The sequence below is a fragment of the Chryseobacterium sp. 27AL genome (genome assembly GCF_057815395.1).
Genome location: NZ_JBYRIW010000006.1, coordinates 57,672 through 115,342, shown reverse-complemented (window position 1 = coordinate 115,342; position 57,671 = coordinate 57,672). Strand labels below are relative to the sequence as shown.

Here is a 57,671-nt window from a genome sequence, read left to right as displayed (position 1 = left end):
AAGAAAAACAGTAATCCTATTGAATTACAATAAAATGAAGCCCTGAGGAATTGCTTCAGGGTTTTATTTTTTATCTTGTTAAATAATTATTTCAAAAGCTGGTTGAAAGTGTCACCTTGTCTGATGTCTCCTGTGTTGTAGCCCTTCATGAACCACTCTTTACGCTGTGCGGAAGAACCGTGAGTAAAGCTTTCCTGGTTAACATATCCCTGAGATCTTCTCTGTATATTATCATCTCCTACTGCTTCGGCAGCATCAATGGCAGACTGGATGTCTCCCGGTTCTAAAATATGTTTTTCAGCATCGGTTCTTTTTGCCCAAAGTCCGGCATAGAAATCTGCCTGCAATTCTGTAGCTACGGAAACCTTGTTCATTTCTGTTTCGCTGTATCTGCCGCTTCTTCTCATTTTATCTACTTTTTGCGTTGTTCCCAAAAGCGTCTGAACATGGTGTCCTACTTCATGGGCAAGAACATAGGCAACAGTAAATTCGGTTACTTTTGCTCCGAATTTTTTCTGAAGTTCATTAAAAAAACTCATGTCCATATAAACAGACTGGTCTGCAGGGCAGTAGAAAGGTCCCATTGCTGCCTGTGCAGTTCCGCAGCCGGATTGTGTAGTGTTTTCAAAAAGAACAATTTTAGGAGGCTCATAGGTCATTCCGTTTTCATTAAAAACCTTATCCCAGGTAATGGTATTCCATTTTCCCATCATGTCTACCATTTCTCCAATTTTCATTTCTTCCTGTGTTAATTCTCTCTGTTCGGTTCTTGCCGAGCCGGATCCGCTTCCGGATGAAAGTATGGAAGAGGGATCTCCTCCCAGAAAAAAAATAATGGCTGCAATAATCAGTGTTCCCAGTCCGCCTCCTACTACGGCTCCACCGCCTAGTCCACGCCTGTCTTCCACGTTGCCGCCTCTGTCGTCAGTCCATCTCATAGTTTAATTATTTTGTGATATATAAATTTAGAAATTTAAAATGTATTTTCTATAGATGAAACGTTTTTTTTGAATTAACGGTTAAGTTTATTTTCCTTAAGCCAATATGAGGTAGACTGATACGCTGCAATGGTCTGTTCAATAAGGTTTTTGTTCTGAGAATCGGGTTTCAGAAATTTTTCATCATAATACATGTTGAATTCCGGGCTTAAATTGTTTTTTTGTTGTGTAAGTGAATACTGTTTAATCTTCTTTACCGGTGAGATAATGGTTAAATAATTATCTTTAATAAAACCAAGATCCTGATAAGTAGCAACATAAGCTTTCGGTTGGAAAGTTTCACTGAAAATATCCTGCCCTAAAAATTTAGACTGATAATTAAAATTCAGCAATCCTAAAACAGTAGGCATTACATCAATCTGTGACATGGTTTGTGTAAATTTTTGTGGTTGAATAAAACCTTCTGAAAAGATCATCGCAGGAATTTTATACTTATCCATCGGAAGTTCTGTATCTCCGGCACTTGAAGCGCAATGATCGGCAATGATTACAAACACTGTATTGGAATACCAGTGTTGCTTTTTGGCCATTTCGAAGAATTTTCTTAAAGCATAATCCGTGTATTTTACACCTCCTTCACGGGATTTTGCATCTCCGGGAATATCTATTTTTCCGTTCGGGTAAGTAAATGGACGGTGATTGGAAACGGTCATCCAATGATTAAAAAATGGCTTCCCAGACTTTGCCTCGGCGTTCATGGTCTGGATGGCCTTTTTTGCCATATCTTCATCTGCAACACCCCAGACATTGGCAAAGGTAATCTCTTCAGGCTTGAAATTATCCCTGTCAACGATGCTGTAGCCATTTCCCTCATAGAAATCCTTCATATTGTCGAAGTAGCTGTAGCCGCCATAAAGGAATTTTACATCGTAACCTTTAGATTTAAAAACGCTTCCGGTTGTAAATTTATTTTTATTGTTTTCCCTTTTAATAATACTTTCACCAGCAGTCGGAGGAATGCAGAGTGTAAGGGCCTCCAGTCCGCGAACAGTTCTGTTTCCTGTTGCATAAAGATTGGTGAACATTAGAGAACGGTCTGCAAGACTGTCCAAAAATGGAGTTATTTTCTGCGTATTACCGTAATGTTCCATAAAATCTGCCGACAAACTTTCGATAGAAATTAAAACAACATTTTTCTTTAATTCAGGTTTGTCCGGTTGAATATTTCTTTTGAGAGTAGACGGAGAATATTGGCTTAAAAAGGTTTTTTCAGCTTCCTGTTGATTGATCACCGGGTAAAATTGGAAATAATCCAATTCATTATGTGTAAAGGCCCAGTAGAATTTTGGCAATCCATTAGCCTGTATTTCTTCCTCAAAGACGTTGTCAGATTTTATTTTTGTGGTAAAATGTAATCCGATAAGACTGATTCCTACCAAAATACAAAATGAAGCTAATAAAATAAGTTTTTGCTTTAGGTTGGGAAGATTCAAAAGTTCGACCTTAGTCTTTCGGTAAATATAAACTGTAAGTACCGCAGCAACAGCAAATATAGCCAGGAACAGAGGCACAACCGGATAACTTTCCATAATGTTTCCAATAACTTCATTGGTATAAATGAGATAATCGACCGCAATGAAATTATATCTGAGCCCAAATTCATTGTAGAAAAAATATTCGCTCACAGTATTAAAAACAATGAGCAAGACATATAGAAAAACAGTAATGAAATAAAGTGTATTTCTGATTTTTATACGCTTTTCCGGCAAGAACAGCATGAGACTGAAGAAAATTATTTTCAGTCCGATGAAGGCCAGGGCAATTTCGACAGCTGATCCTCCGTATTGCTTAAAAATATTATTCGGGACAAGGAGGATATATAAAAATGAAATAGCTAATAATCCTAAAATAATATGTCCATAAGGCTTTTGATATTTTGAATCGGATAAAAACAGAAAATAGAGCGCCAAAAATGGACAGGTTAATATGAAGACCAGAGAATCATTTAAGATCCCGATCATTACAATTTCTACTACATCGATAAAGTTAAATTCTGCTGTAGTTATAGGATGAAATATAAAAATGAGCCTTAGAACCAAAGAAATGGTAAGATAAAAAATGCCTAAATAGAGAAACGGCTTTATTTTCTGACGAAACATATGAACTAAATGTTAATTCCTGCAAATTTAGTAATTGGGAGTAATTTCTTGTTATAAAATCATAAAATTTGAAATTAATTAAGAAATTTATAATTATTTAAAATAAAATTAAAAATTTAATATCCAGAAAAAGTAGTAGCAGAGCAGGTTTGAAGCATTTATACAAAAAAGAGGACCATTTTAATGATCCTCAAATATCTAAAAAAAATAAGTGTAAATTATGAGTGGCCGAAACCTATATTTCCCTTTTTACCTGTCAGATTTTTTCTAAAATCGATCATTCGCAGTGCCGTAACTGCTGCTTCCACACCTTTATTTCCCAAATCTCCGCCACTTCTTGCAATTGACTGCTCTTTTGTATCATCTGTAAGCACACAGAAAATAGTAGGAGTATCTGTCAGAATATTGCAATCTTTGATGCCCTGAGCAACTGCAGAACATACATAATCGAAATGAGGCGTTTCACCACGGATCACACATCCGATAGAGATTACTGCGTCATATTTGCGCTCTTTGCAAAGCTGCATGCTTGCGTAATTCAGCTCAAAAGCACCCGGAACCGGAAAAAGCTTGATGTTTTCAGATTTTACACCTTCCTTTTGAAGGATTTCCAATGCTGCATCACGAAGATTATAGGTTACAAAATCATTCCACTCAGAAAAAACAATGCCGATAGAAAACTCATCGGCATTGGCTATATGAAGTGGCTTGTAATCGGAAAGATTAACTGTTGCCATTGTTTAATAATATTTAGTCATTTCAATATAAGAATCAGACATTCCGTTGTCGTAGTCCTGATATTTTTCATCAATTGTAGCAAAATATTTTTTAGCATCTGCTTTCTTATTAAGGCCTAAAGCCAAAATCCCTGCTTTTCTTGTGAAATAATAGGTTGTGTACGGATCGTCTGAAGCAGAAGCCGCTTTATCAAGCAATTGCAGAGCATCGTCGTTTTTATTAAGACCAGATTGCGCATCTGCCATCGCACCATACTTCATTGCCATTAATGTTTTGTTGTCTGATGAAAACTTGTCAAGAAGATCATATGCTTCCTGGAATTTTCCTTCTTTAAATTTCAAAATTCCGGCGTTGTAAGCAGAAAGTTTACCAATGTTTGTAGCAGAATATTCATTATACGTTCCTAAGAAGCCAGGATTTGCAGCAGATTTTCCTCCCAGTGCTTCTTTATCTTTACCTTCCGTAAGATTTTTCTGAGCAGCAAGGAAACTTTTTACAGCTTCAGCATTTTTAGGAACTACAACAAACTGTTTGTAAGCGAAGAATCCCAGAACACCTAAAACAAGTACCCCGAAAACAATACCCAACGGTTTTGAATATCTTTCAATAAATCTTTCGGTGTTTAAAGCTTCTCTGTCAAGATCTTTAAAAAACTCTACTGTTTCTTTACCTTCTTGCTCTTGTTGAGCATTCTTTGTAAGTTTTGCCATAAATTGTTAAAAATTGAATTGCAAATTTAATTGTTTCTGAATGATTTACAAAATACTTTCTGAGTATTGTTGATTTTATTTAAACAAATAAAGTGAATTGTAAATTGTTAAACATGAATTTATAAGAAAAATGCTTCGACAGGTGCAATATGACAGTTTAATTGTGAAATGCTTAATGCAGTACTGCTTTGTCATGCTGAGCTTGTCGAAGCATCTACTAATATTCTAAAATGTGATATACTTCTGCATTGAATTTCTTCAGTTTTTCTTCGCCATTCAATCCTTTTAAGCCAATCAGAAAACTGAACTGTGCAACTGTTGCTTCCTGTTTTTCAATCAGCTTTGCTGCTGCTTCTGTGGTTCCTCCCGTTGCCAGAAGATCATCGTGAATCAGAACTCTCTGCCCGGGCTTTATCTGCCCTTCCCGGGTTTCGATGATGGCACTTCCGTATTCAAGATCGTATTTTTCTGAAATAACCGGCGGTGGCAGTTTTCCCGATTTTCTTATTAACACAAACGGAACTTCCAGAGCGACAGCAATAGCAATTCCGAAAAGATAACCGCGGCTTTCAATTCCGCAGACGGCATCAACTTTTCCTTTGCTGAATGCTACCAGATCTGCGATAACATCTTCATATAATTTCGGATCCAGGAAGATTGGCGATATATCTTTAAACTGAATTCCCGGAATCGGAAAGTCAGGAATGTTTTCTATCGTTTCTTCCAGTCTGCTGATTAATTCTTGTGACGGCATTGTTACGGATTGATTTTATAGCTGGAGATTTTCCATTCTCCGTTTACATTTTTTAAACCGAAAGTTGCTTTCAGCGAAGTTGTTCTTCCGTTTTTGTCGGTAACATCGTATGTTGCATTTACGCTGGCAACATTGGCATTGGACAGATTTGTGGAAATATTTTTAACGCTTACATTTTTCACCGATCCGAATCCTGAAGTAGGGTTGGCGAAAGATTCATAGCTTCCCCAGTTTGGATTGCTTGCTGCACCATAAGCTGCTTTTAGGTTTTGAGAGCTTACATTGTTTAAAAATCCGGATACTACATTTTTAGGGTCTGCTGCCGGTTGTTTTGGTGTTGCCGGAGCAGGGGGGGCATTTGGATCTGTAGAAACGGTTGTTCCAGGATTGTTAGGATCTATCACTGCCGGATCCTGATTTACAGCGGTAGAGTCAACTACCGGTGGGGCAGGCATTTTCAATAACAAAGGATTTACATCTAAACCTATTTTTGTCATTTTAAATGTTTTTGCGGTTGTTTTTACAGATACGGTGATATCAATTTTATTGTCAACGACTTTAGCAGCCGGAATGGATGAGAATTTTAAATTAAATCCTTTAAAATTATTATCCTGCATCAGGTTTTTTGCAGTAGAGAGTTTTACCCCATTACTGAACACTTCAAGAGTAGCCTCAAGACCTGCTTCTGTAAATGCTACAGGATTTCCAGCGCTGTCCACAAGTCGCGGAATAATCTGAATAGCGGTAGGAGCTCCGGTTCCGTCGTCGCCGGAAGGTCGTGTAATGATGCTTAATGAATTTGCTTTTACATCGTTGGGATCTCTTTCTTTTGCCTTGTCATCTCCAAAAATATTGATTTGTCCTAAGGAAGGTGGCGTTGTACTTGCCCACTCTATGCCATTTTTCTGTGCTACTTCATCGGCCATTGCCATAATTTCGGGAACTTTTTTCCCGTTGATCAATTGGCCAAGTGCTTTCAATTCTGCAACGTCACCATCGGCTTCCACTCCGAAAGTTTTTAAAATGTAGAGCGCCTCATTAAATTTTATCTGTTTAATGGTAGGAAGACTCGCCGTCATATCATTGATACTCGACTGTAACGTTTTAGTATTGGTAGCATCTACGTGATCTTTCTTACATGCTGTAAAAAGCAGTAAGCTGAAAATTAGTAGAAAAGACAACTTTTTCATTTTTTTTCCGTTTGTCACAAATTTACTAAAACGTTTATTAATAGGGGATTTTATTTTTTATTTTTCTTTTAAATCATCTTTAAAGAATGAACTGAAAACGGTCTGCATGTTTGGAAATGAAGGATCTTGCCAATATTTTGAGGTATAATGGCTTTGTTTTATATTATACTTTACTTCAGGAAGATCTTTTTCATTGCTGAAATCGAGTTCGGTCGGATAAAAATTTTTGTAGGAAATGATCTGGTTATATTCGGGTTCCGTTTTATGCTTCAGTTTAAGATATTCGATTGAATTGTATTCAGTAAAATCACGGAGTGATTTTTTAGAATCTTTTTCAAATGAAAAATTGGTGATGATCTGAATATCGAAAAGCCGGTATCCTAAAATGGAAAGTTCTTTTTCCTGAAGTTCTTCCCCACGTATTTCTATTTCATCTTTGGTTGGCGTTTTCAGTTCCTTTACCTTGAGTTCGCCGTTATTATATTTTTCAAGATTTCCGGCGTATTTCAATTTTGGTAAGTATAAAAACATTCTGTAATCCCAGACTCCGACCTCTTTTTTTTCGAAGCTAGCGCCTTCAAGACTGAAGATGCGGTATTGCTGTATCTTAATGTCTTTTACTTTTTTATTTTTATTGTCAAAAACATACGTTGCTATTCCATCCACATAACAGTTAAGCATATTGTTCACGGTGACATAAGCATTAAAATTACCTTTTATCAAAAGGTACTTTGCTGGTTTATTATTTTTTACCACTACGGGCTCAATGTCCTTGATCTTTTCATCAAGTTTTACAATATCTCTATCAATCTCAGAATAAGGAAGTTCTGCCAGAACAATATTTTCGTAAACAAGCCTGAATTTTTCCTGTTCTGGTTTTATCAATTGCTTATCGATTTTCCCGTCAATATCCGAATAAGCAACAATGCTTCCGTCTTTTGCAAAAACTGAAACTTTTGGTAATGGTTTGTTGGTTTTTTCAGAAATGAAAGTAATGGTTTGAGCATTGAAAAGATTTAATAAGAATGTCAAAAATAATAATAAAAGACTTTTTTTCATAGTTTTATTAATTTAGATTGGAAACTGTTTTACATTTCATTTGACTTTTCTTTTAAATCGCTTTTGAAATAGCTGCTGAATACCGTCTGCATATTTGGAAAAGAAGGATCCTGCCAGTAAGAAGTCTTGTAATTGCTGCTACTCTTGTTGAATCTTACGTTGTTAATATCTTTGTCATTACTAAAACTAAATTCTGTCACATAAAAATTATTGTATAACGCTAATTGATCAGGATCTGGTTTTTCTTTATATTTAATTTTTGAGTACCGTACATCACTATATTCCAGAAACTCTCTAAGTGTTTTTCCTGATTCTTTTTCAAAAGATAGGTTTATAATTTTTCTATAATCATAAATGGTTATTCCGAAAAGCGTAGATCCTTTTTCCGAGCCGATTCTATCTATGATTTCCACTTGATCACTTTTGTCGCCGTTTAATTCTTTAATATTATTTTTTCCGGATTTATATTCCTCCGGGTTTCCTACGTATTTAAGTTTTGGGATCTCTAATCCTGCCGTGTAAGATAAGAAAGTCCTATCCATTTCAGTCTGCAACGAAAAGATTCTGTATTGTTCTACATTCGTACTTTTAAGTTTTTTTGTTTTATTATCGAAAATATAGGTTATAATTCCGTCAGCATAAGATTTGGGTTTATTGTTGACCGTTACGTAGGCATTGAAATTTCCTTTAATAAAAATGTATTTTGCCGGCTTGTTGTTTTTTATAACGACTGCCTCGATATCTTTTATACGGTTGTCAATTTTAATAATGTCCTTATCAAAATCCGAATACGATAAGGTGGCCACCGAAACATTATCATACACCAGCTGAAATTTTTCCTGCTCGGGCTTCAACAATTGTTTATCGATTTTCCCGCCAATATCCGAATAAGCAACAATGCTTCCGTCTTTTGCAAAAACTGAAACTTTTGGCAACGGTTTGTTGGTTTTTTCAGAAATGAAAGTAATAGTTTGAGCATTGAAAGGATTTAATAAGAATGTCAAAAACAATAATAGAAGATTTTTTTTCATGATTATTTTATTATAATGATTTGCTTAATTATATGACAAAGAAAATTAAAAATGGTTGCCCGGAATTTTATTTTTTTTATTAGTAAAAAAAAGACTGATCGTTACAATCAGTCTTTTTCGTTTTATCTTGTTATCAGCGTTCCTTAGAAAGGATACTCATAAATTTCAGATTCGTGTAAGTAAGGGTTTCCTGTAGGGATAAGTTTAAGTTTTGATAATGCTGAAAGCACGGTAAACATAAACAAACCAACTACGAAAAGGATAGCTCCTAAGATCAACAAGAATACTTCCGGAGTTTTCCAGTATGGTCCTACCGTACCAGGCATTACCATGTTGAAGTAATCTAAAATGTGACCACAGATAACTACTACTGCCATTGTAGTAACCACTTTGTAGTTTCTCTTAATGCTGCTGCTCACTAATACCAATAGCGGTAATAAGAAGTTTACGATCAGCATTGGCAGGAAAGTAGGAGAGTAGTGCTGGAATCTTCCGAAGAAATAGTTAACCTCTTCAGGAATGTTAGCATACCAGTAAAGCATGAACTGTGCAAACCATGTATACGTCCAAAGCATACTTGTAGCAAAAAGGAATACTCCTAAATCATGTAAGTGATTATCATTGAACTGTGGAAGGAATCCGTTTTTCTTTAAATAAACACTTAAAAGAATAATTACCGCAATACCACTTGAAAGGCAGCTTACCATTGAATACCAGATATACATCGTAGAATACCAGTGAGGGTCAATAGACATCAACCAGTCCCAAGCCCAGGCCGCAGAAGCAAATCCGAAGAATGCGATATATCCTACTGCCCATCTGTAAAGCATCTGATAATCTACTCTCGATTTGGTTTCGTCAACTTTTTTAGACTGAGCTTTCAGTTTCCATGCGAAGAAAGAAGCACCCAATACATAGATAAACGTTCTTACAGCATAGAAAGGTATATTTAAGAAAATTCTCTTTTCAAATAAGATCACATCAAAATGAGCAGAATTTGGGTCTGTCAATTCAGGGTCCATCCAATGGAAAAGATGACCCTGATGAGTGATGTTTAAAAGCATCAAGATGATCAAAATAGCACCACCATATGGAATATAAGAAGCAATTGCTTCCATTACTCTTGTAATAATGATTGGCCATCCCGCGTGCGCAGCGTGCTGAATAGAATAGAAAAATAATACGCAGCAGCTTACTCCGAAGAAAAATACAGCTACAAAATGTATTGCCGCTAATGGCTGGTTGTGTACCTGAAGAGTAGCATGCTCAAGGTGAGCCGCATGATCCTGAGGACCTACCATTTCACTGGAGTGTGTAGGAGCTGTATGACCAGAAGCGTGAACAGCTTCCATCATGTGTTCTATTTTTTCAGTAGAAATCCCTTTATTCAAGAAGAAACCGATACCAAACAGAACTAAACCTACAACAAGAAGGATTATAGAAGTTGATTTTAATTTTGGTGAAAAACTATACATTTCTTTTCTTATTTTTTAGTTTCGGTAGTCTTTGTTTCAGTTGTTGCCGTTGCTGTAGCCGTAGCTTCTCCTGCAGGTGCCGCTGCTGCCGGCGCTGCAGCTCCTTTCTTGAAGGCATTCATTACATACATAGCAACTCTCCATCGGTCTCCTGCGTTCAATTGTCCCGCATAAGATCCCATCGCATTTCTACCGTTTGTTATCACATAATGAACAGATCCTACAGTAATTTCTCTGTCGGCATAGTTTGGTACACCGGAGAAAGCTCCAGTCTGTACGATAGGTCCCTGTCCGTCACCACCTATACCATGACAAGCTGCACAGGTTTTCTCGAATAGATTTTTACCTCTTTCAAGATCTTTTGCTTCGTTGGCAGGATTTAAAGGAGAAGTGGTCATGCTCTTTGAAGCATCATAACCAGCGTTATATTCATCGACATTTTTCGGAAGCAAACCTTCTTCAAAAATGCCATCTTTATTTTGAGGAACAGAACCTTCTACAGGAGTAAGCCCTGTTGCCCCATTATTTTTAACGAAAGCAGGAATTTCATTTTCATGATCTGAATAAGCATCCTGAGCTTTCATCAATGGATCGTAAGCTACCGGAAAATACATGTCCGGGAAATATACTAACGGTGTATTTTCTTTTGGTCCGCAAGAGTTAAGTAAAACTGTTGTTAAACCTAAAACCGCTGTAATTTTTAATACATTCTTTTTCATCTGGACATTTTTATTTTTTTTATGGTCAGATGTAACCATTGCATTAGGTTTCATTTTAAGCATCTTTAACAGTTATTTCTTCAACTCCAGTTTCAATCAGTAACTGTTTTACAGATTCTACATCTTCAGTTACAAATTCCATCATGAATTTATCATCCGTTGTTCTTGGGTCCGGGTTTTGTGCAGGAGCCCCAGGATACATTTTATTTCTTACCAAGAAAGTCAATGACATCATGTGAGCAGCACAGAATACCATAAGCTCGAACATTGGTACTACGAACGCCGGCATATTGTGTCCCCAGTCAAAAGCTGGTTTACCACCAATATTCTGTGGCCAGTCGTGATTCATCACGTACCAAGTTAAAGTTGCTCCAATCGTTACTCCATAAAGAGCGTAAAGAAAAGCGGCATCAGAAATTCTTGTTTTCTTTAAACCTAAAGCTTTGTCTAGCCCGTGAACCGGAAACGGAGTGTAAACTTCGTTGATTGCGATTCCTTTATCGTTGAATGCCTTAACGCCGTTCATTAAATCGTCGTCGTCAGCATAAAGTCCGTATACAATTTTAGTGGTGCTCATCTCCTTCTTTTGCTTTATAAGTTTCACCTGAGATTTTCAAAATCGATTTTAATTCAGCCTGTGCAATTACAGGGAATGTTCTTGCATATAATAAGAATAATACAGAGAAGAATCCGATTGTTCCTAAGTATACACCCACATCAATAATCGTTGGCTTAAACATTGTCCAAGATCCAGGTAAGTAATCTCTTGAAAGGTTGATTACGATGATGTCAAAACGCTCAAACCACATACCAATGTTAATGATCAATGCAACAATGAATGTCCAGATAATATTCGTTCTCAATTTCTTGAACCAGAATGAAGCAGGAACAACAAGGTTACAGATAATCAATGACCAGAATGCCCACCAGTAAGGTCCAACAGCAGCACCAGGAGAAAGATAGGTGAAATCTTCAAATCTTGATCCTGAATACCATCCGATGAAATATTCTGTAGCATAGGCTACCGTTACCATACCACCTGTTAAAATGATTACGATGTTCATGATTTCGATATGGTACATGGTGATGTAGTCTTCTAAATGACATACTTTTCTTGCTACCAACAAAAGTGTCTGTACCATGGCAAATCCTGAGAAGATCGCACCGGCAACGAAGTAAGGAGGATAGATCGTAGAGTGCCATCCTTTAATTACCGACGTGGCGAAGTCAAAGGATACGGTCGTGTGTACTGAGAATACAAGCGGTGTTGCCAACCCTGCAAGAACCAAAGAAAGTTCTTCGAATCTTTGCCAGTGTTTTGCTTTACCACCCCAACCGAATGCAAGGAATGTATAAATCTTTTTAGTCCAGGGAGTTTTTGCTCTGTCTCTGATCATTGCAAAGTCAGGAATTAATCCCATGAACCAGAATACTGTAGATACTGAGAAATACGTAGAGATTGCAAATACGTCCCAAAGTAGAGGAGAGTTGAAGTTCCCCCAAAGAGAACCGAACTGGTTTGGTAAAGGGAATACCCAATATCCTACCCAAACTCTACCCATGTGAATTACCGGGAAGATTGCTGCCTGTACTACCGCGAAGATCGTCATCGCTTCTGCAGATCTGTTTACAGACATTCTCCATCTTTGTCTAAATAATAATAATACTGCGGAGATAAGTGTTCCGGCGTGACCGATACCTACCCACCATACGAAGTTGGTGATATCCCAACCCCAGTTAATAGTTCTGTTAAGTCCCCATGCTCCAATACCTGTTCCGATAGTATAAGCGATACATCCGAATCCATAGATGAATAGAACTAAGGCTGCATATAATGAGATCCACCATAATTTACCTGCTCTTTCTTCGATAGGTCGTGCAATATCTTCTGTGATATCGTGATAAGTTTTGTGACCAATAATTAGAGGTTCCCTTATCGGAGCTTCGTAATGTCCTGACATTTTTTACCTATTTATTATTTAAACTTTATTTTTCTACTCTGTTTCTTACTTTAGTATGATAGAACACGTTTGGCTTGGTTCCGATCTCTTCAAGTAAATAATATCTTCTGTCGCCAGCATATAATTTTCTGACTTCAGATCCTTTGTCATTCATGTCTCCGAACTGGATAGATCCCGTAGTACAAGCTTTTGAACATGCAGTCTGGAATTCTCCGTCTTTCACGATTCTGTTCTCTTTTTTAGCTTCGAGAATAGTCGTTTGAGTCATTTGGATACATAATGAACATTTCTCCATTACCCCTCTTGTTCTTACAACAACGTCTGGATTTAGTACCATTCTTCCAAGATCGTTGTTCATATTGAAGTCGAACTTGTCATTAAGATTGTATGTAAACCAGTTGAAACGTCTTACTTTATAAGGACAGTTGTTTGCACAATATCTTGTACCGATACATCTGTTATAAGCCATGTGGTTTTGTCCCTGCTTACCGTGTGAAGTTGCCGCTACCGGACAAACTGTTTCACAAGGGGCATGGTTACAGTGCTGACACATTACAGGCTGGAAGATTACATCCGGATTATCAGCCGGGTGGTTCAATGCACCGCCTTCTTTGTTGAATGCTGTCCCGTACAATTCAGGAACGGCCATTCCTTCTTTTAATCCTTCATATACTTCTACTTTCTGTCTTGCAGAATAGTAACGGTCAATTCTTAACCAATACATATCTCTTGACATTCTGATCTCTTCTTTTCCTACGACAGGAACGTTGTTCTCTGCCTGGCAGGCAATGATACAAGATCCACAACCTGTACAAGAGTTTAGGTCGATCGACATGTTGAAGTGAGGTCCGTCCGTATCATCGAAAGCATCCCAAAGGTCAATCTTTCTTGCCGGAAGAGCTCCACTGATCGTGTGATATTCCAAAGGCTTGTTCCATCCTTTATGTTCATCATCAAATGCTACGTTTAAGAAATCTGCCAAAGGAACTTCCTTAGCAATTTCGTAACGTCCCATCAATGTATTTTGAAGCTGGATCCCTGCGAATTCGTGATCTTCTCCGGTTTTTTCTAATTTAACATTAGATACCACCAAGTTAGAACCATCAAATAAAGGATAAGCATTTACTCCTGTATCAGCAGTAGCCCCTGAATTTTTCTTACCATATCCAAGTGCAAGACCTACAGATCCTTCAGCTTGTCCCGGTTGAACGAATACTGGAACATCTTTTATTGTAACTCCGTTTACTGTAAGGTTTACGATAGAACCATCTAGCTGCATTCTTGCATTAAGATCGTTTTCAATTCCTAATCTTTCAGCATCTTTAGGAGACATGGTCAGGTAGTTGTCCCAAGACATTCTCGTGATTGGGTCCGGTAATTCCTGTAACCAAGGGTTGTTGGCCTGGGTACCATCTCCCATTGCTGTTTTAGTATATAATACCAATTCTAAATCAGAAGCCTTAAAGTTTCCTAATTCAGCAGCTGCCTGGGCACCGTTACCTCCTGCATACGATAATGTAGTAGCATTGGTAGAGGCATTAAATCCGTTATATAAAGCTTTATTGAAAGAAGTTCCTCCCAGTACGGAAGAAGCGTTCGCTTTTAAATAATCGTAGTAATTGTTAGCAGCGTTGTTCTTTCCATTTTTCCAAACCAATAATGATTCTTCGATCTGTCTTGATTTGTAGATTTTCTGGATCGTTGGCTGCATTAATGAATATACTCCTGTCTGTGGTTCGATATCTCCCCAAGACTCAAGCCAGTTGGCTACAGGAATTACAGCTTTTGCTGCTTTATACATTTCATTTTTCTTATCAGCAACAGCAATTACGTAAGGAACTTTTGTTAAAGATTTTTTGAAATCTTCTCCTTTGTGATAAGAGTAAATAGGATCTACGTTGTTGGCGATCAATACACCAACCTGACCTGCATTTACCCATCCAAGGAATTCCTCGAATCTTGCTTTGTCAAATTCTTTTAAAAGGTTTGCTTTACCTGTGAAAGCAACGGATCCAAGTTTCTGGTTGATCAGGTGGGCTAAAACCTGAGCCCCTTTTGAACCGTCGGCAAAAACTACAGCTTTGCTTCCTTTTGCCTGTAATTCTTTAGCGATTTCAGAAGCTGTTTTGTCTGAAGTTCCTCCACCAACGATAGCATTGTAAACTTCAACTAAAGTTTTGTTTACCTGGCTAGGCTTTAATCTGTATCTTGAATCTGCATTAGCACCAGTTAATGACATGTTTGATTCCACCTGAATGTGTCTCAACATGTTTGGTCCTGGCTTTCTTGCAGCAGCGTAAGAAGATTCTAATCCTCCTCCGTTGTAATCTCCTAGAAAATCAGCCTGGAAAGCGGCAACCAATTCCGTTCCTCTAAGGTCGTAAACCGGTAAAGCTCTTGTCCCGAAAACTTCCTGAGCGGCGTCTAATGCTGCAGCATACGGATAAGCATCATAAGTTACTAACTCTGCTGTAGGATATTTTGCTTTAAATTCAGCGAATAATTTTTTGAAAGTTGGCGAAGCGAAAGAATGTGATAAAAGCACGATTCTTTTTCCCGCTGCATTAGCTTCTTCAAGTCCTTTGATGATGTAGCTGTCTACTTTATCAAAAGTTTCATCCTTACCTTCAAATTTAGGCTGTTTTACTTTATCATTGTCGTAAAGAGAAAGTACACTTGCCTGTGCTCTCGCACTTGTTTTTCCTAAATCTCCTGCTGTAGGATTTGGTTCTATTTTGATTGGTCTGCCTTCTCTTGTTTTTACTAAAACACTCGCAAAGTCAAAACCATCGAAATATGTTGAAGCGTAATAATTTGGAATCCCCGGAATGATATCATGCGGCTTTACCACATAAGGGATCGTTTTGATTACCGGAGCTTCACATGCAGCTAATGTTACCGCTGCAGTAGAGAATCCTAATAGTTTTAAGAAATCTCTTCTTGAAGTACTGGATCCGTTCTTTTCAGCATCTCCAAGGAAATCTTCTACCGGAATTTCTTCCTGGAACTCTTTTTGAGCCAGCTTGTTGTTTAGAGCCGGATCTTTAAGTTCGTGAATACTTCTAAATTGTATTTTGTTTGAAGCCATTTATACTTCTAATTTTTAGTTATTAATAATGACATTTACCACACTCAAGACCTCCAATTGCATCTACAGTAATCTTACCACCATCTTTAGGGTATTGTTTTTTCAACTTGTCATGTAGATTTTTGAAGTATTCTTTATTATAACCGTTGTTCATATCAACCTCAGTAGTTCTGTGACATTCGATACACCATCCCATTGTGAAGTCATTAGCCATCTGAACAACATTCATTGTGTCAATTTTACCGTGGCAAGCTTTACATACAACATCGATTTTGTTGTTTGGATTCTTTTTGTTGAAAGAATTGATGATGGCCTGCTCACCTGCTACAACGTGCTGAGAGTGGTTGAAGTAAACGAAATCTGGCATGTTGTGGATTCTTGTCCATTCAACCGGCTGCGTTTTTCCTGTATACTGTTGTTTTTCAGGATCCCAACCTGTAGCAGCATAGATTTTCTGGATTTCTCCGTCGTAGAAAGCTTTATCTTTACCAGGCTCCATGTAGTGCTCTGCATTGTATTCGGAAATTGTTCTGTGGCAGTTCATACAAACGTTCATAGAAGGGATTTCAGATACTTTGCCATATTTGGCACTTGAGTGACAAAGCTGACAGTCGATTTTTTGTTCTCCAGCGTGAATTTTGTGAGAGAAATAGATAGGCTGGTCTGGTTTATATCCTTTATAAACACCGATCCACATGATCCAGTTCCATACTCCGTATGCAGCTAATAATGCGAGAATTGCAATTAATCCTTTACCGATGTAATGGTATTTTTCATAGATTTCGCGGAAAGATTTAACTCTTGTTTCGTTAAGCCCTGCAAGATCTTCGGATTGTCCTAATTTTACTAATTGTCTTAGTTTTAATAAGATCCAAACCAATAAACCTGCGATAGCTAAAAGTGAAATGATTACGATATTCGTAGTAGCAGAACTTTGTGGTGCTGCATTTGCAGATCCTGCATTTGCTGTATCTTTAGCAGCGTCGGTTTTTGCAGGCTCCGGAGCCGGAGGATTAGTTGTGTAAGCTAAGATGTCGTCAATATCCTTATCTGAAAGATTTGGAAAGACCTGCATCTCAGTCTTATTGAATTTTTCGAAAATTTCATTGGCGTATTTGTCACCAGAGGCTCTTAGCTCTTTGTTGTTCTTGATCCATTTGTGAAGCCAGTCTTTTCCAAGCCCCTGTTCGGTTTCAAGTCGTGCAACCACACCTTTCAATGCAGGCCCTACAACCTGTTTGTCTAACGCGTGACATGCAGTACAATTTGCTTTGAAGAGCTTCTCACCATTCTTAGGATCACCGTCCTGCCCGTAAATTGAAGCACTGGTTGATAACAATAAGCCTATTGCGATCAACGTTTGTCTATAATGCTTTCTCCAACTAATCATTTAAATTATCTTATGTTAGTAAAATATTGAACATTCAATCAATTCCGCAAAAATAACATATTTAACAGGAATTTAACGGTATATAGAAAGGGGAAAATATCATTTCCTTTTAATTTGTAATTATTCTAAATAACTGCATTTGGTATAATTTTTTAATTTGTCTAAATTTGCGGAAACAAGTTTAAATGAAAAATTTGATTAAAATATTTTCGATACTATTGTTTGGAGGATTTTATACTCTTGATGCCCAACAAATTGTAAAAAAGGATACCTTATCCGGTACCGAATTGGTTATGACTATGGATTCTAAGGTTAATGCTGCCTTGGAAAGTATTGAGGATAAATGCTCAAGGGCCACCAATACAGTAGTTTCCAGGGATAATGACGAGGAGAGCGGTTCTTCAAAACCTACAAAAATCTATGTACCAAGCCGGGAACTTACAAATGCGGAAATTTGTAGAAAAAATCCAAGAATTTTAGGATATAAGATCCAGATTACAATAGTAAAAAGTAATGAAGAGGCGAATGAAGTGAAGTCGTATTTCAGAAAAAGATTTCCAAATCTAAAAGTTGAGACTGATGCTTCTCTAAGGCCTAATTATAAAATTTTAGCGGGAAGTTATTTTACTAAACAGAGCGCTGCTTCTGATCTGGCCAGGGTAAGAGAATACTTCAAATCTGCTGTAGCTGTACAATACAGGATTTTCTGTGCAGAAGCAAAATAAAAATTTTAAAAGAAATAAAAATTTAAAGCTGGGAATAATTTTCTCAGCTTTTTTGATTTATGTTTAAATAAATTATATTCAAATTGTAATGTTTTATTTTAATAATACCTATTTAAAAATGAAAAGAATTCGTTCATTCTCAGGTAATTGTTAGTCAGCAAATAGGCGAACATAATGCAGAAAACAGCCATTAGAAAAGATAATGTTTTTGGTGAATTTTTATAAGAATTAATCAGCCAGCCCAACATCAAAGGATATATAAAAACAAAATGTCCTCCGTAGATGAAAGAAGTATGTAAACCGAATCTCATGACGCAATGAATAAAAATATCAATTATAAAGGAAATCATAAGAATCTGTACGAGTTTATTTCTGAAGTTTTTAAAATAACTCCACAAAACCAAAGCCAGTAAAACGACAATAAACACATAAGGAACCAATGATGAATAGACATCCATCAGAAGTCCTTTGTACTCATATCCCTGCATATTATTTCTATCGGTGGTAATAAAATTTGAAAATAATACATTCCCTCCGAAAAAATACGAAAGAATCATATCCCATATGGGTCTGGAGTTTACATTTGAGAATTTTTCATACTGTTCATTTGTCTTGCTGAAAATATTTTCATATTTAAAATCAATTCTGTTCAGATACAATAAGATAAAACATAGGCAGGTTAAAATTATTCTGAAAACAGCATTTGCAAATTTTTTCCAGTTTTTAAATACATTTTTTTCAAAGGCAACAGGAATAAATACTTTGACAATATTGGTAATTGTAAAACCGCCAATGCCAATTCCGGAAACGACCAAAGCCAAAGCCGGGATTTTTTCCTCATTTCTAAGTTTTATAGCTGAATAATAATTGAAAAACGTAAGCAATAGTAGAGTGTAAGTGAAGTTCTCCGGCGTGAATGACAGTAAAATTGTCGTGGAAAATGATCCCAAAAAGAGAATCAGGAAAATACAGATGAATAAAGGCAGCTGAATTATATTTTTTAAATATTTAAATATCTGTACAATGCTGAGACTGACCGCGATATTACTGAACCATGCCAATGCAAATCTGAAATTGCCATCCATTTTTCCATCTGAAAAAAGTAAGGCCAGTTTTCGGACATATTCGAAGAAATAATAGGAGAGCGGATGTCTCTCGAAGCTGCCTCCGGTCATAACAATTGATTTGTTATCAAAACTAAAATAGGCATCCCACGGTATTCTGTTGTCAAAAATAATCTTGTAATGTATGGCGATATAAGATCCAAGATAACCGTAAATAACCAGAAAGAAAAGAAAAATAATCAGCTCGATTCCGGTGGCAGGGAAAATAATCCTTAAAAGATCTATAAATTTTTTCTTGAATGTTGACACTTCTAATGTTTTTGCAAAAGTAAAATAAAAAACTCACCAATCTGATGAGTTTTAAATTGATTTTGCTATGAACTGCAAGAAAGCATTGAGCATCCTGAAATGTCATCATAATCCGAGGGCCTTTTAGCTGAGAATTCCGGATAAATTGTATGATACGGATTTTCTAGGGCATGGGTTAATTTTCCAAGCATTTCGGTTTTTCCTTCGTTGATTTCTTCAATGCATTGATACAAAAGATAATTTCTCAAGATAAATTTCGGATTTGTTTTACGCATGATTTCCAAAGATTTTTCTCTTGGAATAATATTTTTTTCCAACCTGGACTGATAATCTTTTATAAAATCCTCCAGTCTGGAAATCTTTTCATCATTCAAAAAAGTATAAGAGACATTTTCAAACTGAAGCCTTAAATCTTTCTGATCATCATATTTTTCAAGCTCATTAAAAAACAGGGTGTAATCTAGTTGTAAATCCTGCATCAGACTTTGCCAGTTTGTGAAAAATTTCTCATCGCTAGTCAGCAATTGATCGAAACCAAATTTTCTGCAAAGCATTTTGTCGTGAGATTCCCAGAAATAGCTTCCATAATCATTCAGAATATCTTCCAGAAACTTTTCATCATTGATCAAAGGATGAAGTGCATTGGCCAGCTGCCAGAGATTCCATTGTGATATCTGTGCCTGTCTTCCGAAAGCATATCTTCTTCCGGGTAAATCGGTTGTGTTGGGAGTGAAATTCAGATTATATTCATCCATCATAGAATAAGGTCCGTAATCGATAGTAAGACCCAAAACCGACATGTTATCCGTATTCATAACTCCATGAACAAATCCTACGCGGTACCATTCAACCATCAGATCAGCTGTTCTTCTGCAGATATTTTCAAAAAAATCTTTATATCTCTGGTTTCCTGTTGACTGAATTTCTTTAAAATAATTTTCAATAGTAAAATCTGTAAGTTCCTGTAGCGTTCTATACTCTCTTTGTGCAGACATCAGCTCAAAATGGCCGAAACGTAAGAAACTCTCGGCTGTCCTAATGATTACAGCGCCTTTCTCATATTGGGGATTTCCGTTATACATGATATCCCTTACCACATCTTCTCCTGTAAAAGCTAAACTTAAGGCTCTTGTCGTAGGAATTCCAAGATGGTACATAGCCTCGCTCATAAGATATTCACGTAAAGAAGATCTCAGAACCGCTCTTCCGTCTGCGTGTCTTGAGTAGGGAGTTGCCCCGGCGCCTTTCCATTGAATTTCATTTTTTTGTCCGGAACTGTTCGTGATTTCTCCGGCAAGAATTGCCCTGCCATCTCCAAGCTGTCCTGCCCAATTGCCAAATTGATGTCCGGCATAAGCGGTTGAGTAGGTTTGTATATTTTCAGGAAGTTTATTTCCGACCAGCAAATCAATGTCCTGTTCTTCGTATTTTCCTAACCCAATTTCTTCCGAAAGTTTCTCATTAAAAGCAATAAGCCTGGGATGATCAAAACCGACAGGACTTACTGTTGAAAATAAAACTTTAGGAGTATTTCTCTGCATCATGTTGCCTGAAAAATCTCCCGGGAATTTTTTTATAAAGGGTTGTTGTATGTTTTCAATATTCATCTATCAAAGGTATTAATTAAAAAAGAAAAGACCTTCCAAATTGTTGAAAGGTCTTGTGTATTTCTAAAAGAGAATTTATTTATTGTTGAAGTCTATATCTTCACCGGAATTAAGGTTCTCGTTTACATTTTCCTCTTTTTTGCCTGGTGTTTTAGGCCCTGAAGGCTCTACAGATCTAGGATTTTTAATCTCGTCCAGTGTTTGCAGCCCGCCGTCATCTCCATATCCAGACCCTAATCCTTTAAGGTTTGAGCAGCCGTCTTTCCATTCGGAAGGCTTTACAAATTTATCATCAGGGGAAACACCGAGACTTTTATCTGCCCAGACTTTTTTCATGAAAATTGCCCAGATCGGGAGTGCCATTCTAGCACCCTGGCCTTCTCCTGTTCCATAGAAGTGTGTTGCTCTGTCTTCCCAGCCAACCCATGCGCCGGTAGCCAGCTTTGGAACGATACCCATAAACCAACCGTCGGAATTGTTCTGTGTAGTTCCCGTTTTACCTGCAATTTCTATATCTTTTGAAATTCCTTTTCTTCCTAATTCTCCAGAAGCTGTACCATATTGCGCCACCCCTTTCATCAGTTCGATCATCGTATAGGCATACATTGGGTTCATCACTTCTTTAGGTTCTACATTCACCTCTTTGATTACTCTACCATTGGCATCTTCTATTCTCCAGATCATTTCCGGTTTGTTGTAGTTTCCGTAGTTGGCAAAAGTACTGTAGGCACCTACCATTTCGTAAATGGTAATATCTGATGATCCTAATGCCATTGGAAGGCTTGTCGAAATCTCTTCAGTCACCCCAAGATCTCTTGCAGTCTGAATAACACTTTGGGTGGTTGTCATTTCAGCAAGACGTAGTGCTACAGGGTTTTGAGAATGTGCCAGAGCGTCTTTTAACGTAAGCATTCCGCCTCTTCCCGGTACATGGTACGTTCCTTTGTTAAAACTTGCGTTAGAAATTGTGGAACATGGATTTAACCCCAATTTCATAATGGCAGTTGCATATACGAAAGGCTTAAATGTTGATCCCACCTGTCTTTTTCCCTGTTTAATATGGTCGTACTGGAAATGCTGCCAGTCGATTCCTCCCACCCAGGCTTTGATTTCTCCTGTTCCGGGAACCATAGACATTAAGCCGGCCTGAGCCACTTTCTTATGCCATCTGATAGAATCCCATGGTGACATTTCCACTTCTTCTTCTCCTGCCCATGTGAAACGTGAAGTTTTGATAGGCTTTTTGAATTCCATCATGATGGAATCTTCAGAAACACCCGCTGCTTTCAGCTGCTTGTAACGTCCGGTTCTTTTCATGGCCTGAACCATCAGATCATTGATCTGCTTACTGTTCAGGTAATAGAATGGCCAGTCTTTTCTGCCTCTTTGTTCGGCATCAAATCTTTTCTGAAGATCTGTTAAATGTTCCTTGATGGCTTCTTCTGCATATTTCTGCATCTTGGAATCAAGCGTGACAAATATTTTTAAACCATCTTTATACAGATTCAGCTTTTTGCCGTTTTCTTTTTCGTAATCTTTAAGATAGGCATCAATTTCTTTTCTTAAATAAAACTTGTAATAAGCAGAGTAACCGTCTGTAATATTTTTAATCGGATGATAATCCAGCGTTATCGGTGTTGCTATTGCTTTGTCGTAAGTCGCTTTATCGATATATCCGGTGTCAAGCATTTGAGTTAAAACAACATCTCTTCTTTTCTTTGATCTTTCCGGGTTTCTCATGGGGTTATTGGCAATCGGAGCCTCCAGCATGGCCACAAAAACAGCTGCTTCAGGAAGGGTAAGTTCAGAAGTTTTTTTATTAAAATATATTTTTGATGCCATTTCAATACCATTGGCATTGTAAGTAAAATCAAACTTATTAAAATAAAGAGTGATGATCTCTTCTTTAGTATATCTTTTTTCAAGACTTACAGCTACAGACCATTCTTTCAGTTTTTGAATGGTTCTTTTGATAGGATTTTTTGATGGCTCTTTTGTAAATAAAAGCTTAGCCAACTGTTGAGTAATGGTAGATCCGCCTCCTCTGTCCCCACCATATCTTACAGCTCGTAAAATCGATTTTAAATCAATACCGGAATGCTCTTTAAATCTCTCATCTTCTTTAGCCTGTAAAGCATATATCAAATAAGGAGGAAGATCTTTATAAGTAATAGGCTGGGTTTTTTCCTTTTCAAATTTACCTAGCAAAACGCCGTCTGAAGAATAAATTTCAGAGGCCACATAAATATCCGGATTTTCTAGCTCTTTTACATCTGGCATCTCCCCGAGAAAACCTTGGGAAACGGCGAAAAAAAGGCCTGATATTCCTAATACTACAGCAATAAATCCGACCCAGATAAATTTTACCCACTTTTTCCAGGCGGTATTTTTCTTCTTAGGAGGAAGAGGGAAAGTTTTCCCTTTATTTCCTGTATTTTGTTTGTTCACTTCCATTTATGATTACGGTTTAGCCGTTTCTATTTTTACTCCAATGTCTTCAATTCCCGGAAGGCTGTCATTTCGCATAGCCTGTGTGAGGCCAATCTCATATTTTCCTTTTGCCGGAAATCTGTAATTCAGTTTATACTGAAATAAAGTTTCCTTGGTATCACCAAAACCTGTTCCCAGCCATTCTCCGTTGGGTTTAGCCAAAATATAATTCAGTGTATCTGTCTGCTTCTTTTTGGTCTGCAGGTCGGTAAAGTTCACAATAAACCTTATATTACTGTAAGGATATTCATTATTATTTCTTACAACAAATATAATATTTTTAGGATTTTGCGGATCCGGAATTTCAAGATTAAATTTCTGTTCATTTTTCTTATTCCACTTACTATCAACGGAATTCATAATTACTTCTCCTTCGGAAGAAGAAGTGCAGCTAAAGAAAATGATGAGCGAGAATAATCCTAAAATTTTACGCATTGTTATCTTTTTTTGGAGGAAACTTCTTTTTAAATTTTTTCTTGTTTGGGTTAGGTTTTTTATCAGCAGGAGTATCTGCGGCAGCTTCTATTTTCTCCAACTGAGGCTTCTGCGGTTGGTTTTTCTGTTGTTTCTGCTGATTATTCGGATTTTGGTTTTGTGGTCTTTCCTGCTTCTGAGGTCTGTCTGATCTTTCAGAACGCTCCTGTCTTTCGGGTCTGTTATTTTTTCTTTGTCCCTGATTCTGGTTATTCTGATTGTTTTGATTGTTGTTTTGTCGGTTTTGATTTCTGTTCTTATTATTACCTCTTCCTTTTTTCTCAAAACGGTCGACATTATTCTCCTGGATCAAATCGATGCTCGCAAACGGCGTTTCAGGCTGTTTCAGATCCTCCAGAGGAAGTGTTTTCTCGCCACGTTTGTTTTTAGCAATAAGTTTTTTAACCAATTCAATATCAAAATCATACCATGCGATAGAATTCTCAACATAAGCAAACCACATTTTCTTTTTGAAGACGTCGATTTTTATACAGAAAGCTCTTCCTTTTTCGGTATCAAGCGTCGTTGAAGAAGACGGGAAATTGCTTAATGCATCCAGATAACTGTCTAGTTCATAGTTTAGACAACATTTAAGCTTACCGCATTGTCCAGCCAATTTCTGAGGATTGATGCTAAGCTGTTGATATCGTGCGACATTGGTGTTTACTGATCTGAAATCCGTAAGCCATGTCGAACAGCAAAGTTCTCTTCCGCAAGATCCTATTCCTCCCACTTTTGCTGCTTCCTGTCTGAAACCGATTTGCTTCATGTCGATCTTTGTACGGAATGCACCTGCATAATCCTTGATCAGCTGTCTGAAATCTACACGGTTATCCGCAGTATAATAAAATGTAACCTTTGAAGCGTCGCCCTGATATTCCACATCGGTGATCTTCATTTCGAGACCAAGCCTGTGGGCAATCTTTCGCGCTTCTATTTTTACATTCTCTTCTTTTTTCCGTGCTTCCTGCCATACTTCCAGATCTTTCTGGTTGGCCAGCCTGTATATTTTCTGTACAGATTCTTCAGAGAATTTCTTCTTTTTCATCTGAATCTTTACCAGTTCGCCGGTGAGACTTACCACACCTACATCATGTCCGGGACTTGATTCTACTGTTACTACACTACCTATGTGTAATGGAATATTGTTTACATTTTTATAAAACGATTTTCTGTCATTTTTAAATCTAACTTCAACAAAATCACATCTGTTCGGTGCGGGATTGTTGATGTTGGAAAGCCAGTCAAAAACACTTAATTTATAACTATTACCACAGGTATTTACATTTTCACAGCCATTCGCGGTCTTCTTGGGTCCGCAAGAATGTGCAGAATCGCCGGATGTTTTACATCCACAACTCATATATTATATATTTAATTTGCAAATTTATGATTTTTATCTTTATGAGGTCTAAAATAATCAAATATTAAGAAATAGGATGTTTAGTTTTAAACAAAGTTTGGAGATTAATAATATCTATTAGGTTAATGCTCTTGTAATGTTCTGTTTAACTCACTTTTTAATGAAAATATTATTTTAAACATAGTTTTCTTTGGCTTTATTGTTTAAAATTTTATGATTTATTAACAGGGGTAAGCAAAATAATTTTATATTTGGGTATATAATAAAAGTCTATGAAAAAAATATTAGTATCAACTGCATTATTGGCAGGTGTTTTATCATACGCAGGAGGCTTCAGGGTTTCTCTGCAAGGGGTAAAGCAATTGGCAATGGCACATACCAGTGCTCATGCTGAAGATGCGAGTGTGGCATTCTTTAATCCTGCAGGTATGTCATTTATTCCCTCGAAACTGAGTATTGTAGCCGGTGGATTCGGGGCAAGCAATAAAGTGACTTTCCAAAACCTGAATACACTACAGAGTACACAGACCGACAACCCGATGGGAACGCCTATTTATGCTGCAATAACGTACAAACCGCTTGAAAAATTATCAGTAGGTTTCAGTTTTTCCACACCTTTCGGAAGTACCATTGAATGGCCGAATGATTGGGAAGGAAAGGAAATGGTTCAGAAGCTTGAACTGAAGAGCTATTACTTTCAGCCTATGGTTTCCTATAAGTTTAATGACTGGCTAGCATTTGGGGCCAGCTATATTTATGCAAGAGGGACTGTGAACTGGGATAAAGCGATCACTCAATTTGGAGGACAGCTTAATCTCGACAGTAAAGCGAGCGGTCACGGCTACGGATTCGGTTTTTATTTCAGACCAGACCCAAAATTAGATGTGAGTATTGCTTACCGTTCTCCGGTTGATATGAAAGCGAAAGATGGTACAGCTACATTTAAATTTCCTTCACAGTCTGTTTATCCATTGTTAGGGTTAGATGCTTCCGGGAAAGACGGCTTTACGGCAACGTTACCTCTGGTGGAAGAATATACTATAGGTTTAACATATAAAGTTACGCCGAAATGGTTGCTTTCTGCGGATTTCAACTATCACGGATGGTCGAGATATTCACAACTTACATTAGATTTTGCTAATGCGCCTGTAGGAAACCAGGCAGATCCTACGGTTTCTGTTTCTCCTAAAAATTTCAGAAACTCAAAAACAGTGAGATTGGGAACTCAGTATGCATTCACTGATATGATCTACGGACGACTTGGGGCTTATTATGATGAAGCTCCTTACTCTGATGAAAACTTTATTCCTGAAACACCTTCTTTCAACACTTTTGTTGTAACGGGAGGGGTAGGATTTAAGCTGAAACAGTTCGGAGTTGATGTGGCCGGAGGATATGCAATGCCACAGGCAAGAGATGTAAATAATAAAACCCTTGGTTTCTATGGACAGGCTAAAGCTACTGCATTCTATTTAGGTTTAGGTTTATCTTACAATCCTTTTTAATTGAAAACTATGAAAAAAATTATAATTTCTACTTTCGCGATTTCCGCACTTCTGTTTACAACGAGCTGCGAGGATGACTTTGATACAGATGTGAATGACGTGGTGGTAACCAGCGGGGAAGCAAACTTTTCAAATTATATTGCCTTAGGGAATTCCTTAACATCAGGCTACAGAGACGGAGCCCTTTATATTGATGGACAAAATGAATCTTACCCTTCAATGTTAGCTCAACAGATGAAGCTGGCTGGAGGTGGAGCATTTAAACAGCCTTTGATGCCTAACAATACGGGAGGATTTACCAATCTTTTTAATCCTAATACAGGAGAATTTTCAGGGAAATATGTATTAAGTGTTGTAAATGGTGCTCTTTCGCCCGGGCCAACAGCGCCGGGAGCGGCTTTAGATTTTGTGAATTCAGGAGGTCCTTACCAGAATATGGGAGTTCCCGGAGCTAAAGTTTTCCATTTGCTGGCACCAGGTTACGGAAATCCTGCGGGTCTTACACCAACTAACGCAACCGCAAATCCATATTTTGTAAGATTTGCAAGTTCAGCATCAACGTCTGTAGTTGCGGACGCTCTGGCCCAAAATCCTACTTTTGTGTCTTTGTGGATAGGGAATAATGATGTATTGGGATATGCCACTTCAGGTGGCGATGGCTCTAATCCGATCACTCCGGTTGATGGAGCTCCGGGAGTTGGCTTTACTAATTCATATACTACATTGGTAGGCCTTCTGTTTCCTTCCGGAACCAACAGAAAAGGAGTTGTAGCTAATATTCCTAATGTGACAAGTGTGCCTTACTTTACAAGAGTTCCGGCAATGCCGCTTACCAATCTTACTGCTGCACAGGTGACTCAGCTGAATGCAGGCTATGCGCAGTATAACGCCGGGTTACTTCAGGCGAAAACACTTGGAGCTATTTCTGATGCCGAATACCAGAGACGATTAATTAAATTTACTGCTGGGGCAGTGGCCAACGGAGCTGTGATCGTAGATAAAGATCTTTCACCTGCCGGTGCGCTTCCTAAATACAGACAGACAACATCAAAAGATTATATTCTTTTACCTGCAAGCAGGGTTCTTACGCCACAGGCAGGGGGTGGAACTTCAGTTCCTCTTGAAGATAAACTGGTGTTGACCGAAGCCGAAGCAGCAAAAGTAATGGCGGCTACAACAGCTTTTAATAATACTATAAAAAGTGTTGCACAAGCCAAAAACCTTGCATTTGTAGATATGAATGCTAAAATGGAAGAGTTGAATTCCAAATCCGGCATTATATGGGATGGTGTAAAGTATACAGCCACATTTGTAAGCGGAGGTGCTTTTTCACTAGACGGAGTACATCTTACCGGTAGAGGATATGCTATCGTAGCCAACGAATTTATCAAGTCAATCAATGAAAAGTATAAATCTACTCTTCCGCAGGTTGACGCCAATAAATATTCAGGGGTAACCTTCCCATAATTCTGATAAAATAAAAACTTAGAAACCACAAGACAGATTCTTGTGGTTTTTTTTTAAATTTGCAAAATCTTTTAAAAAGTAAAAATGGCCCATCAGTTAAGTTATCTATTTTGTACAAGGACGAGTAAGGACTTGGCAGAGAAAATTGCCCAACATTACGGGAAAGAATTAGGGAAAATCAACTTTCAAACCTTCAGTGACGGTGAATTTGAGCCGGTATTGGACGAATCTGTAAGGGGAGGAAGGGTTTTCTTAATTGGTTCTACCTTTCCACCGGCGGATAATCTTTTAGAACTTCTTCTAATGATTGACGCAGCGAAAAGAGCCTCTGCGAAAAGCATTACGGTAGTACTTCCTTATTTCGGACTTGCCAGACAAGACAGAAAAGACAAACCAAGAGCGCCCATCGGTGCTAAGCTTGTAGCCAATCTTTTAACGGCAGCAGGAGCAACAAGGATAATGACCATGGATCTCCATGCAGACCAGATCCAGGGATTCTTTGAAATTCCGGTAGATCACCTGTATGCATCTACCATTTTTGTAGATTATATCCGAAATCTGAACCTTGAAAATCTTACGATTGCTTCACCGGATATGGGAGGTGCTAAAAGAGCGAAAAATTATGCAGGGCACCTTGGTGCAGATGTAGTTATTGCCTATAAGGAAAGAAAAAAAGCAAATGTTGTAGAAGAAATGTTTCTTATTGGAGATGTGGATGGTAAAAACGTAATCCTTATTGATGACATGATCGATACGGCAGGTACGCTTTGCAAAGCCGCAGATATCCTGATGGAAAAAGGGGCAAAAACCGTAAGAGCTATGGCAACGCACGGAGTTCTTTCCGGAAAAGCGTATGAAAACATCGAAAATTCAAAGCTGTTGGAAGTTATTGTAACTGACTCAATTCCTGTGAAAAATAATTTGTCATCTAAAATAAAAGTACTATCTTGCGCCCCATTATTTGCGGACGTTATGAAGATGGTTCATGAACATCAGTCAATTAGCAGTAAGTTTGTTATTTAATTGATAATTAGTGGTTTGCAAATTTAATTTTAAACAAATTTTTAAATTTTTATAAATGAAATCTATTACAATTCAAGGTACAAAAAGAGAAAGCGTGGGCAAAAAGTCTACAAAAGCTTTACGTGATGCTGAATTAGTTCCTTGTGTTGTTTACGGAGGTGGCGAGCCATTGAACTTCTCTGCAGAAGAGAAAGCATTCAAAGGTTTGGTATATACTCCTGAAGCACACACGGTATCTATTGAGGTTGATGGTCAAACAATTCCGGCTGTTCTTCAGGATATTCAGTTCCACCCGATTACAGACAAAATTCTTCATGCAGATTTCTATCAGTTAGCTGATGATAAGCCAGTTATCATGGAAGTTCCTGTAAGAATTACAGGTCGTTCTAAAGGTGTTGTAGCTGGTGGTGTTCTTCGTCAGTCTTTCAGAAAACTGAAAGTGAAAGCAATCCCTGCTAACTTGCCTGATGAGATCGTTGTAGATGTTACTCCATTAAGAATCGGTAACAAACTTTACATCGGAGGAATCAAAACTGAAGGATTTTCTTTCATGCACCCGGACAATGCAGTTGTTGTAGCTGTTAAGATGTCTAGAAATGCAATGAAAGGTGGTGCTGCAGCGATGGATGATGAAGATGAAGAAGAAGTTGCAACTGAAGAAGGAGCAGCTCCGGCAGCAGAAGAAGCTACTGCAGCAGAATAAGAATTTCTTATCTGAACAATATAGAACCTGTCATTTTTGGCAGGTTTTTTTTTGCCTGGTCTTTTAGTAAGAATTAATTTTATTGTCAGAAAATCTTTTCGTCACTTGTTTGTATTTTAAAAAAATGATATTTTTATTTTGTTAACTTTAATATAAAATATTATGAATTCTAGTAGAATAAGTGTTGTACTTCCTGATAAGGTAAAGACACAGGTAGAGCAAAAGGTACAAGAAATTACAGTCTTATTGGCTTCCTATGTGATCTCTTTAACTAAAGAGGAGCGTTCAAGTTTACCGAAAATGGCAGACAAGACTTTTGCTTTTGTTACAAAAACTGTAGAATATACACAAAGCAATCCAAAGTATATCAATAGCGATTTTTTGGATGCAACCGAATTAAAAAAAGACTATGATCTAAACCGAGATATTCTCCCAATACTTGCTATCGTAAACCAGCTAGGCAAGGCTATAGAGGACACAGCAATGCTTTCGGGGCATGAAGCTTACGTAGGAGCACTTACCTACTACAAAAGTGTAAAATACTATGCAGATCAAGGAGATGCTACAGCAAGAACCATCTATGAAGATCTGAAAAAAAGATTTCCAGGTAAAAAAAAAGGGAAAATAGAAGATAATAAAAGTTAAAATACATAAAATGTCCTGCTAAATGCAGGATTTTTCTTGCTTTCTGTAGAACGTTTTGAGGTAAAAGCTTGAACAGTGCACCTATTTGTACAAAATATGCCGCTTAATGCAGCATTTTTGGTGCTTCTTGCAGAATGAATTGAGCAAAAGGCTCCAATGATGTAGCTGATAGCTTTATGCATAGCGTATTTTACAAGATTTTTTCTGTATTTTTTTGAAATGTTTTGAGAATTTGTTTTTTATTCTATATTTGCAGTCAGAAAATAAAGAAGCGTTATTTATAAAAAACCTCGTTGATAAAATCGCCAAATTTTAATAGCACACGAGGATTGTAGGTAACGGTTCATGTCATTATATGGCGTGAGCTCTCCTACTTTGTGTGCGGGTCTATCAACGGAGTAGCCGACAGATTTACGCTTTTTTGTTTTTCAAATGAGAATTAAATTTTTTGTAAAACAAAAGCAAATGATGAGAAAAAAGCAATTTCTAAAGATTACATGTTTAGGTGTAATGTTTTTAATGTCCTCTTGTAGAGAGGAAAATTTCGTACAGGCAGGAGAGGAATCTTCTATTCCAATTGCGGATGCAACTGTAAAGAATGGTAGACTTTATTTTCCAAATAAAGCCTCGTTACAATTTCATTATGATAAACTAAAGGATGCTAGCGACGAAGAAATAGCAAATTATGTGGATGAAAAAAATTATCTTCCCTTGCGACCTATTTTAACGGAGAAAAATGAAGAATTGGTTGCAAGAAGGTTACATTTAAGAGTAGGAAAGCTTAAAGAAAAAGCAAAAAAGACGAAATCATATATGATTTCAAATTATCTAAGTAAAACGACAAGCGAAGCAGAAATTATTGATGATATTGATGATTTAGAGGAGATTATAGGAGACGATGCATATGGCGCATTTTTAAATGATGATGCTGAAATACAAGTAGGTAATGATATTTATAAATATACTGATGTAGGTTTATTTATAGTGGAAGAAGATAATTATTCTCAGCTAGAACCATTTTTGGAATCAAAAAATATCTCAAGTGATTTGTTGATTCCAACGGAAGAAAACACTAAAATGAGTTTTATTCAACAGCAACCATGTAATCAATTAAGTATAATTGAAGCAACAGATATTGAATATTTTAACTCATACCAGTGCGGTAGTGGTGGAGGATACACTGGAGGTGGATCAGGAGGAGGTTCTGGAGGTAATCCGCCAGCAAATAATTATGATCAAATGTATAATTATATAAACAGTTTACAAAATTGCTCACCTAAAAATGGTCTGTTTGATAGTGTATTTGGAGATAGTGACATATGTATTGATAAATATGAAAAAAGATACAGGGTAAAAACTAAAGCATATAATTATAATTATTATTTAGTATATAACTTAGGAGTTAAGGTTAAACATCAATATAAAGGTTGGACAGGTCTATGGAGAAAAGAGAATTGTCAAGAAATAAGATTAGGTGTAATTTCTGGTCAATTTTCTTATGACTATTCTAGCTATTTTCAATATCCTTCAACCCAGTATGGTATCACTACAATTTATAATAATAATAACAGATTAAGGTTTGATGCTAATGTTAATTGGTCTCAAAACGGACTTGTTATCACAGGATATTCAACACAAGGGTTTCCAAAAATTTTGCGAGATAATATTGTGATAGAACAGTTTAGTAACAATCAGTATATAAATCAAGCAATTCAAGCTGGTAATAAACAATTAACCGCAGAAAAATTGAGTCAACATTTTTGGAATTATGTAATACCTAATACTGGAGAGTGGTGGCAAAATCTCGGGCAGTCTGCACCTGATGCAAATAATATAACGTATGTATATAAAGCTCCAACGTATGGTAAAATATTAATCCAAAAAACTATGTACAAACACAACAGCAATGATGCTAAGTTAGAGCAATCGTTTGATTGGGGGTTTCAAATTGGATTCAAAATGGGTGAAGATGGTAATATTTCTCCTGATACAAGTGGTAGTGCATTAAAAAAGCCACAAGAATTTAGAGTGCTTATGTATGGTATTGCTAAACGAAACGGTGTTTGGCATGGTAGTAAAATCAATACTATTAATAACTAATTATGCGATTTATTTTTGTTTTGGTTCTATTACTATTAAATTCTTGTGAAAAGATTATAGAACAAGATCAATTTAATAATGAACAAGGTAATTACACTTCTCCATATCAAGGCACTTGGTATGGAGTTTATAGTGGGTCTGGAGTGAATTCAACATTTACATTAAAAGTTTATAAAGCAGGAAATGTTGAAGTGATTCGGAATAATGGCAGTGCAACAAATGAGACTTTTTATGGAGAAGTACTAGATAACGGAACGCTAAATTCAGTTTATTCACAAACATCAGGCTTTGCCTTATATGGAAGTTTGAATACTAAAAATGGAACTTGGAAACAAAATAATATGTCTGGTAACTGGACAGCAAATAAACAATAAAAAATGAAAAATACATTATTATTATCCTTACTTTTTGTTTCTTCTTTGATTTTTTCACAAGAAAAAATAAGCGTAAAAAACTCATTAACAGGCGTTCAAGTAGGTTTTTTTGGCGCAAATGCTTACAATGAAACCCGCTTGTCTGAAAACATTGCTTTGAGAAGTGAGATCTCTTTATATCCATCTATATGGGGAGGAGACTTATATTCAAAAACAGGGTTTGCACTTGCTCCCGCAATTTCTCTTTCTCCAAAATGGTACTATAATTTAGAGAAAAGATCAAATAATGGGAAAAGAATCAAAAACAATTCAGGTAATTATCTATCAGCAAAGTTAGAATATATAACTGATTGGTTTGTTATTTCGAATACTAAAGACATTCATGTAAATCCGACTTTAACTATAATACCTTCTTGGGGATTACGTAGAAATTTTGCGGAAAATTTTAATTATGAACTAAGATTAGGATTAGGTTTAGGGAAAATATTAAAAAAAGAATATAATTTACAGGTAATGCCCGAAATTAATTTTAAAATAGGCTACGATTTTTAATATATGATCCCCTTTTCAAATAAGAAAAGGGGATTTTTTATTTAAATAATATAAAAACCGTAAATTTGAAGAGTTCTAAATAAGAACGTTTTAATTTAAATTTTTAATAAATGTTTGACATTCAGGAAATCAGAAGTCAGTTTTCTATATTAGACAGGCAGGTGAATGGTAAGCCTTTGGTTTACTTAGATAATGCAGCAACATCCCAAAAACCAAATTCAGTTTTGGAGGTTTGGAATCAATATTACACAGAGCTTAATGCAAATGTGCATCGGGGAATTCATACATTAAGTCAGTTGGCAACTGAAGAAATGGAGCTTTCGAGAAGGAAAATTCAGAAATTCATCAATGCAAAACACGATTTCGAAGTAATTTTTACGAAAGGAACTACTGAGGGATTGAATCTTATCGCCTATATTTTAACGCAAAAGCTTAAAAAAGACGACGAGATTATTATTTCTTATCTGGAGCATCATTCCAATATCGTTCCGTGGCAGCTGCTTTGTGAAAGAACGGGTGCCAAATTAAGAGTTATTCCGATGGATGAAAACGGTATTCTTCAGCTCGATGTATTTGAGACTTTTTTAAGTGAAAAAACGAAGATCGTTTCTCTTAATCAGGTTTCTAATGCGCTGGGAATCATTAATCCGATTGAAGAAATCATTACAAAAACAAGAAAAAATACAGATGCTTATATTGTAATTGACGGAGCCCAGTCTGCACCGCACTTTACTATTGATGTTCAGAGGATGGACTGTGATTTCTTTGTTTTTTCAGGTCATAAAATGTATGCACCGATGGGAACGGGAATTCTGTATGGAAAACAGGAAATTCTTGAGGATCTGCCGCCGTTTCATGGCGGAGGTGAGATGATCGCAACTTGTTCTTTTGATGGAACAACGTATGCGCCGCTACCATTTAAATACGAAGCCGGAACACCCAATGTTGGAGGAAATATTGCTTTAGGCGCTGCAGTGGATTTCATCCAAAGAGTCGGTCAGGAAAATATTCAAAAACATGAAAATGCTTTGTTAGAATATGCTCAGAAGAAGCTTTTGGAACTTGAAGGCTTAAAGGTTTATGGTGAAAAAGCAAACAGAACGGGAGTTGTTTCTTTTAATCTGGAAGGTGTAGGTATTGCTTCCGACGTGGGAATGATATTGGATAAATTAGGAATTGCAGTAAGAACCGGGCATCACTGTACGCAACCTATTATGGATTTCTTTAATATCGCAGGAACGGTAAGAGCAAGCTTTGCAGTTTACAATGATTTTAATGAAATTGATCTTCTCGTGGAAGGAGTGAAAAAAGCTCAGAGAATGCTTAGCTGATTTTAAAGTTGATGAAAAATAAAAGTATGGCCGGAAAATAACTCCGGCCATTTGTATTAATTATAGATTTAGCTGACTCCTGAATCACACATTTCAACAGGTACGAGGCAGGATGTAGAGGTACATGGATTTCCCGTGGGGATCTGCAGGCAGCATGCATGATAACCATTGTACGTGATGTGATACGTGTTCGGGGGGCAGGTATGTCCTCCCAGAACCTGCTTTAGGTTTCTCTCTGAAGTTTTCTTAGATTTTTCATAATGTTTTGTTTTAAAGTGTTTTATATTAATCACTAATTTATGAAAAAAAAGAATAAGTTTATTATAAGATTTGCTATTTAGTAAAATAATTTAAAAATAAATATGAGTCTTGTAACCTTTTTAATTTTTTATTGTCTTACTATTAGAAACAAATAATTATGAAACTTTTGTTCGGAAATAAAAAAGATGATTTGCTCAGCCGCCTCAAAAAGCAGGATCCGGCTGCACAGAAGATTTTTTATGATCAGAATGTAAAGAAATACCTGAGTGTAAGCAGAAGCTACATCAACGATCTTTATCAGGCCGAAGATTGCGTGATCAAAGCATTTTGCAAAATTTTTAAAAATATTGAAAGCTTCCGTGGGGAAGGTAGTTTTGAAGGTTGGGGAAGAAAAATAGTGGTAAATGAATGCCTTAATTTTATTAAAAGTCATAAAACCGTTTTTTATCTGGAAGACATCAATCCTAATTATCCGGAGGAAATTCAGGAAGAGCAAATTGATTTTAATTTTAATGTACAGGAACTTCTTGATCAGCTACCCGATGCCTACAGAATGGTTTTCAACCTTTATGTGTTTGAAGATTATTCGCATCAGGAAATTGCAGAAACATTACAGATTTCTACAGCAGTGAGCAAAACCCAGCTGTTCAGGGCAAAGGAAAAAATGAGGAAAATTTATCATCAGCAACAAAAAAAATTACAAAATGAAAACTTCTAAAAACACAATAGAATACCAGATCAGAAAACAGATCGAAGAACGGGAAATTAGTCCTTCACGGGATCTTTGGTCAGAAATAGAAAATCAAACGGAAAAAAAGACTTCACCAAAAACCAACTGGCTTCTTGTGGCTGCATGTATGGTTTTAACAGTTAGTTTAGGAGTTGTATTGGTTTTTAGTAATAAAGAAAATCAACAACAAAAAACAGAAATTGTTACGCAGTTTAATAATATTGCTGACCATCCTATTGAAACGGAAAAGGTAGATATATCTAAAGAATTGGCTTTTAAAAAAGAATCGGTAACGGTTAAAAAGAATATGATTTCTGCTGAAAAAACTGAAATATCAGATATTCCGGAAGTGCTGGAGAAAAAAGAATTGCCTTTAATCAGGGAACACGCTGCGTTTACTGTGGTACCCATACCACCTGATAAAATAATTGCCCAGGCAGATTCTGCAAAAATTCCCGTAAAAACAAGAAAATATACAGATCCTTCCACTTTACTATTCTCTGTTGAACATAAAGACGCAATAGAAAAAACCAAAGGCACGAGCAATGTGGCCTCTATAGAAATAATCGAAAAATAAACTTTTAAAAAATAAAAATTTAATATTATGATCAGGAAATTTATCATGATGGCTTTCGTATGCCTTTTATTCAACAGCGCGTATGCTCAATCTAAATGGTCTTTCAGCCTGCCGGCTTCACCAAAAGAAAATGAAAAAGTAAGTCCCATTGTAAAAGAAAAAGTGGATGAGTATGCCAAAAAGATTGACGAGATTATTCGGGAAGAGAAAAAACTGATGGAAGAAGATTTGATAGCACTGCAAAATAAAAATTTAGAAAAAGCTGATTTTGACTTGCAGAAAAAAGAAATTGCCAACATTTATTCTGAGAAAATCGACAAAAGAATTGCAGACTTAGGGTTTGATCTCGATTCAATGATTGAAAAACAGGTGAAATATTCGCTGTTGAATTCAGATGTAGCTTCAAATGAGGAAATTAGAGCTAAAATTTTAGAGAAATTTCGTCCGAAAAAGATTTTTTCTGGTTATTTCTCTTATGGAATTATGAATCTTACAAACAATCTGCCGGATAATGAGCTTGATAAAAATATTGGGTATGCAAGCAATCTGGAATTTGGGTTAAATTTTAATTACCACCTCAGCAGAACCAGCCACTTCGGATTGCTTTCGGGGATCAGATTCTCATGGAGAACACTTCGTCTTGATAATGATCTTTACTTTAATAAAGATTCTGAAGGAAATGTTTATCTCGACAAATATGAGAAAAGTCTGGATAAAAATAAGCTGAGAACAGGCTATATCATCGTTCCCTTAGGGTTGCAGTATAATTTTTCCGAGTTGAAAGACGCCGGAATGGATATTAAATACAGAAATTTCAGGGACGGATTTAAAATGGCAGGATATTTTTACGGTGGAGTAAAAATGTCTACCAATAATATTATAAGTGGTGATGGCCCAGATTTCAGAGACAGAGGGAATTATCAGGTAAATCCTTTTGTGTTTGGCGCTCAGTTTACCGTTTCGTACAACGACTTCAGTATTTTTGTGAAAAAAGATTTCACAAATTATTTTAAGGGAAGTAATTTTTCCAATGATAAAGCTTTGGTTTTCGGAGTCTCTATGGGATTGTAATTTGATTAAAAGCTTTACCCATTGATATATAAAACAAAAACGCCGGGAAATACTTCCCGGTGTTTTCGTACAATATTAACGTAATTTAATTTCTATTTTAAGCTTCCTACCATGTCTTCAGGTTTCACCCATTCATCAAACTGCTCGGCGGTTAAAAGTCCAAGGTTTACGGCTTCTTCTTTTAATGTCGTTCCGTTTTTATGGGCAGTTTTTGCAATTTTAGCCGCGTTCTCATATCCGATATGCGTATTTAAAGCAGTGACAAGCATTAAGGACTTATCAACAAGCTCTCTGATTCTTTCATGATTAGGCTCAATTCCCACGGCACAGTGATCATTAAATGAGATACAGGCATCAGCAATCAATTGAGCGGACTGTAAAAAATTAAAAGCCATCACCGGTTTGAAAACATTAAGTTCATAATTTCCCTGCGTTCCTGCGAAAGAGATTGTAGTATCATTTCCTAAAACCTGAGCACAAACCATCGTCATTGCTTCGTTTTGGGTAGGATTCACTTTTCCCGGCATAATGGATGATCCTGGTTCGTTCTCCGGAATGTGAATTTCCCCGATTCCAGAGCGTGGCCCCGATGCGAGTAATCTGATATCCTGAGCAATTTTAAATAATGAAACGGCCAGCTGTTTTAAAGCGCCGTGAGATTCAACAATTGCATCGTGGGCTGCCAGTGCTTCAAACTTATTTTCTGCTGTTACGAAAGGATGATTGGTAAATTTCGCAATGTATTCAGCTACTTTTACATCGTAGCCTTTCGGAGTGTTCAGTCCGGTTCCTACTGCGGTTCCTCCCAAAGCCAGCTCTGAAAGATGCGGAAGTGTATTTTTTAAAGCTTTTATGCCATAATTCAACTGGGCAACGTATCCTGAAAATTCCTGTCCTAAAGTCAATGGTGTAGCATCCATCAAATGGGTTCTCCCGATTTTAACGATATCTTTGAAAGCTTCTGATTTTTCGGCTAACGTATCTCGTAATTTTTCAACCGCAGGAATAGTAACCTCTACCACTTTACGATAGGCTGCGATATGCATTGCCGTAGGATAAGTATCGTTGGACGACTGTGATTTATTAACATCATCATTAGGATGAATTTCCGACTTTTCTCCCAATGTTCCGCCGTTGTTTACATGAGCTCTGTTTGAGATAACCTCATTTACATTCATATTGGACTGTGTTCCTGAGCCGGTTTGCCAGATTACCAATGGAAATTGATCGTTTAATTTTCCTTCTAATATTTCATCACATACTTTTGCGATCATATCTCTTTTTTCGGCAGGAAGAACGCCCAAATCGGCATTAGTGAAAGCTGCCGCTTTTTTCAGATAGGCAAATGCTTCAATGATTTCATGAGGCATAGATCCTTCCGGACCGATTTTGAAATTATTCCTGGATCTTTCGGTCTGGGCGCCCCAAAATTTATCTGCAGGAACCTGCACTTCACCCATGGTGTCTTTTTCTATTCTGTAATTCATTGTGATGGAAATTTTAATTTAACCACAAAAAGTCACAAAAGATTCAGTTTAAATTTTAAGATTGGACTTAAATTGGTAAAGTTCTCAAAAATGAAAATCTTTGATTTTCACTAATAGACTCTTTGATTTTCAAGTTTTTTTTAACTTAAAACTTATATGACAAATATGTCAAAAAAACTTTTGTGACTTTTGTGGTTTAAAAAGTTTTCCTAAAGTTAATCATTACCTGAAACATTCACAATTTATATTCATTATAAATATCAATCTAAGTCTCTGATTTTACTCATGTTTTTTCGCGATGTTTTATTTTTGCACCTAAATAATAGAGAAGAATGGAATTTAGATATCAGGATCCGTATCCGATTCAGAAGGATGATACGGCGTACAAGAAGCTTACATCAGATTACGTAAAAGTTGAACAACTCGGTGAAAGAGAAATTTTAACGATAGACCCAAAAGGTCTGGAACTGCTTGCCGAAGAAGCCATGGCGGATGTTTCTTTTATGCTTCGTTCTTCACATCTTGAAAGTCTCCGGAGAATCATTGATGATCCTGAAGCTACCGACAATGACAGATTCGTAGCATACAATTTACTTCAAAATGCGGCTGTGGCTGCTGAAGGAGCTTTACCTTCCTGCCAGGATACCGGAACGGCAATTGTGATGGGGAAAAAAGGGGAGAATGTGTACACAGGTGTTGATGACGGTGAATATCTAAGCAAGGGAATTTACAATACGTATCAGAAAAGAAATTTAAGATATTCCCAGGTGGTTCCTTTAACCATGTTTGACGAGAAAAATTCGGGATCAAACCTTCCGGCTCAGATCGATATTTATGCTAAAAAAGGAGATTATTATGAGTTTTTATTCTTGACAAAGGGTGGAGGTTCTGCTAACAAAACTTTCCTTTACCAAAAAACCAAATCTTTATTGAACGAAAAGTCTCTTGAAGAATTCATTAAAGAAAAAATATCAGATCTTGGTACGGCTGCTTGTCCGCCTTATCACCTGGCGTTGGTGATCGGTGGAACTTCTGCTGAGGCGAATTTAGCGGCAGTGAAAAAAGCATCCGCAAAATATTTCGACAATCTTCCTACCGAAGGAAACGAAGCTGGTCAGGCGTTCAGAGATCTGGAATGGGAAGCAAAAGTTCAGAAAATTTGCCAGGAAAGTGCTATAGGTGCACAGTTTGGTGGAAAATATTTAACGCATGATGTCAGAGTGATCAGACTTCCTCGTCATGCGGCGTCTTGTCCTGTAGGAATGGGCGTTTCATGCTCTGCAGACCGAAATATTAAAGGTAAAATTACAAAAGAAGGTATTTTCCTGGAGCAGCTGGAAGAAAATCCTAAGAGATTTTTACCGGATACTCCTCCGCACTTGGAAGAAGCTGTTGAAATTGACCTTAATAAGCCTATGCCTGAAATTCTGGCGGAACTTTCTAAATATCCGATTAAAACAAGATTAAAGCTAAACGGAACTTTGATCGTTGCAAGAGATATCGCCCACGCAAAAATCAAAGAGATCATTGACAGTGGAAAACCAATGCCGGAATATTTTAAAAATCATCCAATCTATTACGCAGGACCTGCAAAAACTCCGGAAGGAATGGCGTCTGGAAGTTTCGGACCTACGACAGCAGGAAGAATGGATGTATATGTTGATGAATTCCAAAGCCATGGCGGAAGTATGATCATGTTGGCTAAAGGAAACAGAAGTAAAGATGTTACTAATGCCTGCGGAAAATACGGAGGCTTCTATCTTGGTTCTATCGGAGGTCCGGCAGCTATTCTGGCAAAAGACAACATCCTTTCCGTTGAGGTTGTAGATTTCCCGGAATTAGGAATGGAAGCGGTAAGAAAAATTGAAGTAAAAGATTTCCCGGCATTCATCATTACCGATGATAAAGGAAATGACTTTTTTGCTGATCTCGCCCATTAAAAAAAGGTAAAAATATTTTACTATAAACACTACTTTGTATTGCAAGGTATTTTTAAATACAATACATTTGCAATACAAAATAGTTTCCTATGAAAAAATTTATACTTGCATTCGGGTTATATATCACTACTTGTAATCTGTTTTTCGCACAACTTCAGCAAAAAATAGACAGTGTAATACAAAAGGAATTTAGCGACCTCAATGGCCCTGGTGGAGCTTTTCTTGTTTCTCAAAAAGGAAAGACCATCTATGAAAAAGCATTTGGAAAAGCTAATCTTGAGCTTGACGTAAAGATGACTCCTGAAAATGTATTTCAAATTGGTTCCATGACAAAGCAGTTTACGGCGGTTTCAATTCTCATTCTGGAATCTCAGGGAAAACTTAAAGTGAGTGATGCGATTTCAAAATATATTCCGGATTATCCTGCAGGAAATTCAATTACCATACATCATCTCTTAACACATACTTCAGGAATAAAGGATTTTACCAAGATGAAAGGCCTTTCTGATATCGCTCAAAAAGAAATGACACCTAAAATGATGGTCGATTTCTTTAAGAATGAACCAGGTGACTTCAAGCCAGGTGAAAAATTTGAATATAACAATTCCGGATATGTACTTTTGGGATATTTAATTGAAATTGTCTCGGGGGAAAAATATGAAGATTTTGTTAAGAAGAATATTTTCGAGAAAGCAGGAATGAGCAATTCTCAATATGCCAGTGACAGAAGAGTCATTAAAAAAAGGGCTTACGGCTATCATCAGAAAACCGACGGCTATGTTAATAAAACGGTTATAAACTTTAGTGTTCCCTTTGCGTCAGGCTCATTGATGTCTACCGTGGAAGATTTGCTAAAATGGCAGCAGGCTCTGAACAAAAATCTCATTCTTGATGCTGAGCATATTCAGAAGGCTTTTACCAAATATAAGCTGAATAATGGAGAAGAATTTACATATGGATACGGCTGGCATTTGAAGGATATCAACGGAGTTCCAACCAGAGAACATGGCGGAAGTATTTTTGGATTCAAGTCTATGGGAGTTTATATTCCTAAAGAAGATATTTATGTGATAGGATTAAGTAACTGCGATTGTAACTCGCCGACCCAAGTGGTAAAAGATATCGCAAAAGTTGTTCTTGAAAATCGGAAAACCGCTTTGGTAAAATAAAAGGCTAGTTTAAAATTAAAATAAATAATAAAATAGGACACATATCTTTTGTATAAAAAAATAAAAAGTCCTATTTTTGCCTAAAATCTTTAAGAAAAATGATAACGATTTTATCAGCATTTTGGCCGTTTTACCAGTTCCTTTGGACTGTATTTTTCATAATTATGTTCCTTGTAGGATTCTGGTGTATTTTCATGTTCTTCGGATTTGTAATTCCTTTGTGGTTAACTGAAGGTTTGAAAGAATATTTCGGAAAAGTAAAACCTTTTGATCCTGAAGATATCAGAAGCAAAATGGTGTATGAGCAGGAAGGTGTAGAGGTAATCTACAATGAGCCAAAAGGGCATGGTCCTTTTATTCACGACCATAGCCACGACAGCCACGGACATCATTAATTGATTGTCATTGTTTTCCCACATGAATTCCGGGAAAGCAATATCAAAGCAAAACAACATATACTAAAACCACTTATTTCGGTAAGTGGTTTTTTTTATTCAGCTTTTTCGGTGGGGCGATGATTATTGTTACGGGCGTCTTCTTATACATAAAAGTTTACTGCTGAACTTATCCGAATTATATTATTTTAAGAAATTCCAGCACTGCGGTTTCTTTAAAATTAAATCTGATGAAATACATCTTGCTGAGAAATAAAAAACAATCTGTATTAAATCAGGATAAATATTTATGATAATATAAAAACTTAAATTCTTTAATAATAAAATCATTTTGCCGAAATGCCTAAATAGCAATATGTTAAAATTTATCATTTTTTCATAATACATAATTAGTTTTCAAAAAAAGAAATTATTTTCGTGGTAACTAAAGAAACGTTATGAAGAAATTTTATTCCGGTATTTTATTGCTTATTGTAACCATAATGTTTGGCCAGATAAGCTATACCATTACTCCAAATCCTTTTAATGAAACGGATGCCATAACTTTAACTATTCCTGGGAGCCAGATTGACGAAACAGCCTGGGGAGTTTCAAGCAATGCAGTTTATATTTGGTCTTGGTCTTTGGATACCAATTATCAGAACAGCCAGGATTGTCCTACCAATGGGAGCTGGAACAATTCCAATGAGCTGAATAAGCTTACATATAATTCCACTGCCGACACCTATTCTTTATCATTTACGCCAACAACCTTTTACGGGAGAACGGGGATCGGAAGGCTTGGCTTTTTGTTGAAGGATAAAACAGGAGCGCATCAGACTTCAGATGTTTTGGTAAATGTAGGAATTCTGAACATCAGCATGACCAATCCTTTAGCAAACAGCCTGACATCAGTACCTTCCGGAAATTCCATTAATATTACCGCTACGACAAATGTTAATGCGACATTTCAGCTCAAGGCCAACGGAGCTGTAATAAATACAACTTCCACAGCTTCGACTTCTTATTCTTACAGCTACACGGTAACCGGAGATGCCAATATGGAACTCATTGCTACAGATGCCAATTCAAATACAAAAAATGCCACATTCATCCTTCAGGTTCCTCGGAATGTTGTTTCTGAAGCTATTCCCAGCTGGATAAGACAAGGAATAAATTATCATCCTACAGACCAGACGAAAGTGGGATTGGCATTATATGCGCCATTTAAAAATTTCGTTCACGTCATTGGAAGCTTCAATAACTGGACAGTAAATGACAATTATCTCATGAAAAGAGATACTACCAATCCGGATCTGTACTGGATTGAATTGAGTGGTCTTACTCCCCAACAATTGTACACGTTCCAATACCGAACCAATGACCTTAAAAAAGTTGCAGATCCATATTCTCCGCAGATTCTGTCTTCTTATGATGATCAATGGATTTCATCTTCAACCTATCCGAATTTACCGGTATTTCCAGCGGGACAAGGTTTTGAAGTTTCTATGTTTAAAACCGGGCAGGCTCCTTACAATTGGCAGGTTACCAATTTCCAGCGACCCTCAAAGGATAATCTCGTAGTATACGAATTGCTGCTTAGAGATTTTACTCAGGAAAAAAACTGGCAGTCATTAATTAATAAAATCAATTATTTAAAAGGCTTAAATATTAATGCTGTTGAGCTAATGCCTATCATGGAATTTGAAGGAAATCTTTCGTGGGGATATAATACATCATTCCATTATGCTTTGGATAAAGCGTACGGAACCCCGGAAAAGTTTAAAGAATTTGTTGATCTCTGCCATCAGAATGGGATCGCTGTTATTTTAGATGTTGCTTTTAATCACGCAACTGGCCGTTCACCATTAGTAAGACTATGGAATGTAGATCCGGATGGTGACGGGTACGGTGATGTTGCCTCCAATAATCCATACTTTAATACAGTACCGAAACATTCATACAATGTATTCAATGATTTCAACCATACAAGTCCTTCAACTAAATATTACGTTGAAAGATGCCTTCAACAATGGCTAACGGAATATCATATCGATGGTTTCCGTTGGGACCTTACCAAAGGATTTACCCAAAGCTGCTCTGAAAATGATGAACCATGTACCAACGACTATCAGCAGGACAGAGTAGATATTTTAAAAGATTATGCAGACAGACAATGGGCTATTGATCCGAACTCCTATATGATTTTTGAACATTTGGGAACGGATGCGGAAGAACAGCAGTGGGCAAATTACAGGATTGCAGAAGGAAAAGGCGTCTTGCTATGGAATAAGCAGACAGATCCTTACAACCAAAATACGATGGGCTATAAGGAAGACAGCAATTATGACAGGATGAATCATTCGCTTCACGGTTTTACCAATATGTCAGGGGTTGGTTATGGCGAAAGTCATGATGAAGAACGATTGATGTTTAAAAATCTTTCCTATGGCGCAGTAAATGGAAGCTACGATGTGAAAAATCTTAATACGGCTTTAGATAGGATGAAAACTTTCGGAGCGACATTTTTTACCATTCCAGGGCCCAAAATGATCTGGCAGTTTGGTGAGCTTGGATACGAATTCAGTATCAACAGATGCAGCGACGGATCTATCAATTCCGGTTGCAGAACAGATGAAAAACCAATTGCATTTACCCTTGGCTATGATACGGATTTAAACAGAAAGGCTGTTTATGATACATGGGCTAAAATTATCAATATTAGAAATACATATCCGGTTTTCAGATCAAAAACCTATACTATAGAATCAAATAACCTTACTAATGATCCGAACGGACTGATTACAAGAATTTACGTGTACGACAATACCATTACAAACGGAGTGAAAAATATTGTGGTACTGGCAAATTATACGACATCTGCACAAAATGTAGTTCCGTATTTCCCTTACACCGGACAGTGGCAAAACCTTATGGATACTACGGTTTCAAACGTTACTTCTACAACGGCAACCATCACATTACAGCCGGGAGAGTTCAGGATTTTTGGAAATTATGCAGGAAGTTTATCGACAGCTGATGAAAATGCAGCGTCAAAATTATCTTTACAAATTGCAGATAATCCTGTGAAAAATAATATGGCAAAATTAGTTTATCACAAAGCTAAAAACGGACAGATTTCAATTTACGATATCAGCGGTAAAAAACTTGATAGTTTTAAACTGAAAAATGAAGACGGAACCTATGAATTAAAAATAAACTATCCTCCGGGAACATACCTTATTCATTTAACATCTGATTCAGGAGTTGCTATCCAGAAGATGATTATAAAATAAAATTTAAAGACCGTAATTGCGGTCTTTTTCTTTTTAAAAAGGCTATAAATTGGTAATCGGTACTCATTTCTTCCGAAATTAGCACATCTACAAATCAATCCGTATCTTTGCAAACTAAATTTTTACTATGTCTAAGAGTTTAATTCCAAAATTAGAAGCTATAAAACAAAGATATAATGAGGTGGCAGACCTTATTATTCAGCCTGATGTTATTTCAGATCAGAAAAGATATTCTTCTCTGAATAAAGAATATAGTGATTTGGGGAAAATTGTAAGAGTTTACGATCAATATAAAGGTGCTTTGGATACGATTGAAGAATCCGACGAGATTATTGCTGACGGATCCGACAAAGATTTTGTGGAATTAGCAAAAATTGAGAAAAATGAAGCTTTGGAAAAAATTCCCGGCCTGGAAGAAGAATTAAAGGTATTATTGATTCCTAAAGATCCTGCAGATGATAAAAACGTAATTGTAGAACTTCGTGCCGGAACAGGAGGGGATGAAGCAGCTATCTTCGTGGAAGATATCTACAGAATGTATTCCATGTATTTCAAAACTAAAGGATGGAGACATGAAGTGACAGATTCTAATGAAGCTGCAAAAGGCTACAAGGAACTCATCATGAAAGTGGAAGGAGAAGGTGTTTACGGAATCATGAAATTCGAGTCCGGTGTTCACCGGGTGCAGCGTGTTCCGGAAACCGAATCCCAGGGAAGGGTTCATACCTCAGCAATTACTGTTGCTGTTCTTCCTGAGGCAGAAGAAGTGGATGTGGAAATTAATCCTGCCGATATTGAAATGCAGACTTCCCGTTCGGGAGGAGCCGGAGGACAAAACGTAAACAAGGTTGAAACTAAAGTTCAGCTTACCCACAAACCTTCAGGAATCGTAGTCGTTTGTCAGCAGGCTCGTTCTCAGCTGGCCAACCGTGAACTGGCTATGGAAATGCTTCGTGCCAAATTGTATGATATCAAATTACAGGAAGTGCAGGGAGATATTGCGGCTCAAAGAAAAACCATGGTTTCTACCGGTGACCGTTCGGCTAAGATCAAAACCTACAATTATCCTCAGGGAAGAGTTACCGATCACCGTATCAACAAATCCATGTATAATCTTGATGCTTATATGAACGGAGATATTTCCGAAATGATTGATGCGGTTATCATGGCAGAAAATGCTGAAAAAATGAAAGGCGAAGAAGAAAATTTATAAAATCTTTATTATAGAATCTTTGTAATCCCTGGGAAACCGGGGATTTTTTTATTTCAAATAATTCTTACTGTGACGTATTTGATTTAGATTCCTTATTTTTGGGAAAATAGCTTAATATGAAATTCAGACCAATATTACTAACCGCCGGAGTCTTGTTTTCGGCGACATTCTATTCACAAAAAATGATGTATCCCAAAGCATTAAAAGGAAAGCAAACCGATAATTATTTCGGAACTGCTGTTGCAGACCCGTTCAGAGACCTTGAAAATGACTCTGAAGCCACCAAAAAATGGGTCGACGAAGAAGTGAAACACAGCCAGGATTACCTTGCAAAAATTCCTTTCAGAGAAGAAATCAGAAAGCAGCTCACCGATATCTGGAACTACGAAAAAATTTCGGCTCCTTTCAAAGAAGGCGATTTTACTTATTATTATAAAAATAACGGATTGCAGGCACAATCAGTACTCTATCGAACCAATAATAAAACGAAAGAAACAGAAGTATTTTTAGATCCGAATAAATTTTCTGAAAAAGGAACAACCTCACTTTCTCAATTGTCTTTTAACAAAAAAGGAAATCTGGCGGCATATTCCATTTCAGAAGGTGGAAGTGATTGGAACAAAATCATTATCATAGATGCTTTATCTAAAAAACAGATCGATGAAACGCTGATAGATGTTAAATTCAGCGGAATCTCATGGCAGGGTGATGAAGGGTTTTATTATTCAAGTTATGACAAACCAAAAGAAGGAACTGTACTCTCCGGAATGACAGATAAGCATAAAGTCTATTTTCATAAATTAGGAACAAAACAATCGGAAGATCAACTGATTTTTGGGGGAGACAAAACTCCCAGAAGATATCTTGGGGCAGGCGTTTCTGAAGATCAGCGTTATCTGATTGTTTCTGCGGCCAATGCCACCAATGGGAATGAACTGTATGTAAAAGATCTTAAAAACGGCGGTGACTTCGTTCAGATCAATAAAGGTTTTGATATCAACGTCGATATTGTCGATACCCAGGGAGACGATCTCTATATCTTTACCGATAAGGATGCGCCGAATATGCGTCTCGTAAAAACAACCATTAAAAATCCGGCTCCTGAAACATGGAAAGATGTAATTCCGGAAACTGAAAATGTTCTGGGAATCACCACAGGCGGAGGATATTTCTTTGCAACATATATGATTGATGCCATTGATCAGGTAAAACAATATGACAGAACAGGAAAACTGATCCGCGAAATTACGCTTCCCGGAAAAGGAAATGTTTCAGGTTTTGGAGGAAAAGAAAATGAGAAAGAATTATATTTTTCATTCACCAATTATATCACACCGGGAACAACCTATAAATTCAATGCAGATTCAGGGAAATCCGAAGTGTATCAGAAACCTAAAGTGAAATTTAATCCGGAAGATTATGTGTCTGAACAGGTTTTCTACACCTCAAAAGACGGTACAAAAGTTCCAATGATGATCAACTACAAAAAAGGAACAAAGCTGGATGGTAAAAATCCTACGATTTTATATTCTTATGGAGGTTTCAATATCAGCTTGCAGCCAGCCTTCTCTGTCGTAAATGCCATCTGGATGGAAAATGGTGGTATCTATGCCGTTCCGAACATCCGTGGTGGCGGTGAGTACGGGAAAAAATGGCATGATGCCGGAACAAAAATGAATAAGAAAAATGTATTCAACGATTTCATTGCAGCCGGAGAATATTTACAGCAAAAAGGCTACACTTCTAAACAGTTTATGGCTTTATCCGGAAGATCAAATGGCGGACTGCTGGTGGGAGCAACAATGACCATGCGTCCCGACCTGGCACGGGTGGCTTTCCCGGGAGTTGGGGTGCTGGATATGCTGAGATATAATAAATTCACCGCTGGTGCAGGCTGGTCTTACGATTACGGAACCGCTGAAGACAGTAAGGAAATGTTTGAATATTTAAAGTCATACTCTCCTGTTCACAATGTAAAAGCAGGAACGTGCTATCCTTCCACAATGATCATCACCAGTGACCATGATGACAGGGTGGTTCCTGCGCACTCCTTCAAATTCGGTGCTGAGCTTCAGGAAAAGCAGGCGTGTGATCATCCGATTCTTTTAAGGATTGAAAAAAATGCAGGTCACGGAGCCGGAAGATCTACAGATCAGGTGATTGGTGAAAATGCAGACTTGATTTCTTTCGCTTTATTTGAAATGGGGGTTAAAAATTTAAATTAAAAATATTTAAAATTCATAAAAACGGATGCTTTTTTTTAAAGTGTCCGTTTTTTTTTGTTAAAACCTTCGTAAATGTTTAATTTAGACCAATTAATTAATTACGAAAATGAAATATAAAGCTTTATTGATTTGCTCATTCGTGGGTCTCAGTGCCGGCGCTTTTGCCCAAAAATGGGAGCCTGCATCACAAAAATTTTCAGAAGTAAGAAAAGGAGTGGATGTAAGGTATTCCTATACGATTGATATTGCGGTACTGCGGAATATGCTAATGAACGCAGAAGAAACCGGAAATGGTGCTAAACCGGTGATTATTTCCCTGCCCACAGCGGAAGGGAAAATTGAGAAATTTGCTGTTTACAGTAATCCTGTAGTAGAAAAATCCATGGCAGAAAGGTATCAGTTAGGCTCTTATGTAGGGGTAGGAGTTGATGATCCTTCAAAATATGTAAGGTTCAGTACGGCCCCTACGGAAATTCAGTCTATGATTATTAAAGATGGTGTTTTCCAGTTCATTGAACCGATATCGAAGGATAAAAAAACGTATGGTGTATTTTATAAAACCAAGAGAACAGCAAGTGATAACGGCTTTGAATGTACTACAGATGAAAAGAACGTTAAAGATATTAAAGTATTAGAAAACAACGGGAAAAAAAGTCTGTCTAATGTAGGAATTACCGACAGACCTGCTACTACAAAATATAGAACATACAGATTGGCATTATCAACCACAGGTGAGTACACGAAGAAATTTGACCCTGCCGGAGGAATTACAAACACTGTAATACAAATGAATGCTACGATGACTCGTGTAAATGGTGTTTTTGAAAAAGAATTCGGGATTAAGTTAATTGTTCAGGATTTGCCAAATATCATTTTCACAGATCCCACTTCAGATCCCTATACAAATAATTTAAATTTACAATTGCAGCAGACATTAACGTCACAGGTTGGGAATGCTAATTATGATATGGGGCATGTATTTAATGCCTCAGGAGGTAATGGCAACGCCGGATCTATTGGTTCGACATGTGTAAATCCTGCAACATCAACTTCTTTGGCTAAGGGTTCTGCCTTTACTCAAAATACAGATCCTACAGGAGATCTTTTTGATATTGATTATGTTGCTCACGAAATGGGTCATCAGTTGGGAGCCAATCATACCTTTTCCCATGTTTCTGAAGGATCCGGAGTAAATGTAGAGCCGGGAGGTGGAACAACCATAATGGGATATGCAGGAATTACCGGAGATAATGTACAGGATTATACTGATGCTTATTTTCACTATTCCTCAATCAATCAGATATTAAACAGCTTAGATAGCAAGACATCTTGTGGAACATCAGAAACGATTACAACAAATGTTCCTCCGGTAATTTCTCCTCTTACTGCTTATACTATTCCTAAAGGAACTGCTTACTATTTGGAAGCATCCGCGACAGATACTGATCCAATTAAATATGCGTGGGAACAGTACGACAGTGTTGATTCCTATAATTCCATTTCCGGTGATAGCGGATGGGGTTACAATGCTCAGGGAGCTATAGCGAGATCATATTTCGGAACAACCAGCGGAAGAAGATATTTCCCAAGTCTCCCTAGTGTGATGGCAGGTAATCTGACAGATAAAGAAAAATGGGAAACTGTTTCATATATTCCTAGAACCCTTAACTATGCAGTTACAGTAAGAGATGAAAATGCTACCAGACCATTGCTTATTTCATCCGAAACTACCGTTACTGTTGGTGGCGACGGTCCATTTAAATTTTCAGGACTTACACCTTCTACTATTTTGTATAATAATGCGGCTAACACTATAACCTGGGATGTAGCTAATACTAATGCAGCCCCCTATAATGTAGCCAATGTAAAAATTGAATATACAACCGATCTTGTAAATGGAACAACGTGGACAGAGTTGGTTGCTTCTACCCCAAATACAGGAAGCTATACTGTGCAAATGCCTTCCAGCTTAACGGGTGCAGTCAAACTTAGGATTTCTGCTATTGGAAACATATTCTATGCAGTTTCTCCTCAAGTAACTATTGGTATTGCCCCAACATCAACTTCCGCAGCTCCGACAGGTGTCGCAGCACTAAGCACTGAAATAATGAAAACAACGGCAAGGCTGTCATGGAATAGCGTGCCTGGAGCAACATATTCAATTCAATATAGGAAAATAGGTCAGACAAACTGGTCTAATACGACAAGCACTATAAACTCTGTTTTGCTAACAGGACTTGAGGATGAATCTGATTATGAAGCTCAGGTTGCAGCTGTCGTTAATACTGTTGTTGGAACTTTTTCCCCAAACTATACTTTTAAAACAAAAGGATTGAAAACAGGAGTAGATTACTGCTTAATGACAACGGGAGGAAATAGTTTTGCAAGCTTCTCTTACAATAGTGGTTTGGCACAATTTGTTTTAAGCAATTTGACATATTCAGAATTATATTATAGTACAATTTTTAGTACTTACAGAGATTTTACTGAAGATACAAATAAATTAATCAACTTAACGAAAGGAACGCAGTATACTTTTTCTTACTTTAATGTAGGAACTACAGCTTCAACATATAATGATAAAATGGAAGTATGGATTGATTATAATAGAAATGGTGTTTTTGAAACTTCTGAAAAAGTAGGTTCTGTAAGTACAGATCCGCCGGCTAGTGGGCAATACACAGGATCATTTACATTTACTGTTCCTACTACAGCTTATTCGGGAAACAAACTTTTAAGAATGAGGGTTGCCAACACCTTCTTTAATACAGCATCAGGCCCATGTGGAAGTCCTTCTGTTCCGGTAAGTGGTGGAGGTGTTATTTCACAGGGATCTTTTAAGGATTTCTCGGTTAAAATTTCCGAGTCAAACCTCGCAGTTAGTGAAATAAAAGATTCAAAATCTGAGATTTCTATCTATCCAAATCCGGCAGATACATTTGTTGAGGTGAAAAATCTGAAAGGAAGCGCTGAATATAAAATCCACAGTGCAGATGGAAGACTGATTCAGACAGGAAAAGTTGACAATCAAAGAATTAATGTGTCAGAACTGATAAAAGGAGTGTATATAATTACTATTAAGGATGATTCCAAAACATATACAACCAAACTGATTAAAAAATAATTATTTCAGTCTGTTTTCATAATCCCGGATGTTTGTCCGGGATTGTTATTTGTTGACGAACAGTTGTTTATGAAAGTTTTCATTTTCATCTAAAAAAATTAACTTTACAGAACAAAAATATTGAAATGCGAAAAACAATTTCTGTTAAAAAACCAGATTTTAATATCTCATTAAAGAATACTGAAATCTATAGTTTTGAAAAAGACGGATTACAATTAAAATCCTCCTACAAGGCAGAAGACGTTAAAGACAAAGAATTAACTCACACGACTCCCGGAATAGAACCTTATTTAAGAGGGCCTTATTCTACCATGTACGTTCAGAAACCCTGGACGATTCGCCAGTATGCCGGATTTTCAACGGCGGAAGAATCCAATGCTTTCTACAGAAGAAACTTGGCGGCAGGGCAAAAAGGTCTTTCCGTCGCTTTTGATTTAGCAACCCACAGAGGGTATGATTCAGATCACGCAAGAGTGGTTGGTGATGTCGGAAAAGCTGGGGTAGCTATAGATTCTGTCGAAGATATGAAGATTTTATTTAATGAAATTCCATTAGATCAGATTTCTGTTTCCATGACAATGAATGGAGCTGTTTTGCCGATCCTTTCTTTTTATATTGTTGCTGCAGAAGAGCAGGGTGTTTCACAGAAGTTGCTTTCAGGAACGATCCAGAATGATATTTTGAAGGAATTCATGGTGAGAAATACTTACATCTATCCGCCGGCCCCTTCCATGAAAATCATTGCAGATATTTTTGAATACACTTCCCAGAATATTCCGAAATTTAATTCGATTTCAATTTCAGGATATCACATGCAGGAAGCCGGTGCAACACCAGTGCTGGAAATGGCTTATACGCTTGCAGACGGATTGGAATATGTTAGAACAGGGATAAAAGCAGGAATGAACGTTGATGATTTCGCACCAAGATTATCCTTTTTCTGGGCCATCGGAATGAATCACTTCATGGAAATCGCAAAAATGCGTGCTGCTCGATACATCTGGGCAACCCTTTTAAAACAGTTCAATCCACAAAATCCTAAGTCTTTAGCATTAAGAACACATTCGCAAACTTCCGGTTGGTCTTTAACTGAGCAGGAACCTTTCAACAATATCACCAGAACAGCGATTGAAGCACTGTCTTCAGCATTGGGAGGAACCCAGTCTCTTCATACGAATGCTCTGGATGAGGCTATTGCGCTGCCGACAGATTATTCTGCAAAAATTGCAAGAAATACACAGATTATTCTGCAGCAGGAAAGTGGAATCTGTGACGTGGTAGACCCTATGGGAGGCAGTAATTTAGTGGAAAGCCTTACCCAGCAAATGATTGAAGAAGCAATGAAGTACATTGATGAGGTCGAACAGGAAGGAGGAATGACAAAAGCCATCGAAGCAGGTATTCCGAAAATGAGAATTGAAGAAGCGGCAGCAAGAAAACAGGCAAAAATCGATAGCGGTGAAGAATTTATTATTGGCGTAAATTCATTTAAATCAGCTTTAAAACAGGATCAGATAGAAATCTTAGATATCGACAATACGGAAGTCCGCAGAAAGCAGATCGAAAGACTAAATAAAATAAAAGAAGAACGAAATGCGGAAGCTGTCGGTCAGATTTTAAATGAAATCCGCGAAGCTGCCAAAACAGGAAAAGGAAATCTTCTCGCATTGTGTATCGAAGCAGCCCGCAGAAGAGTGACCCTTGGCGAAATGAGCGATGCCATGGAAGAAAGTTTCGGAAGATATAAAGCCAATATCAGAACAATATCAGGAGTATATGCCATGAATGCAGGAAAAAATGAATATTTTGAAAAAGCGCTTCAGCTTACTCAGAAATTTGAAGAAGAAGAAGGACGTCGCCCGAGGCTGATGGTCGCAAAAATGGGACAGGATGGTCACGACAGAGGGGCAAAAGTAGTGGCAACAGCATTTGCAGATATGGGATTTGATGTGGATGTTGCTCCGTTATTCCAGACGCCGGAGGAAGTGGCGAAGCAGGCAGTAGAAAATGATATTCATATTCTTGGTGTTTCTTCTCTGGCTGCCGGACACAAAACATTAGTTCCTCAGGTGGTGGAAGAGTTGAAAAAGCTTGGCGCCGATGATATCACGATTGTTGTCGGTGGGGTAATTCCGCAGCAGGATTATGAGTTTTTATATGCCAACGGAGCCGACTTTATCTTCGGGCCGGGAACCAATCTTCCCAAGTGTGCGGTGGATATTTTAGAAAAATATTTAAGTTAAATTAAAATTAAAAAACAATAAGTTGCACAGCTTTTGTATAGTTTAATGAAAATTTTCATTATGGCTTATACAGTAGTTTCAGTATTTCCGGTGACTGTAGATACAGAGGAAATTAAAAGAGATTTAAAAGAAAACGGTTTCAGCGAAGCAAATATTATTGTTTCAAAATCAAGCGTAGAAAGCGGATTATCAACCGATCATTATCAGGAAGACGAACAGACCAAAGGTTTTTTCGAATATACTTTTGCGCACGATGCGGAAATGTTGGATGCTTACCGTAAGCACAGTATCGGAAGAAATAACGTGATTGTCTATGCCGATAACCTGGAGCAGGCAAGCACCGCAAAATCTATTTTGAATAAAAATGGGGCATTAGAAGTTTTTAAAAAACCTTCACAAGACCAAAAAGATATTCCTGACGGAATGACCGAAGAAGAATACAACGGAATTATCGCAAAAGCGAGACACAACATCTATTTTCTGGGATCAGAAAGAGTCTATCATTCCAATGAAATAAAAGGAATGGATGATGATATGGATAGTTTGGGGTCAAAAGATTAATAGAATCTCATTAACAAATAAGTCTGCCGGAATTTTCGGCAGGCTTTACTTTATTTATTCATTTGCAATTCTTTAATTTAGATTGTGTCTAAAGAAAATTATTTTATCTTTGCATCTGAAAATCAAGTTTAACCATTAAAAAACGAAGCAAAATGTTCAGATTTACTCAGAATTCTTCAATAGGATTACCGCTTATGGTGGTAAGGCTTCGTGGTTTGGTACATTCTTAGAATAACAGTATATGAAATATCAAAACCCGGAGTCATAAGATTTCGGGTTTTTTATTGCGCAATATTCAAACTCAAAAGTTTCCCCGAAATCGATTTATAAATCAGGAACTTTCCGAATAGCAGACAATTTTTATTTGAAGCTATTTCCGGCTTTCCGCTATTACTCCTCGCTCACCTTTCAGGTTCGCTGTGGGGTAGCCGCTGCAATCCGGGCTAGGGATAAAGTTCCGTTTAATAAACCTCATAGGTTTCAAAAACCTATGAGGTTTGAATCAACATCTTTAATCATACAACAATGGGAAATTTAAAACTTAAAGGAAAAGATATATTAAAAATAGGATACCCTAATAATCAAAGCGTAAACATTGCTTTGGAAGTTATGAAGAGAAATTTTGCAACAAAAAACATCCATCATGTGAAATCTCTTTTAAAGGAAATCCTGCAAAATCCGGAACAATTTGAAAAGGATTTAACCTTCGGACAAATTGCTGAAGCATTACTCTCATCAAAGAAAACAGAAAAAAGAATGCTTAACACAAACAGAGCGACTTTTAATATTTTCGGAAACAATATTTCGGATGAAGCAAAAAACCAGCTCTACACCGCACTGAAACTTCCGATTTCAACTCAGGGAGCCTTAATGCCCGATGCGCACAACGGTTACGGACTTCCAATTGGTGGTGTTCTTGCCGTAGAAAATGCCGTAATTCCTTATGGAGTCGGTATGGACATCGGCTGCAGAATGAGCCTCAGTATTTTAGATACACCTGTCTCATATCTTGACGGAGCCAAAGATAAATATGAAAAAGCGCTGGCCGAACATACGAAATTCGGGATGTACGAAACACACAAATCTCACATCGACCACGAGATTTTCGATAGAGATACCTTCGATATGATCCCGATCCTGAGAAGGTTAAAAGGAAAAGCCATCAAACAGATGGGAACTTCCGGCGGAGGAAATCATTTCGTAGAATTCGGAGAAGTGGAAATCACCGAAGAAGATGAGCAGATCGGGCTTCCTAAAGGAAAGTATTTGGGAATTCTTTCACACAGCGGTTCCCGGGGATTAGGAGCAGAAATCGCCCAGTACTATTCCAGAGTTGCTGCGGAACAATGTCCGTTGCCAAAAGAAGCGCAAAACTTCGCCTGGCTGGATTTAAGTACGCATCTCGGATTAGAATACTGGACAGCCATGAATCTTGCCGGAGACTATGCCTCAGCCTGTCACGACGATATCCACAGAAGATTGGTGAAAGCAGTAGGAGGAAGGGTGAAAGCGAGAATTGAGAACCATCACAATTTCGCCTGGAAAGAAATCCACAATGGGAAAGAAGTTATCGTTCACCGGAAAGGCGCAACGCCGGCAAATGAAAATGAGTTGGGAATGATTCCTGGCTCTATGACGGCAAAAGGTTTTATCGTGCGAGGAAAAGGAAATCCGGATTCTCTGAATTCTGCTTCTCACGGTGCCGGAAGAGCGCATTCAAGAGGTGAATGCAGAAGCCTTTTTACTCAAAATGATATTAAGAAAGAACTGAAACTTAAGAACGTCACCTTAATGGGTGGAAATGCGGAAGAAGCACCGATGGCCTACAAAGACATCAACGAAGTCATGAATGCACAAAGCGAACTGGTCGATATTCTGGGAACTTTCCAGCCAAGAATCGTGAGGATGGATAAATAAATGGTTGTTAGTTTTTGGTTGATTGTTGTTAGAATCTAGCACGATCAACTGAAAACCATCAACCGACAACAAATCAAACAACAATGGACAAACTCATACAAATAACCTCAGGAAGAGGACCTTTAGAATGCCAATGGGTAGTTGCAAAGGTGCTGAAGATTTTCCTTGAGGAAGCAAAAAATAACAATATCGATTACGAAATCATTCACCGGGAAAATGGGGATGAAAATCTTACGCTGAAATCGGTAACCCTGCTTTTAAAAGCAAAGGAACTGACGGGTTTTCTTGAAAGCTGGTTGGGAAGCATTTGCTGGACAGGCAAAAGTACATTCCGCAAGCTGCACAAAAGAAGCAATTGGTTCATCGGAGTTTTTGAGCTGGAAGGTTTGGAGAAGATTCAATTTAATGAAAAAGATATTCAGTTTCAGACTACGAGAAGTCAGGGAAGCGGAGGGCAGAATGTCAATAAAGTAAACACGGCTGTCCGCGCCACCCACATCCCGACAGGCCAAAGTGTTTTCGTACAGGACTCCCGTTCG

Annotated in this window: 46 protein-coding genes (2 of these 46 cut by a window edge); 25 read left to right on the top strand and 21 right to left on the bottom strand. The window is 37.3% G+C overall.

All coding sequences use genetic code 11. The annotated features are described in order from the left end of the window. On the top strand, positions 1-33 hold the 3' end of the coding sequence (locus AC3WV0_RS11440; protein ID WP_488846206.1) for a GLPGLI family protein. Its footprint begins 786 nt before the window's first position; 33 of the gene's 819 nt are visible here — the last part of the coding sequence; the start codon falls outside the window, past its left edge; it ends in the stop codon at positions 31-33. Between the two features lie 53 nt (positions 34-86). Here the strand turns inward: AC3WV0_RS11440 and ypfJ are convergent, their stop codons facing one another. From ypfJ to AC3WV0_RS11370, 14 genes are all read right to left on the bottom strand, one after another. Beyond that, on the bottom strand, positions 87-938 hold the full coding sequence (gene ypfJ, locus AC3WV0_RS11435) for a KPN_02809 family neutral zinc metallopeptidase (protein ID WP_488846205.1): 852 nt from the start codon (positions 936-938) through the stop codon (positions 87-89). A 74-nt stretch (positions 939-1,012) separates the two neighbouring features. Further along, complete coding sequence (locus AC3WV0_RS11430; RefSeq protein ID WP_488846204.1) at positions 1,013-3,097, bottom strand: LTA synthase family protein; 2,085 nt, start codon at positions 3,095-3,097, stop codon at positions 1,013-1,015. Between the two features lie 218 nt (positions 3,098-3,315). Continuing rightward, positions 3,316-3,834, bottom strand: coding sequence for a 6,7-dimethyl-8-ribityllumazine synthase (gene ribH / locus AC3WV0_RS11425; protein ID WP_488846203.1), 519 nt, complete (start codon positions 3,832-3,834; stop codon positions 3,316-3,318). Between the two features lie 3 nt (positions 3,835-3,837). Beyond that, positions 3,838-4,545 (bottom strand): YfgM family protein, encoded by a 708-nt coding sequence (locus AC3WV0_RS11420; RefSeq protein WP_488846202.1) that lies wholly within the window; start codon positions 4,543-4,545, stop codon positions 3,838-3,840. 217 nt (positions 4,546-4,762) lie between these two features. Then, positions 4,763-5,299 carry an adenine phosphoribosyltransferase gene (locus AC3WV0_RS11415; RefSeq protein ID WP_488846201.1) on the bottom strand — a complete coding sequence of 179 codons (537 nt, stop codon included), beginning with the start codon at positions 5,297-5,299 and terminating at the stop codon, positions 4,763-4,765. Between the two features lie 2 nt (positions 5,300-5,301). Next, positions 5,302-6,489 (bottom strand): hypothetical protein, encoded by a 1,188-nt coding sequence (locus AC3WV0_RS11410; protein ID WP_488846200.1) that lies wholly within the window; start codon positions 6,487-6,489, stop codon positions 5,302-5,304. Between the two features lie 57 nt (positions 6,490-6,546). After that, positions 6,547-7,548, bottom strand: coding sequence for a hypothetical protein (locus AC3WV0_RS11405; RefSeq protein WP_488846199.1), 1,002 nt, complete (start codon positions 7,546-7,548; stop codon positions 6,547-6,549). Between the two features lie 29 nt (positions 7,549-7,577). Continuing rightward, positions 7,578-8,579 carry a hypothetical protein gene (locus AC3WV0_RS11400; protein ID WP_488846198.1) on the bottom strand — a complete coding sequence of 334 codons (1,002 nt, stop codon included), beginning with the start codon at positions 8,577-8,579 and terminating at the stop codon, positions 7,578-7,580. Positions 8,580-8,722: 143 nt separating this feature from the next. Further along, on the bottom strand, positions 8,723-10,054 hold the full coding sequence (locus tag AC3WV0_RS11395) for a quinol:cytochrome C oxidoreductase (RefSeq protein WP_488846197.1): 1,332 nt from the start codon (positions 10,052-10,054) through the stop codon (positions 8,723-8,725). Between the two features lie 8 nt (positions 10,055-10,062). Further along, on the bottom strand, positions 10,063-10,773 hold the full coding sequence (locus tag AC3WV0_RS11390; RefSeq protein WP_488846196.1) for a c-type cytochrome: 711 nt from the start codon (positions 10,771-10,773) through the stop codon (positions 10,063-10,065). A gap of 55 nt (positions 10,774-10,828) precedes the next feature. Beyond that, the gene (locus AC3WV0_RS11385) at positions 10,829-11,350 is read right to left on the bottom strand and encodes a DUF3341 domain-containing protein (protein ID WP_034691794.1); all 522 of its coding nucleotides are present in this window, start codon (positions 11,348-11,350) and stop codon (positions 10,829-10,831) included. Further along, the gene (nrfD, locus tag AC3WV0_RS11380) at positions 11,337-12,734 is read right to left on the bottom strand and encodes an NrfD/PsrC family molybdoenzyme membrane anchor subunit (RefSeq protein WP_090000552.1); all 1,398 of its coding nucleotides are present in this window, start codon (positions 12,732-12,734) and stop codon (positions 11,337-11,339) included. The genes AC3WV0_RS11385 and nrfD overlap by 14 nt, the downstream gene beginning before the upstream one ends. Before the next feature lie 25 nt (positions 12,735-12,759). After that, on the bottom strand, positions 12,760-15,822 hold the full coding sequence (locus AC3WV0_RS11375; RefSeq protein ID WP_488846195.1) for a TAT-variant-translocated molybdopterin oxidoreductase: 3,063 nt from the start codon (positions 15,820-15,822) through the stop codon (positions 12,760-12,762). A gap of 22 nt (positions 15,823-15,844) precedes the next feature. Then, positions 15,845-17,212 (bottom strand): c-type cytochrome, encoded by a 1,368-nt coding sequence (locus tag AC3WV0_RS11370; RefSeq protein WP_488846194.1) that lies wholly within the window; start codon positions 17,210-17,212, stop codon positions 15,845-15,847. Positions 17,213-17,397: 185 nt separating this feature from the next. On the opposite strand from AC3WV0_RS11370, the gene AC3WV0_RS11365 reads away from it, so the two are divergent. Then, positions 17,398-17,937: an SPOR domain-containing protein gene (locus AC3WV0_RS11365; protein ID WP_488846193.1), complete on the top strand. Its 540-nt coding sequence runs from the start codon at positions 17,398-17,400 to the stop codon at positions 17,935-17,937. 98 nt (positions 17,938-18,035) lie between these two features. Here the strand turns inward: AC3WV0_RS11365 and AC3WV0_RS11360 are convergent, their stop codons facing one another. From AC3WV0_RS11360 to AC3WV0_RS11340, 5 genes are all read right to left on the bottom strand, one after another. Continuing rightward, positions 18,036-19,310 (bottom strand): DUF6080 domain-containing protein, encoded by a 1,275-nt coding sequence (locus AC3WV0_RS11360; RefSeq protein WP_488846192.1) that lies wholly within the window; start codon positions 19,308-19,310, stop codon positions 18,036-18,038. 65 nt (positions 19,311-19,375) lie between these two features. After that, positions 19,376-20,917 carry a protein adenylyltransferase SelO gene (locus AC3WV0_RS11355; RefSeq protein WP_488846191.1) on the bottom strand — a complete coding sequence of 514 codons (1,542 nt, stop codon included), beginning with the start codon at positions 20,915-20,917 and terminating at the stop codon, positions 19,376-19,378. 75 nt (positions 20,918-20,992) lie between these two features. Continuing rightward, positions 20,993-23,371, bottom strand: coding sequence for a penicillin-binding protein 1A (locus tag AC3WV0_RS11350; RefSeq protein WP_488846190.1), 2,379 nt, complete (start codon positions 23,369-23,371; stop codon positions 20,993-20,995). Positions 23,372-23,377: 6 nt separating this feature from the next. Then, a complete protein-coding gene (locus tag AC3WV0_RS11345) occupies positions 23,378-23,842 on the bottom strand; it encodes a gliding motility lipoprotein GldH (protein ID WP_488846189.1) in 465 nt (154 codons plus the stop codon). Next, positions 23,835-25,244, bottom strand: a complete 1,410-nt coding sequence (locus tag AC3WV0_RS11340) for a PSP1 domain-containing protein (RefSeq protein ID WP_488846188.1) — start codon at positions 25,242-25,244, stop codon at positions 23,835-23,837. Before AC3WV0_RS11340 ends, AC3WV0_RS11345 begins: the two co-directional genes overlap by 8 nt. A 272-nt stretch (positions 25,245-25,516) precedes the next feature. Here AC3WV0_RS11340 and AC3WV0_RS11335 point away from each other — a divergent pair, with 272 nt between their 5' ends. The 9 genes from AC3WV0_RS11335 (at position 25,517) to AC3WV0_RS11295 (ending at position 34,944) form a co-directional block, all read left to right on the top strand. Next, positions 25,517-26,749, top strand: coding sequence for an OmpP1/FadL family transporter (locus AC3WV0_RS11335; RefSeq protein ID WP_488846187.1), 1,233 nt, complete (start codon positions 25,517-25,519; stop codon positions 26,747-26,749). A 9-nt stretch (positions 26,750-26,758) separates the two neighbouring features. Next, positions 26,759-28,216, top strand: coding sequence for an SGNH/GDSL hydrolase family protein (locus AC3WV0_RS11330; protein WP_488846186.1), 1,458 nt, complete (start codon positions 26,759-26,761; stop codon positions 28,214-28,216). An 84-nt stretch (positions 28,217-28,300) separates the two neighbouring features. Continuing rightward, positions 28,301-29,239, top strand: coding sequence for a ribose-phosphate pyrophosphokinase (locus AC3WV0_RS11325; protein WP_488846185.1), 939 nt, complete (start codon positions 28,301-28,303; stop codon positions 29,237-29,239). Between the two features lie 55 nt (positions 29,240-29,294). Then, a complete protein-coding gene (locus tag AC3WV0_RS11320) occupies positions 29,295-29,942 on the top strand; it encodes a 50S ribosomal protein L25/general stress protein Ctc (protein WP_488846184.1) in 648 nt (215 codons plus the stop codon). Positions 29,943-30,104: 162 nt separating this feature from the next. Next, positions 30,105-30,587 (top strand): hypothetical protein, encoded by a 483-nt coding sequence (locus AC3WV0_RS11315; protein WP_488846183.1) that lies wholly within the window; start codon positions 30,105-30,107, stop codon positions 30,585-30,587. Between the two features lie 465 nt (positions 30,588-31,052). Next, positions 31,053-32,687 carry a hypothetical protein gene (locus AC3WV0_RS11310; protein WP_488846182.1) on the top strand — a complete coding sequence of 545 codons (1,635 nt, stop codon included), beginning with the start codon at positions 31,053-31,055 and terminating at the stop codon, positions 32,685-32,687. Positions 32,688-32,689: 2 nt separating this feature from the next. Beyond that, positions 32,690-33,061, top strand: a complete 372-nt coding sequence (locus AC3WV0_RS11305) for a hypothetical protein (protein WP_488846181.1) — start codon at positions 32,690-32,692, stop codon at positions 33,059-33,061. A gap of 3 nt (positions 33,062-33,064) precedes the next feature. Then, entirely contained in the window at positions 33,065-33,613 is a 549-nt protein-coding gene (locus AC3WV0_RS11300) for a hypothetical protein (RefSeq protein WP_488846180.1), read from the top strand. 110 nt (positions 33,614-33,723) lie between these two features. Next, a complete protein-coding gene (locus AC3WV0_RS11295) occupies positions 33,724-34,944 on the top strand; it encodes an aminotransferase class V-fold PLP-dependent enzyme (protein ID WP_488846179.1) in 1,221 nt (406 codons plus the stop codon). 68 nt (positions 34,945-35,012) lie between these two features. Here the strand turns inward: AC3WV0_RS11295 and AC3WV0_RS11290 are convergent, their stop codons facing one another. Continuing rightward, a complete protein-coding gene (locus tag AC3WV0_RS11290) occupies positions 35,013-35,237 on the bottom strand; it encodes a hypothetical protein (RefSeq protein WP_488846178.1) in 225 nt (74 codons plus the stop codon). Positions 35,238-35,362: 125 nt separating this feature from the next. On the opposite strand from AC3WV0_RS11290, the gene AC3WV0_RS11285 reads away from it, so the two are divergent. Genes AC3WV0_RS11285 through AC3WV0_RS11275 form a run of 3 tightly spaced genes read left to right on the top strand, consistent with a single transcriptional unit; the run spans position 35,363 to position 37,583 of the window. Further along, positions 35,363-35,923, top strand: a complete 561-nt coding sequence (locus AC3WV0_RS11285; RefSeq protein WP_488846177.1) for an RNA polymerase sigma factor — start codon at positions 35,363-35,365, stop codon at positions 35,921-35,923. Further along, positions 35,910-36,512, top strand: coding sequence for a hypothetical protein (locus AC3WV0_RS11280; protein ID WP_488846176.1), 603 nt, complete (start codon positions 35,910-35,912; stop codon positions 36,510-36,512). The genes AC3WV0_RS11285 and AC3WV0_RS11280 overlap by 14 nt, the downstream gene beginning before the upstream one ends. 27 nt (positions 36,513-36,539) lie before the next feature. Further along, positions 36,540-37,583 (top strand): outer membrane beta-barrel protein, encoded by a 1,044-nt coding sequence (locus AC3WV0_RS11275; protein ID WP_488846175.1) that lies wholly within the window; start codon positions 36,540-36,542, stop codon positions 37,581-37,583. A 92-nt stretch (positions 37,584-37,675) separates the two neighbouring features. On the opposite strand, the gene fumC is transcribed toward AC3WV0_RS11275, so the two are convergent. Further along, positions 37,676-39,070 (bottom strand): class II fumarate hydratase, encoded by a 1,395-nt coding sequence (fumC, locus tag AC3WV0_RS11270; protein WP_488846174.1) that lies wholly within the window; start codon positions 39,068-39,070, stop codon positions 37,676-37,678. 332 nt (positions 39,071-39,402) lie between these two features. Here fumC and AC3WV0_RS11265 point away from each other — a divergent pair, with 332 nt between their 5' ends. The 11 genes from AC3WV0_RS11265 to prfH form a co-directional block, all read left to right on the top strand. Further along, on the top strand, positions 39,403-41,010 hold the full coding sequence (locus AC3WV0_RS11265; protein ID WP_488846173.1) for a fumarate hydratase: 1,608 nt from the start codon (positions 39,403-39,405) through the stop codon (positions 41,008-41,010). Between the two features lie 89 nt (positions 41,011-41,099). Beyond that, a complete protein-coding gene (locus AC3WV0_RS11260; RefSeq protein ID WP_488846172.1) occupies positions 41,100-42,179 on the top strand; it encodes a serine hydrolase domain-containing protein in 1,080 nt (359 codons plus the stop codon). A 98-nt stretch (positions 42,180-42,277) separates the two neighbouring features. Next, positions 42,278-42,574, top strand: a complete 297-nt coding sequence (locus tag AC3WV0_RS11255) for a hypothetical protein (protein WP_177175296.1) — start codon at positions 42,278-42,280, stop codon at positions 42,572-42,574. A gap of 437 nt (positions 42,575-43,011) precedes the next feature. Then, a complete protein-coding gene (locus AC3WV0_RS11250; RefSeq protein WP_488846171.1) occupies positions 43,012-45,849 on the top strand; it encodes an alpha-amylase family glycosyl hydrolase in 2,838 nt (945 codons plus the stop codon). A gap of 127 nt (positions 45,850-45,976) precedes the next feature. After that, positions 45,977-47,062 (top strand): peptide chain release factor 1, encoded by a 1,086-nt coding sequence (gene prfA, locus AC3WV0_RS11245; RefSeq protein ID WP_488846170.1) that lies wholly within the window; start codon positions 45,977-45,979, stop codon positions 47,060-47,062. A 116-nt stretch (positions 47,063-47,178) separates the two neighbouring features. Further along, a complete protein-coding gene (locus AC3WV0_RS11240) occupies positions 47,179-49,287 on the top strand; it encodes a prolyl oligopeptidase family serine peptidase (RefSeq protein ID WP_488846169.1) in 2,109 nt (702 codons plus the stop codon). A 106-nt stretch (positions 49,288-49,393) separates the two neighbouring features. Beyond that, the gene (locus tag AC3WV0_RS11235) at positions 49,394-52,411 is read left to right on the top strand and encodes a reprolysin-like metallopeptidase (protein WP_488846168.1); all 3,018 of its coding nucleotides are present in this window, start codon (positions 49,394-49,396) and stop codon (positions 52,409-52,411) included. A 125-nt stretch (positions 52,412-52,536) separates the two neighbouring features. Further along, positions 52,537-54,654: a methylmalonyl-CoA mutase gene (scpA, locus tag AC3WV0_RS11230; protein WP_488846167.1), complete on the top strand. Its 2,118-nt coding sequence runs from the start codon at positions 52,537-52,539 to the stop codon at positions 54,652-54,654. Positions 54,655-54,714: 60 nt separating this feature from the next. After that, the gene (locus tag AC3WV0_RS11225) at positions 54,715-55,215 is read left to right on the top strand and encodes a hypothetical protein (RefSeq protein WP_488846166.1); all 501 of its coding nucleotides are present in this window, start codon (positions 54,715-54,717) and stop codon (positions 55,213-55,215) included. A 525-nt stretch (positions 55,216-55,740) separates the two neighbouring features. After that, positions 55,741-57,132, top strand: a complete 1,392-nt coding sequence (locus AC3WV0_RS11220; protein ID WP_488846165.1) for an RtcB family protein — start codon at positions 55,741-55,743, stop codon at positions 57,130-57,132. A gap of 83 nt (positions 57,133-57,215) precedes the next feature. Beyond that, positions 57,216-57,671, top strand: partial view of a peptide chain release factor H gene (gene prfH / locus AC3WV0_RS11215; RefSeq protein ID WP_488846164.1) — the 5' portion only. The gene runs 249 nt beyond the window's last position; only the first 456 of its 705 coding nucleotides appear in the window; its start codon is at positions 57,216-57,218; its stop codon lies beyond the right edge, outside the window.

Coding starts and splice junctions, on each gene's coding strand:
- ypfJ (WP_488846205.1), bottom strand. CDS start 938: ATGAGATGGACTGACGACAGAGGCGGCAACGTGGAAGACAGGCGTGGA.
- AC3WV0_RS11430 (WP_488846204.1), bottom strand. CDS start 3,097: ATGTTTCGTCAGAAAATAAAGCCGTTTCTCTATTTAGGCATTTTTTAT.
- ribH (WP_488846203.1), bottom strand. CDS start 3,834: ATGGCAACAGTTAATCTTTCCGATTACAAGCCACTTCATATAGCCAAT.
- AC3WV0_RS11420 (WP_488846202.1), bottom strand. CDS start 4,545: ATGGCAAAACTTACAAAGAATGCTCAACAAGAGCAAGAAGGTAAAGAA.
- AC3WV0_RS11415 (WP_488846201.1), bottom strand. CDS start 5,299: ATGCCGTCACAAGAATTAATCAGCAGACTGGAAGAAACGATAGAAAAC.
- AC3WV0_RS11410 (WP_488846200.1), bottom strand. CDS start 6,489: ATGAAAAAGTTGTCTTTTCTACTAATTTTCAGCTTACTGCTTTTTACA.
- AC3WV0_RS11405 (WP_488846199.1), bottom strand. CDS start 7,548: ATGAAAAAAAGTCTTTTATTATTATTTTTGACATTCTTATTAAATCTT.
- AC3WV0_RS11400 (WP_488846198.1), bottom strand. CDS start 8,579: ATGAAAAAAAATCTTCTATTATTGTTTTTGACATTCTTATTAAATCCT.
- AC3WV0_RS11395 (WP_488846197.1), bottom strand. CDS start 10,054: ATGTATAGTTTTTCACCAAAATTAAAATCAACTTCTATAATCCTTCTT.
- AC3WV0_RS11390 (WP_488846196.1), bottom strand. CDS start 10,773: ATGAAAAAGAATGTATTAAAAATTACAGCGGTTTTAGGTTTAACAACA.
- AC3WV0_RS11385 (WP_034691794.1), bottom strand. CDS start 11,350: ATGAGCACCACTAAAATTGTATACGGACTTTATGCTGACGACGACGAT.
- nrfD (WP_090000552.1), bottom strand. CDS start 12,734: ATGTCAGGACATTACGAAGCTCCGATAAGGGAACCTCTAATTATTGGT.
- AC3WV0_RS11375 (WP_488846195.1), bottom strand. CDS start 15,822: ATGGCTTCAAACAAAATACAATTTAGAAGTATTCACGAACTTAAAGAT.
- AC3WV0_RS11370 (WP_488846194.1), bottom strand. CDS start 17,212: ATGATTAGTTGGAGAAAGCATTATAGACAAACGTTGATCGCAATAGGC.
- AC3WV0_RS11365 (WP_488846193.1), top strand. CDS start 17,398: ATGAAAAATTTGATTAAAATATTTTCGATACTATTGTTTGGAGGATTT.
- AC3WV0_RS11355 (WP_488846191.1), bottom strand. CDS start 20,917: ATGAATATTGAAAACATACAACAACCCTTTATAAAAAAATTCCCGGGA.
- AC3WV0_RS11350 (WP_488846190.1), bottom strand. CDS start 23,371: ATGGAAGTGAACAAACAAAATACAGGAAATAAAGGGAAAACTTTCCCT.
- AC3WV0_RS11345 (WP_488846189.1), bottom strand. CDS start 23,842: ATGCGTAAAATTTTAGGATTATTCTCGCTCATCATTTTCTTTAGCTGC.
- AC3WV0_RS11340 (WP_488846188.1), bottom strand. CDS start 25,244: ATGAGTTGTGGATGTAAAACATCCGGCGATTCTGCACATTCTTGCGGA.
- AC3WV0_RS11335 (WP_488846187.1), top strand. CDS start 25,517: ATGAAAAAAATATTAGTATCAACTGCATTATTGGCAGGTGTTTTATCA.
- AC3WV0_RS11330 (WP_488846186.1), top strand. CDS start 26,759: ATGAAAAAAATTATAATTTCTACTTTCGCGATTTCCGCACTTCTGTTT.
- AC3WV0_RS11325 (WP_488846185.1), top strand. CDS start 28,301: ATGGCCCATCAGTTAAGTTATCTATTTTGTACAAGGACGAGTAAGGAC.
- AC3WV0_RS11320 (WP_488846184.1), top strand. CDS start 29,295: ATGAAATCTATTACAATTCAAGGTACAAAAAGAGAAAGCGTGGGCAAA.
- AC3WV0_RS11315 (WP_488846183.1), top strand. CDS start 30,105: ATGAATTCTAGTAGAATAAGTGTTGTACTTCCTGATAAGGTAAAGACA.
- AC3WV0_RS11310 (WP_488846182.1), top strand. CDS start 31,053: ATGATGAGAAAAAAGCAATTTCTAAAGATTACATGTTTAGGTGTAATG.
- AC3WV0_RS11305 (WP_488846181.1), top strand. CDS start 32,690: ATGCGATTTATTTTTGTTTTGGTTCTATTACTATTAAATTCTTGTGAA.
- AC3WV0_RS11300 (WP_488846180.1), top strand. CDS start 33,065: ATGAAAAATACATTATTATTATCCTTACTTTTTGTTTCTTCTTTGATT.
- AC3WV0_RS11295 (WP_488846179.1), top strand. CDS start 33,724: ATGTTTGACATTCAGGAAATCAGAAGTCAGTTTTCTATATTAGACAGG.
- AC3WV0_RS11285 (WP_488846177.1), top strand. CDS start 35,363: ATGAAACTTTTGTTCGGAAATAAAAAAGATGATTTGCTCAGCCGCCTC.
- AC3WV0_RS11280 (WP_488846176.1), top strand. CDS start 35,910: ATGAAAACTTCTAAAAACACAATAGAATACCAGATCAGAAAACAGATC.
- AC3WV0_RS11275 (WP_488846175.1), top strand. CDS start 36,540: ATGATCAGGAAATTTATCATGATGGCTTTCGTATGCCTTTTATTCAAC.
- fumC (WP_488846174.1), bottom strand. CDS start 39,070: ATGAATTACAGAATAGAAAAAGACACCATGGGTGAAGTGCAGGTTCCT.
- AC3WV0_RS11265 (WP_488846173.1), top strand. CDS start 39,403: ATGGAATTTAGATATCAGGATCCGTATCCGATTCAGAAGGATGATACG.
- AC3WV0_RS11260 (WP_488846172.1), top strand. CDS start 41,100: ATGAAAAAATTTATACTTGCATTCGGGTTATATATCACTACTTGTAAT.
- AC3WV0_RS11255 (WP_177175296.1), top strand. CDS start 42,278: ATGATAACGATTTTATCAGCATTTTGGCCGTTTTACCAGTTCCTTTGG.
- AC3WV0_RS11250 (WP_488846171.1), top strand. CDS start 43,012: ATGAAGAAATTTTATTCCGGTATTTTATTGCTTATTGTAACCATAATG.
- prfA (WP_488846170.1), top strand. CDS start 45,977: ATGTCTAAGAGTTTAATTCCAAAATTAGAAGCTATAAAACAAAGATAT.
- AC3WV0_RS11240 (WP_488846169.1), top strand. CDS start 47,179: ATGAAATTCAGACCAATATTACTAACCGCCGGAGTCTTGTTTTCGGCG.
- AC3WV0_RS11235 (WP_488846168.1), top strand. CDS start 49,394: ATGAAATATAAAGCTTTATTGATTTGCTCATTCGTGGGTCTCAGTGCC.
- scpA (WP_488846167.1), top strand. CDS start 52,537: ATGCGAAAAACAATTTCTGTTAAAAAACCAGATTTTAATATCTCATTA.
- AC3WV0_RS11225 (WP_488846166.1), top strand. CDS start 54,715: ATGGCTTATACAGTAGTTTCAGTATTTCCGGTGACTGTAGATACAGAG.
- AC3WV0_RS11220 (WP_488846165.1), top strand. CDS start 55,741: ATGGGAAATTTAAAACTTAAAGGAAAAGATATATTAAAAATAGGATAC.